This is a genomic window from Roseovarius halophilus (ex Wu et al. 2025), from assembly GCF_047086965.1.
The window spans coordinates 1-46,736 of the sequence record NZ_JBKOTX010000026.1; the positions used below are offsets into that span (position 1 = coordinate 1).

Here is a 46,736-nt window from a genome sequence, read left to right on the forward strand (position 1 = left end):
CTTCGCATCCCCGTACTCCGCCCGAAGCGCCATCAGACCCGGCATCTCCGTCTCGGCAATGTCAAGCTCCCGACGGCCGAAATCCGAAAGCGAGATGTCGCGGATCGCGCAATCCTCGGGTGTCAGTGTTTCTGGTTTATTCATTGTTGTCGTCCTCCGACTTTGTCTTGTTTCACTCGGCCGCGGCAGTCGCACCGAAAGTGCGTGCCAGTTCGTCGGCCAAGTCTGTTTTCTCCCACGAGAAGCCGCCATCGGTCCCGGGTTCGCGGCCGAAATGGCCATAGGCCGCGGTCCGCGCATAGATGGGCTTGAGCAGGTCGAGATGCTCGCGGATGCCGCGCGGGGTCAGGCGGACCATTTCGCGCAGCGTGGAGGCGAGTTTCTCCTCGTCCACGCGACCGGTGCCCAGCGTGTTGACGTAGACGGCAACCGGTTCCGGCACGCCGATGGCGTAGGCCAGCTGGATCTGGCACTTGTCGGCGAGGCCCGCGGCCACGACGTTCTTGGCGAGGTACCGCGAAACGTAGGCGGCCGAGCGGTCAACCTTCGTCGGGTCCTTGCCCGAGAACGCACCGCCGCCATGGGGCGCCGCGCCGCCATAGGTGTCGACGATGATCTTGCGGCCCGTCAGCCCGGCGTCGCCGTCCGGCCCGCCGATCACGAAGTTGCCCGTGGGGTTCACGATCAGCTTCTCGTCCGGCAGTTTCCAGTCCGACGGAAAAGCCTTCTCGATGTAGGGTTTCACCATCTCGCGGACCTCGTCCTGACTGACGCCCTCGATGTGCTGTGTCGAGACGACGACGGTGTCGAGCCCGACGGGCTGGCCGTTGCGATACAGCAGGGTCACCTGGCTCTTGGCGTCGGGGCCGAACTTGGGCTGGACGCCCGATTTGCGGTCCTCGGCCATGTAGCGCAGGATCCGGTGGGAAAACTGGATCGGCGCCGGCATCAGCTCGTCTGTCTCATTGCAGGCGTAGCCGAACATGATGCCCTGGTCGCCGGCACCTTCCTCGCCCTTTTCGCCTTCGTCGACGCCCATGGCGATGTCGGTGGATTGCTCGTGCAACAGGTTCTCGACCGCGCAGGTCTTCCACGAGAACCCTTTCTGCTCATAGCCGATGTCCTTGACCGCCTGGCGGGCCAGCTCTTCGACGTGCTGGCGTACATGCTCGGGGCCGCGGACTTCGCCGGCGATGGTGACGTGGTCGGTGGTGGCCAGGGTTTCGCAGGCCACGCGCGACATCGGATCCGCTTCGAGGTAGGCATCCAGCACCGCGTCCGAAATCCGGTCGCACACCTTGTCGGGGTGCCCCTCGGACACGGACTCACTGGTGAAAAGCCATGTTTTGTCGCTCATCTCGTTCCTCTCCTCTTTTAAGGTTTGTTTGCGCCTGACAAGTCAGGCGATCTTGCGGTCGGAGGTTTGCCCCCCGCGCTTTGACGGCGTGTAGCCCAGGCTCGGGGCAAGCCACGTTTCGACCTCTTCGATCGACATGTCCTTCCGGGCCGCGTAGTCGGCCACCTGATCCGCGCCGATCCGGCCGATGCCGAAATAGCGCGCCTCGGGGTGGGCGAAATAGAAGCCCGAGACCGCCGCGGCGGGCCACATCGCGCAACTTTCGGTCAGTTCGAGCCCGGTATGCGCGGTGGCGTCGAGCATGTCGAAAAGGCTCCGCTTTTCGGTGTGGTCCGGACAGGCCGGATACCCCGGGGCGGGGCGAATACCATGGTACCCTTCACGGATCAGGTCGTCGTTGGAAAGCGCCTCGTCGGGCGCGTATCCCCACAGCTGCCGGCGCACGCGCTCGTGCAGCGCCTCGGCGAACGCTTCGGCGATACGGTCGCCAAGGGCCTGCACGAGGATGGAGTCGTAGTCGTTCTCCTCGGCCTTGAAACGGTCGGATATGTCGTGAACCTGCGGCCCGGCGGTGACGGCGAAACCGCCGATCCAGTCGGGCTTTCCCGTCGGCGCGATGAAATCCGCAAGGCTCATGTTGGGCTTGTCACCCGATTTCATGGCCTGCTGGCGCAGTTGCGGCAGGCGCAGCGCCTCGGATTTGCGGGTCTCGTCCTGCCAGACGATGATATCGTCGCCATCACGGTTTGCCGGCCAGAAGCCGACGACACCGCGCGGCTGGAACCAGTTTTCCCGCTCGATCCGGTCAAGCATGTCCTGCGCACGGTCATAGAGTTCGCGCGCCGTTTCACCCTTGTCCGGATCGTCGAGGATATCCGGGAAGCGGCCGCGCATCTCCCACGTCGCGAAGAACGGTGTCCAGTCGATGTAATCGCGCAGTTCGGCCACGGGCATGTCGTCGATGCGCGTCAGGCCCGGAGTCTGCGGGGCCGGCGGAGTGTACCCGTCCCAGTCCGCGTCATATGCGCGGGCCCGCGACTCGGTGATGGGCATGGTCTTGCGCTCGGTGGTCTTGGCCGCACCGTCGCGCATCGTGACCTGATCGCCGCGCACCTCGTCGAGGTAGTCGCCCGACGTTTTCGACAGCAGGCGCGACACGACCCCGACGGCCTTGGAGGCGTCATCGACGTGGATCACGCCATTCTCGTATTCAGGCGCGATCTTCAGAGCTGTATGCTTCTTGGACGTGGTTGCGCCACCGATCAGCAGCGGTATGTCGAAATCCTGCCGGGTCATTTCGCCGGCCACCTCTACCATCCGGTCGAGCGAGGGCGTGATCAGCCCCGACAACCCGATGATATCCGCCTTTTCCTCCTTGGCCTTGGCAAGGATGTCCTCGGTGGGGACCATGACTCCCATGTCGACGACGTCATAGTTGTTGCACTGCAGCACGACGCCGACGATGTTCTTGCCGATGTCGTGGACATCGCCCTTGACGGTGGCCATCAGCACCTTTCCCTTGGCCGAGGTGTCGCCGGCAAGGCGCTTTTCCTCTTCCATGTAGGGCAGCAGGTGCGCCACGGCCGTCTTCATGACGCGGGCCGATTTCACCACCTGCGGCAGGAACATCTTGCCCGCGCCGAACAGGTCGCCGACCACGTTCATGCCGTCCATCAGCGGCCCCTCGATCACGTCGAGCGGTTTGTCCGCGCGCTGGCGGCATTCCTCGGTGTCGTCGACCACATAATCGGTGATGCCGTGGACCAACGCGTGTTCCAGCCGCTTCTCGACCGCTTGCTCACGCCATTTCGGATCTTCCTTCTTGGACGCCTCGCCGCTGCCCTTGTATTTGTCGGCGATGTCCAGCAACCGCTCGGTCGCGTCGTCGCGGCGGTTGAACAGAACGTCCTCGACAGTGTCACGCAGTTCCTCGGGGATGTCGTCATAGACGGTGATCTGGCCCGCGTTGACGATGGCCATGTCCATGCCCAGCGGGATCGCGTGATAGAGGAAGGCCGAGTGCATCGCCTCGCGGACCGCGTTATTGCCGCGGAACGAGAACGAAACGTTCGACAGCCCGCCCGAGATATGGGTGTCGGGCATGTCCGCCTTGATCAGCTTGATCGCCTCGAAAAAGGCGTTGGCGTAATCGTTGTGCTCCTCGATGCCGGTGGCGACGGCGAAGATGTTGGGGTCGAAGATGATGTCCCACGGCTGGAAGCCCGCCTTTTCGACCAGCAGGTCATAGGAGCGCCGGCAGATCTCGAACTTGTGCTGCGCGGTTTCGGCCTGCCCGTTCTCGTCAAAGGCCATCACCACCACGGCCGCCCCGTAGCGGCGGATCGTGCGGGCCTGTTCAAGAAACGCATCCTCGCCTTCCTTGAGCGAGATGGAATTGACTACCGCGCGGCCCTGAACGCATTTCAGCCCCGCCTCGATTACCTCGAACTTGGAACTGTCCAGCATGACCGGCACCCGGGAAATGTCGGGCTCCGACGCGATCAGGTTCAGGAAAGTGATCATGGCCTGTTCGGAGTCGAGCAGCCCCTCGTCCATGTTCACGTCGATGATCTGCGCGCCGTTCTCGACCTGGTCGCGCGCCACGTCGAGGGCTGTACCGTAGTCGCCCTCCATGATCAGCTTCTTGAAGCGGGCCGAGCCGGTGACGTTCGTGCGCTCGCCGATGTTGATGAAACTGGAAACGCTGGTCATGCTGCATCCTCCGTGCTGGTGGTGCCCGGCGCCTCGAACATTTCGAGCCCTGACAGGCGCATGCGCCGCACCGTCTGAGGGATTTTGCGCGGGGTCTTGCCCGCCACCGCGTCCGCGATGGCGCGGATGTGATCGGGCGTGGTGCCGCAGCAGCCGCCGACGATGTTGACCAGCCCGGACTCGGCCCAGTCGCCCAGATGCGCGGAGGTCTCTTCCGGTGTCTCGTCATAGCCGCCCATTTCGTTGGGCAGGCCGGCATTGGGATAGGCGCTGATGCGGGTGTCGGCCACCTCGGACAGGGTGCGCACGTGCCGGCGCATCTCGTCGGCCCCCAGTGCGCAGTTCAGTCCGACCGAGAAGGGCCGGGCGTGGCTCATCGACACCCAGAAGGCCTCGGGTGTCTGGCCCGTCAGCGTGCGGCCCGACCGGTCGGTGATGGTGCCCGAGATCATCAGGGGCGGCACCGTCAGCCCCTCGTCGGCCAGGCTGTCGATGGCATAGAGCGCGGCCTTGGCGTTGAGCGTGTCGAAGATCGTCTCGACAAGGATCAGGTCGACCCCGGCCTCGATCAGGGCGCGCGCGGCCTCGCCGTAGGCGCGGGCCAGGTCGTCGAAGGTGACGGCGCGATAGCCCGGGTCGTTCACGTCAGGCGAGATACTCGCCGTTTGGTTCGTCGGCCCGATCCCGCCGGCCACCCAGCGGGGCCGCTCGGGCGTGGCCATGGCGTCGGCCGCTTCCCGCGCGAGGCGAACGGATTCGGCGTTCATTTCCTGCACCAGGTTTTCCATCCCGTAATCAGCCTGGCTGATGGCATTGGCCCCGAACGTGTTGGTGCACAGGATGTCGGCCCCGGCTTCGAGGAAATCGGTGTGAATGCGGCGGATCAGGTCCGGCTGCGTCAGGCTGAGCAGTTCGTTGTTGCCGCCCACGTCCTGCGGGTGGTCGGCGAAACGTTCCCCCCGATAGGCGGCCTCGTCCGGCTTGTCCTGCTGGATCATGGTGCCCATCGCGCCGTCAAGCACGAGGATGCGCTGCGCGGTATGGGTTTCGACAGAGCTTGCGTTGGTCATTCTTCTTGTCCTCAGGCAGCGGTCTCGGCGCGGATATCGGGCGTCAGCCCGAGTGCCCGGCAGATGGCCAGGCTGACATCCGCGCGATTGAGCGTGTAGAAATGGAACTCGGTCACGCCCGCCGCGATCAGGCGGCGGCATTGTTCCGTCGCCACGCTGGTGGCAACCATGGCGCGCGTTTCCGGCGCGTCGTCTAGACCGTCGAACATCGCTTCCATCCAGCGGGGTATAGAGGCGCCACATCCTTCCGAAAAGCGTTTCAGGCTGGCGAAGTTGGCAACGGGCATGATTCCCGGCACGATCGGGGCGTCGATGCCCGCGTTCCGGGCGCGGTCGATGAAACGCAGCACGTTATCGGTATCGAAGGCGTACTGGGTGATCGCCCGCGCCGCGCCCGCGTCGATCTTGCGTTTCAGATGCTCGACATCGCCCTGTGGACTGGCGGCTTCGGGGTGGACTTCGGGGTAGGCGGCAACCGAGATGTCGAAATCCGCGATGCGGCGCAGTCCCTCGACGAGTTCAGCCGCGTCGCGGTACCCGTCGGCCGGAACAGTTTCGCCATCGGGCAGGTCCCCGCGCAGGGCAACGATGCGGCGGATGCCGCGCGCCCAAAGTCCTTGCACCTGCGCGTCGATCTCGGCCCGCGTGGCCCCGACGCATGTCAGGTGATGCGCGACCGGCGCGCCGGCGCGTTTGCCGACCATGTCCACCACCCGGGCCGTACGGTCGCGCGTTGTCCCGCCGGCGCCGTATGTCACCGAGAAGTAGTCGGGATTTACTGCCGCGAACTGATCCACCGTTTCGCCAAGGCGCGCGATACCGGCCTCGGTCTTGGGGGGGAAAAGTTCGAAAGATATAGCCAGTGGGTGATCGGGGGATGTCCCGGTCATCTGCGGCTCTCCGTTCTTGGTTGCGTATTAAAGGTGCGGACGGGGGCGAGACGCCCCCGCCGCGCGGTTCAGCCGGGCTTGCGGAAATGCTGGACACCGAAGGCGAGATGGCCGTCATCGGCGGCCTTCACCCAGTTTTCCAGACCGACTGCCATCTTGTCGAGGTATTCGGCCGACGCGCCGTTTTCGCGCAGCTTGTTGTAATTCGCCAGAAGCTCTTCGCGGACCCGCGAATAGTGGTTGCGGAGATCCTGCACCGAATCCTCCTGTTCGACCGTCTCGAAGCCGAGCGCTTCGGCGGCTTCACGGTAGAAGCGCGGGCTGCCGAGGCTGTTGAGCTGAAGGCGGTCATAGACCGGTTGCAGCACACCTTCGGGGACGTCATCGGCTTGCATCGGATCGGTGAAGATCAGGTGCCCGCCGGGCTTGAGAACGCGCCACGCCTCTGCCAGAACCTTGTCGCGCTGGTCGGAGTGCAGGAAGGCGTCCTGGCTCCAGACAACGTCGAAGGTCTCGTCCTTTTCCGGCACGTCCTCGAACACGCCATGGCGAATGCCGATCTTGTCGGAAAGCCGTGCGGCGCGTACCTTGCCGAGGTTGTACTCGTTCTGGGTCTCGGAAATGTTCAGGCAGACGGCTTCACACCCGGTCTTGCGCACCACCGTGCGCATCGCCCCGCCGTAGCCGGCGCCGAGGTCAAGCACGCGTGTGTCGGCGGTCATCGGGGGCAGCTTGCCGATCATCGCCTCGATCGACAGGTCGCTCGCCTCGCGGATGTCCTTGGTGGTGGCGTAACGACCGATATGCAGATCCTCGCCTCCCCAGATCGTGGAGTAGAAGGTGTCGGCGTCATCGCTGTCGTAGTAATCCTCGGTGATGTCGCGGATGTCTTCCTTGCCATCCTCGCTGCTACCACCCCAGCGGACGAGGTGAAGCGAGGATTTCTCGGCGATGTGAATGAAGAAATCCGGATCGTCCTCGGCGTAGGTCTCCTGGAAGTCGCCGTAGGTGCGCACGCGTTCGAACCCCGCCTCGGACAGCAGGCGCCGCATGTAGTTCTTGCGGATCGGGCACATGTTGAGCGTGTAGGACGAGCCGTCGGGGAAGGAATAGCGCATCCGGCAGAGCCCTTCGTCGACATGGTCCGGCTCCGCCGTCACCTGGTCGCCGCAGTAGTAGTACTTGTGCTTGCTGGAGAATCCGTGATCGAGCATCGCATCGTAGTTGCGCTGATCGAGGATCAGGATACCGTCATGCTTGAGCGCCGCGTAGAATTCGGCAAGGGCGCGGCGCCTTTCCGATTCCTTGTGAAGGTGCGTGAACGAATTGCCAAGACAGACGATCGCGTCGTACTTGCCGTGGATGTCACGGTTCAGCCAGCGCCAGTCAGCCTGCGCCGTCTTGAGAATGAGCCCGCGGGACTGACCGTTCTCGAACGCCTTCGCGACCATCGACGCCGCCCCGTCCGACGCCGTGACGTCGAACCCGGCCTCGGTCAGGCGGATGGAGTGAAAGCCGGTGCCGCAGGCCACGTCGAGAACGCGTTCCTTGCCGCGGGCGCGCAGGATGTCGATGAAGAACTGGCCCTCGCTCTCGGCGCGTCCGTGCCAGTCGATCAATTCGTCCCACTTATCCACGAAGGATACGACGTATTCCTTGCGATAGTGATCTGTTTCACGGTCGGCCAGCGGGTCGTCGCTGTAGGCCTGATCCGTCATGGTCAGTTCCGCGTTGCCGCCTTTGTGATCTTTCATGTCTCTCTCCACGTCGCAATATCCGCCCCGCCGGGCGTATGGCGTCCGCCGCCGGGCGTACGGGCGGGCCGCACACTCACTGCACGGACAGCCCAATTCCATCTTCGCTGTTTCGGGCCGCTGCGCATGGTGTGGCGCGCGGCCCTGATTTACGCTTCGTCCCCGGTGCGGAATTCGCATCCGCGGCCCGGCGGTATTTCGAGGAACGAAGCACATCTTCACCGGGCATATCGCAGTTGCAGCATCAACAAACAAGGCCGAGTGTTCAAGTCCTGTATGCGACTTTTTCATAAAAATTTTTAGTTTGCCACACAATGCATCACCGGGTTGGGAAACACGCACAAGCCCGAGAGTACGCTATACGTGGGCTCTGGTGGCGCCGAGGCGGCATGTGGAACATGCCCTGTTTCCAGTTGTGATCCCGCAACTCACCGCAAAGGACACGACGCGTCAGACAAGCAGACCCAGAGGCTGCCTGTATCCCGGTCCGGAAGCTGGGTGTTTTAAATAATATAAATAAAACAATAAGTTAATAATTTGAGATAAGTTACTTCGGCCGTCGCGCACGCCAAGAGGGGCTGATTTGGCGATATTTACATCATGATGCATTGAAAATTTGCACGTTGTGAAAACGACCGATTCGATTCGGGTATTCGGGGGAAGTCGCACAGTGATCACGAGGTTTTTCGCGCAATGCGACTATACAGGGGTGTCGAATAATTTCTTACGTGTAGCTTAAAACGGATGGAGCTTTTTCATGATGTGCCAAAGGTGCCGTTACCGTTTCCGTCAGATGGCTTGTCATTTGCGCACGGCACGTATCGACTGATGGGCGACCCCCCAATACTAAGATCAAGCAAAGTGCGCCGGATCACTCGATGTCGATGCTTTGCCGCAGCGTGCCCGTCGCGCCGTCGAAGATCAGGATGCGGTCGTCGTCCGTCACGACCGCGTACCAGTCGTCGCCGCGCGTGAAAGCCGCGGGCGCCGTGCCATCGGGAAGAGTGATCCTGTCCGGCAAGGCCGGCCCGGCATCACCCGGGAACTTGGTGACAAAAACGGCCACGATGACTATGAAGCCCAGAATCATCGTGCCTGTCAGGATTGTCACCAGCAGGCGCAGGTATTTCACCATGCCCGGATCGACCGGCGTTGGCGCGGGATCGTTATCCATGGGAACTGCCCCCTTGCATTTTGTCATCACGGCAGATCCGCCGCGCCGTCTTGATAAGGCGCTTGCCCGCGATGTGCCAGAGTCCGCGTCCCTGTCGCGCACGCGCCTGGCGAACTTGATCGTCGAGGGCGCGGTGCGCGTGAACGGCAGAACGGCCGATAATCCGCGCGTGAGGGTGTCTGAAGGGGACCTGATCGAGATCGCGCTGCCCGCGCCCGTCGAGAGCCACGTCGCGCCCGAGGCGGTCCCGCTCGAGGTCGTTTACGAGGACGCGGAGCTCATCGTCATCGACAAGCCCGCTGGCATGGTTGTGCACCCCGCGCCGGGCAGCCCGGGCGGCACACTTGTCAACGCGTTGCTGCACCATTGCGGTGACAGCCTCAGCGGCGTCGGCGGCGCGCGCCGTCCCGGGATCGTGCATCGCATCGACAAGGACACCACCGGGCTACTCGTCGTGGCCAAGACAGACCGTGCGCATCAGGGTCTCGCGGCGCAGTTCGAGAGGCATACCGTGGACCGGCTTTATCGCGCTGTGGTCCATGGTGTGCCCGAGGCGAATGATCCACGCTTGCGCGGGGTGCCGGGTGTGGCGTTCGAGCCCGGCAATGTCATCCGGATCACCACGCAACTGGCCCGCCATCGCACGGACCGTCAGAAACAGGCCGTGGTGTTTGCCGGCGGACGGCGTGCCGTCACACGGGCAAGGGTCGCGGAGCGGTTCGGCCATCCCGCGGTTGCCGGGTTGCTGGATTGCTGGCTGGAAACGGGCCGAACCCACCAGATACGGGTGCATATGGCGCATGCGGGCCACGCGCTGATCGGTGATCCGGTCTATGGCGGGCGCCGAAAACTGGCCGCCAAGTCCGTTTCGGTCGCGGCAGCCGATGCCGTGCGCGAATTTTCACGGCAGGCATTGCATGCGGCCGAACTGGGGTTCGAGCATCCGGTCAGCGGCGAAAGGTTACGGTTCGCAGCCTCCTTGCCGCGGGACATGGCCGATCTTCTCGTGGCTCTGCGCGGGTAGGCGACGTGCCTTGCCGCACGGTTTCGCACAACCCCGTGAGAAGATTGACATGGGGCTCGAAAAACGCCGGAAGCAGGTTCATGGTACTTTAAACTGTTTAGTCCAGTAAGTCTTGAATGCGCGGCGAACGGTACCCAGTTAAATGTTAAACCCCTAAACATTGGGAGGGACAGGAAATGAGCAATTACGCAAATCTGCCGGCGCCATCGCCCGAAGGCGGGTTGAACCGGTACATGCAGGAAATCCGCAAGTTCCCCCTGCTGGAACCCGAGGAAGAATACATGCTGGCCAAGCGTTGGGCCGAGGAGCAGGATACCGAGGCCGCGCACAAGATGGTGACCAGCCACCTGCGGCTGGCGGCCAAGATCGCGATGGGCTATCGCGGCTACGGCCTGCCGCAGGCCGAGGTGATCTCCGAGGCCAATGTCGGCCTGATGCAGGCTGTCAAGCGCTTCGATCCTGAAAAAGGGTTCCGCCTCGCGACCTATGCCATGTGGTGGATCCGCGCCAGCATCCAGGAATACATCCTACGCAGCTGGTCGATGGTCAAGCTCGGCACGACGAGCGCGCAGAAGAAGCTTTTCTTCAACCTGCGCAAGGCGAAGGCGCGGATCGGCGCGCTGGAAGAAGGCGACCTGCACCCGGAAAAGGTCAAGCAGATCGCGACCGACCTTGGCGTGACCGAGGACGAGGTCATCAGCATGAACCGGCGCATGTCCGGCAGCGATGCCTCGCTCAATGCCACTGTCGGGCAGGAAGGCGAAGGCACGATGCAGTGGCAGGACTGGCTGGAGGATGAAGACGCCGACCAAGCTGCCGATTACGAGCGCCACGACGAATTGACGGCGCGCCGCGAATTGTTGGGCGAGGCGATGGACGTGCTCAACGAGCGCGAGCGGGACATCCTGACACAGCGCCGCCTGAACGAGGAGGCTGTCACGCTGGAGGAACTGTCGGGGCAATACGACGTGAGCCGCGAACGGATCCGCCAGATCGAGGTGCGCGCCTTCGAGAAGCTGCAGAAACGCATGCGTACGCTGGCCCAGGAAAAAGGCATGCTTGCCCCCGCCTGACGGCTTGGCAGCGGGCCGTGGTACGCGTATTTCCGGCCCGTCCAGCATTCGAGAGGGGGCGCATGGAAGAAAGTGTCACGGCCGGTGGGCGCAACGGGGCGCGGTTCTGGGTGGTTTTGGTCGTGGTTTGTGTAGCGGCGGCCTGCGCGCCGCGTCACGCGGCGATGCGCGCCGCACCGGACGCGCGCGCCACGATCCTGCCCATCCACGTGGCCACATTGCGCCATCTCGACAGGACCGGTCCCAGCTTCGGGCAGGTCCGCGGGCGCGCGCTCAACTTCTTCCGCGCCGACATCTCGGTACCGCCGACGCACAAGCCCGGCCGCATCGAGTGGCCCGAAGGCCCGCCGGACGCCGCCACCGATTTCGTTGTCACCGACACCGCGATGCAGGCGTCCCGCGCGGCTTTCGCGCGGGAAGTGTACCGCGCCGGCCCGGGGCGCGAAACGCTGGTCTTCGTGCATGGCTACAACAACACCCTGTCCGAGGCGATGTACCGGCTGGCGCAGATCCGGGCCGATTTCGACCTCGACATGCCGTCGGTTCTTTTCTCGTGGCCGTCGGCCGGCGATCCGCGTGGCTATGTCTATGACCGCGACAGCACGCTTTATGCGCGCGATGACCTTGAAACCGTTCTGGCGGGCCTGACGGCCGCACCGGGGAAAAAGGTGTTCCTGCTGGCGCATTCGATGGGCGCGCACCTCGTGATGGAAGCGCTTCGGCAGGCGGCGTTGCGCGGGGACAGGCAATTGCTCAACCGTATCAGCGGAGTGGTGCTGATGTCGCCCGACATTGATCCCGACCTGTTCCGGCGACAGGCCGAGGCGATCGGCCCGCTTCCGCAGCCCTTCATGATCTTCATCTCGCGCCAGGACCGGGCGCTGTCGCTGGCGGGGCTGCTGACGGGGCGCAAGCCCCGGCTGGGGGTGATCGATTCCCCCGGCCAGGTCGCGGGGCTGGGGGTGACGCTGGTGGATTTCACCGCGCTGGCCGACGGCGAGGGGCTCAACCATTTCGTCCCGGTCACCTCGCCGGCCGCGATCACCGTGATCAACGGGATGATCGAGCAAGCCACGCGCGGCGCCCGCGCGTTCGAACGATTCATGGTGCTCAAGGCGCCGGCCGAGGAGTTTTGACGCCCCGGGCCCCGGCGCGCTATGGTAACGGAAAAGGAGGCCGGCATGGCAGGCGGATGGGCGCGAGACGGCGCGGTGAGCGAACAGATCGAGGCGTCGATCAAGGATGAACTGAAGCGCATGCAGGCGCAGACGCGCCCGGTGGGCGAGAGCCTGACGCATTGCGCCGATTGCGAGGAACCCATCCCGCAGGCCCGGCGCGAGGCCCTGCCCGGCGTGAAGCTGTGCATCGACTGCCAACAGGAACGCGACGGCGCGTCGCGGGCGCGCGGCGGGATCAACCGCCGCGGCTCGAAGGACAGCCAGTTGAAGTGAGCGGGCAGGGGCGCTGCCCCTCTTGGCCTGCGGCCAATTCACCCCGGGGTAATTTTCCCGAGAAGAAGCCGCCCTTCGTTTTCCGGCCCGGGCCTGTGGGACGGGCGTGCAGCAGCGCCGGTGAGCGCGTCACTCCTCCATCGCCTCCAGTTCGTCGATCATGCCCTCGATCATGCTCAGCCCCTTGTCCCAGAAAGCCGGGTCCGAGGCGTCGAGGCTGAAGGGCGCCAGCAGTTCCTTGTGATGCTTGGCGCCACCCGCGCGCAGCATGTCGAAATACTTGTCCCGGAAGCCGTCGGGGTTTTCCTCGTACACCGCGTAGAGCGCGTTCACCAGCCCGTCGCCGAAGGCATAGGCGTAGACGTAGAAGGGCGAGTGCACGAAGTGCGGGATGTAGGCCCAGAAGGTCTCATAGCCGTCCATGAACTCGAAGGCGGGCCCGAGGCTCTCGCCCTGAACGCTCATCCAGAGCGCGTTGATGTTATCGGGCGTCAGCTCTCCGCCCCGGCGCGCCGCGTGCAGCTTGCACTCGAAGTCGTAAAAGGCGATCTGCCGCACGACGGTGTTGATCATGTCCTCGACCTTGCCGGCCAGAAGCACCTTGCGTTCCTGGGCGTCGGCGGCGTTGTCGAGCATCCGGCGGAACGTGAGCATCTCGCCGAAGACACTGGCGGTTTCCGCCAGCGTGAGCGGCGTGGCGGACAGCAGCTCGCCCTGGCCGGCGGCGAGCCGCTGGTGCACGCCGTGGCCCAGTTCATGGGCCAGCGTCATCACGTCGCGCGGCTTGCCGAGATAATTGAGCAGGACGTAGGGATGCACGTCGGTGACGGTGGGGTGGGCGAAGGCACCCGGTGATTTGCCGGGTTTTACGCCCGCGTCGATCCAGCCGCGGTCGAAGAAGGGTTCCGCGAGCTCGCCCATGCGCGGATCGAAGGCGGTATAGGCGTTCATCACCGTTTCGCGCGCTTCGGCCCAGTCCACGGTGCGGCGGTCTTCCATGGGCAGGGGGGCATTGCGGTCCCAGACCTGCAGCTTGTCGAGACCCAGCCAGCGGCGCTTGAGCTCGTAGTACCGGTGGCTGAGCCTGGGGTAGGCAGCGACAACCGCGTCGCGCAGCGCCGCGACCACCTCGGGCTCGACGTCATTGGCCAGGTGGCGGCCGGTCTGCGGCGTGGGCATGCCGCGCCAGCGGTCGATCACCTCCTTTTCCTTGGCGCAGGTGTTGTGGACCCGCGCGAAGGTGCGGACGTTCTCGCCGAAGACGCGGGCAAGGGCGTGCGCGGCGGCCGCGCGCCGCGACCGGTCCTGCTCGGTGAGCAGGTTGAGCGTGGCCTCGATGCCCAGTTCCTCGCCATCCACGGCGAAGGTGAGCCCGGCGATCGTTTCGTCGAAGAGCCGCTCCCACGCATCGCCCACGACGCCCATGTCGTGCAGGAATTTTTCCAGCTCGTCCGACAGCTGGTAGGGTTTCATCGCGCGGATCCGCCGGATGACGGGCGCATAGCGTGCCAGATCGGCGTTTTCCGCGTACATCCCTTTCAGCGTGTCTTCCTCCAGCCGGTTCAGTTCCAGCGTGAAGAAGACGAGCGGCGTGGTGTACTCGGTGATCTTTTCCTGGCAATCGGAGAGGAACTTGGCCCGCCCGCCGTCGGTGGTGCATTGCTGATAGCGCAACCCGGCAAACGACATGATGCGCCCGGCGATATTGCTGATCCTTTCGTCACGGCGGATGCAGTCGAGCAGCGCCGTGGCGTCAAGATCGGCCAGCCGGCCCTCGTAGTCGCGGGCGAAATCGGCACATGCCTTTTCCAGCCAGTCGAGGTCGCGCTTGAGTTCCGGCGCGTCCTCGCCCGCGTAGAGATCGCTCAGATCCCATTCCGGCAGGTCGCCGAGGTTGTCACTGCCGGCGGTGGCGTTCGCGTCGAAGGCGGGGCGGATAGCATGGTGCATGAAAACCTCTCTTGCAACTCTGTTCCATGCACATAAGTCTACCGCCCTGCCGGGATCAAGACCGGCGCGACCGATTGCAAAGGGGGCGGTGGATGGCCGAAAGCAGCCCGCGGCAGGACCTGTGCGCCGGGCCGGTCCTGGTTTTCAACGGGTGGCGGCCGGGGCGGACCTCGCTTGCGGCTTTGGTCGTGCGGCCCGAGGGCGCCGAGCCCGGGCCGCTCTCGGCGGCGGGCGGCGAGGTGCCGCCCGAGCGGCTGGCCATGGCGGGCGGTCTCACGGCATGGCGTTACCTGTTCGATTTGCCGGATGACCGGATGGCCTCCTACGCGCTGGAGGGGCAGCGATACGAGGTCGCGGCCGATCTGACCGGGGACCTGAGGATCGGGTACGTATCCTGCAACGGCGAGGAACACGGGGACATCCGGCGCGACCCGGGGGAGCGCAATGCCATGTGGTGCCGGCTGGCCGAGGAGCATGGGGTGGCGCCGCTCAACCTGCTGCTGCACGGTGGCGACCAGATTTACGCGGACGAGGTGACGCAGGCCCATGCACTGACCCGTGGCTGGCCGGACGACGTGCCGCTGCACCCTGATGGCGCGACACTGCGCGGGGCGCGCGAGGCGCTGCGCGCCGCGTTCTTCCGCCGCTACACCGCGCTCTATGCCCTGCCCGGGTTTGCTGATCTTGCTGCGCGTGTGCCCTCGCTGGCCATGTGGGATGATCACGACATCTGTGATGGCTGGGGTTCCCTGCCCGGGGGTGTCTGCGACAGCGAGGCGGGACAGGTGCTGTTCGGCGCGGCGCGCGAGGCGTTCCTCGTTTTCCAGCAGGGCGCCGCGCCTGATCGGCTGCCTGATGGTGCGGGGGGTGGCAGCACGCTGGGCCGGCGAGCCGATCTGCCCGGGCTGTCGGTGCTGGCGCCCGACCTGCGGTCGGAACGGCGGCGCGACAGGATCATGGGGCCGCAGGGCTGGCGGCGGTTCGAGAACTGGCTGTCGGGCGGTGACCTGCCGCGGCGGGTTTTGCTGATGTCGAGCGTGCCGCTGCTGGGGCCGCGCCTGTCCTTGCTGGAACGGGTCATGCTGCTGACGAACCGCATGGAAAAATACGAGGACGACCTGCGCGACCAGTGGCAGAGCCGGGCGCATCGACGGGAATGGCAGCGGATGCTCAAGGAGGTACTGGCGATCCACGAGACCGGCAAGACGCGTATCACGGCGCTGTCGGGCGAGATTCACCTGGCTACGCATGCCACGATGGCGGCGCGGGGCGCACCCGTGCACCAGCTTGTCGCGTCGGGCATCGCGCATCGCGCGCCGCCCCGGGAATGGGCCTGGGTTCTGGACGCGCTGGCGCGTTTCGGTGAGGCGCCGCTGCCGGAGCATCCCGTGCGGCTGCACGCCTTGCCGGGCCGGCGTGGTATCTACACGGCCGAACGGAATTTCCTGCTGCTGGAGCGTCACGGGGACGAATGGCGCGCGGCGTGGGAACTTGAAAAATCCGGGCGCACGGGGTGGCTGCCGATCTGACCGCGCGTATCAGCCGTAATGTTCAAGCATGTCCTGAAGGTCGGCCAGCGTGTTGGCCTCGGCGGGCGCCTTGTCATGGCGCCAGCGTTTCATGCGCGGAAATCGCAGGGCGACACCGGATTTGTGCCGGGGGCTTTCGTGGATGCCCTCGAACGCGATCTCGAAAACATGCTCGGGCCGCACCTGCCGGACGGGGCCGAAGCGTTGCAGCGTGTTCTTGCGGACCCAGGCGGTGATGTTGCGGAACTCGGCGTCTGTCAGGCCCGAATAGGCCTTCGTGAACGGCACGAGTTCTTCCCCGTGCCAGACTGCGAAAGTGAAATCGGTGAAAAGGTTCGCGCGCCGCCCGTGCCCCTGCTGGGCATAGATCATCACCGCGTCCAGCGTCAGGGGGGCGAGCTTCCATTTCCACCAGTCACCCTTCTTGCGGCCGGCATGGTAGGGGCTGTCGGCACGTTTGAGCATCAGCCCCTCGGCCCGGTTGTCGCGCGCCGCGGCCCGGGTTCGCGCAAGACTGGGCCAGTCATCGAACGCGATCAGGGGGGAGCGGCGGACCGGCGCGTCGTCGGGCAGGTCCGCGAGCATCCGGTCGAGCGCGACGCGCCGTGTGGCAAACGGGCTTGCGCGCAGGTCGGCGCTGTTTTCTTCCAGCAGGTCATAGGCCAGCAGGATCACCGGCGCCTCGTGCAGCAGCTTCCGGGGCACCATCTTGCGCCCGATGCGCTTTTGTAACGCGTTGAAAGGCAGTGGTCGCGTTCCGTCCCAGGCGACGATTTCGCCATCGAGAACCGTGCCGGGCGGGATGAAGTCGCGCGCGCGGGCCAGTTCGGGAAAGCGGTCGGTCATCAGGTCTTCCCCGCGCGACCAGACGAAATGCGACCCGCCCCGCACGATGAGCTGGCCGCGGATGCCGTCCCATTTCCACTCCGCGCGCCAGTCTGACGGCGCGCCCAACGTCTCGGGCGGGGTATCGTCCAGACCGTGCGCAAGACAGAATGGATAGGGCCGCGACAGGTTCGTGCCGGCGTCGGGCGACTCGATCAGGGCGCGGTAACTGGTGCTGTCCGGTGTCCAGTCGCCCATCAGGCGATGTGCCAGCTCGGCCTCTTCCCGGCCCGTTGCCTGCGCCAGCGCGCGGGTCATCAGTTTGCGGCTGACGCCGACGCGGAAACCACCGGTAAGCAACTTGTTGAAAACCAGCCGTTCCTGCGCGTCCAGCCGGCTCCACGCGTCAAGGATGGCCGCGCGCCGCGCGTCGTCCTCGGCCCCTTCCAGCGCGCGAAGCCGCGCGATCCACGTGGCAAGATTGTCGTCGTGGCTCTCGGTCGGTGGCGGCAGGACAAGCGCGATCGTCTCGGCCAGGTCGCCGACGATGGAATAGCTTTCCTCGAACAGCCAGAGCGGGATCCCCGCACGCTCGGCCGCCCATTCCCGCAACCTGGTCGTGGTGATCGCCCTGCGCGGCCGGCGCCCCGAGAACAGCGCGATCGTCCACAGCTTGTCCGCCTCGGGGGCCTCGTGGAAATACCGGGCCAGCGCGGTTGTCTTGGTACCCGTCTTGGTGGTCTGGTCGATGGTGGTATAGAGCGCGGCGAAGCGTTTCATGACGCCTCCCCGCTGTCGAGCGTCTCGCCCGTGAACTCGGTCGTCACGATGCTTGCGTGATGCCCGCAAGAGTTCAGCCATTGCGCGAAGACATCAGTATAACCGTGCGTAACATATATATTTTCGGCGCCCGTGTCCTTGATTGCGCTGTTCAGTCCGGCCCAGTCCGCGTGGTCGGATATGACGAAGCCGCGATCAACGCCACGGCGCCGTCGAACCCCGCGTAGCCGCATCCAGCCCGAGGCAAACCCTGTCGAGGCCGGGCGGAACCGGCGCGCCCAACTGCTGCCAAGCGCGCCGGGTGGTGCGAGGATCAGCGCGCCCGGGTGGGCGCTTGCGTCGGTGTCGGGCGTGACATGGGTGGTTGCCGGCAGGCGCAACCCCTGTGCGCGCAGCACGCCGTTCGTATTCTCCACGGCGCCGTGCGTCAGGATCGGCCCGATTGACGGATCGAGCAGCGACAGCACGCGTTGCGCCTTGCCAAGCGCGTAGGCCCCCAGCAGGCTGAACCGGCCCTCGGCGGCGTTTGCGGCCCACCACGTGTTGAGGTCGCGCGCGACCTGCGCCTCGTCCGGCCATGTGAACACGGGCAGGCCGAAGGTGCATTCGGTGATGAAGCTGTGGCAGCGCACGGGCTCGAACGGTTCCGACAGGGCGTCCGCGTCGGTCTTGTAGTCCCCGGAAACGACCCAGACCTCGCCGCCCACCTCGATGCGGATCTGGGCCGAGCCGGGCACGTGGCCGGCCGGGTGGAACGACACGCTGGCGCCGCCGATCCGGCACGGCTCGCCATAGCGCAGCGTGTCAAGCGCGATGTCGCCCAGCCGATGGCGCAACACGGGGGCGGCGGCGTCGGTCGCCATGTAGCGCGCGTGGCCCGGTCGCGCGTGATCGGCGTGGCCATGCGTGATCAGGGCGCGGTCCACGGGCTGCCAAGGGTCGACGTGAAAGTCGCCTGCAGGGCAATAGATGCCGCGCGGTGTGAATTCCAAGACCATTGCCCGAGGATAGCCCGGCCCTGCCCGGTGGCCAGCCCCTTGCGGATGATGGCGGTGCCGTTATTGTGGCGGTGATTTCAGCTTGGGGGGCGACATGCGATTTGTCAGATACGGGGAACCGGGGCAGGAAGCGCCGGGAATGCTGGATGCCGACGGGCAGGTGCGTGACCTGCGGGGCATCGTGCCCGACATTGCCGGCCCGGTTCTGGAAGAGTTGCCGCGCGTCGATCCCGAGGGGCTGCCGCTGGTCGACCCGGCAACGCGGCTTGGCCCGCCCGTGGGGCAGGTGGGCAAGTTCATCGGTATCGGGCTCAACTATTCGGACCACGCCGCGGAAACCGGCATGGAGCCGCCGGAACATCCCATCGTCTTCATGAAGGCCACGTCCTCGATCGTCGGGCCGAACGATGACGTCTGCCTGCCGCGTGATTCGCGGCATTCCGACTGGGAGGTCGAGCTGGGCGTCGTGATCGGCAAGCCTGCGAAATACGTGACCGAGGCCGAGGCGCTGGACCACGTGGCCGGATATTGCATCGTCAACGACGTGTCCGAACGCAAGTTCCAGTCCAAGCTGTCGGGCCAGTGGACAAAGGGCAAGAGTTGCGACACGTTCGGCCCTGTTGGCCCTTGGCTTGTCACGCCCGAGATGGCCGCTGACCCGCGGGACATGCACCTGACGCTGGACGTCAACGGCGAGCGCATGCAGACCGGGCATACCGGCACAATGATCTTCACGGTGGCTCAGATCATCGCCCATCTGAGCAGCATCATGAGCCTGCAACCGGGCGACATCATCGCCACCGGCACGCCGCCGGGCGTCGGCATGGGGCGGGACCCTAAGCGCTTCCTCGACGCTGGCGATGTGATGACGCTGGAGGTGTCGGGCCTTGGCCGTCAGTGCCAGACCGTTCGTCGCGACGGCTAGGGGTGTCGGCTTTACCATCGAAGAAATCACAGATTGACCGCGCGATGGCATCGCGTGTCGCGGCGTCCTCCATCAGCACCTCGTGGCGGCCGGCGTTGATCGTTTCCAGCTTTCCGCCCGGCCAGCGCGCCATGCGCTCATGGATGCGGCCGACATCCACGATTTCCTCCGCGTCGCCCACGAGCGTCAGGCAGGGCAGGGGCGGCGACGGCTTCCGCCGGAGCGCCCGGCATTCGCTGAGCGCCTCGTGCAGCCAACGCAGGCTGGGGCCCCCTAGGCCCAGTTCCGGATGCGCTTCGAGGTGGCGGATCATGTGGTCGTACATGTCCCTGTCACGGGTCAGCTTGTTGGTCTCGAACGGCTCGGACAACACGTAACTTTCCGGCTCCGTGCCCGGCGCGTAGGCGTGGCCCATGCCGATCTTGCGGCTGCTCCATGACAGCGACCACGCCACGGGGCGCAGCGCGTCGGCCATCTGGATGCCCCACATCGGCCCGGAAAAGACACAGGCGGCGACGGGCAGGCCCTCCATCACCGCGCGCAGGCCGATGCAGCCGCCCATCGAATGTGCCAACAGGTAGAACGGGCGCGGCAGGTCGAGCACCTCCGCCGCGTCGAGCAAGGCGGCGACATCGCTTTGGTAGTCTTGGAAGGCATGTACGTGGCCCACCATCGGATCGTCCAGCATCCTGTCGGCAAGCCCTTGTCCGCGCCAGTCAATGGCGATCGTGGCAAAGCCGCAAGCCGCGAGGTCAGCGGCCGTGCGCCCGTATTTCTCCGCGTATTCCGAGCGTCCCGGAAACAGCAGGATCGTGCCCTTCTCGGCTTGCCGGGCCCAGGCAGCGATGCGTACACGCATGCCATCGCGTGCGGTCAGCCACCATGCATTTCCATCGTCCGGACCCTCTGCAATGTCGTCGAAGAAGGGCGCGCGTTCCATCAGCCCAGAACGCTGCCCAGTTTCATGGCGAGTCCCATGTCGCCGTCAACCGAAAGCTTGCCGCTCATGAAGGCGGCAGTCGGGTCGAGGTCGCCCTCGAGGATGGCCTGAAAGGTGTCGGCGTCCGCGCTCAGCGTCACGTCGGCATCGCCATCCTCGGCGCGGGCGCCGTTGCCGTCCACCATGATCGCGCCCTCGCCGTCGATCATGAACTTGGCCGACCCATCGAAACCATCGCCACCCATCTTGTCGTTCAGTGCCGCCACGGCGGATGTGACCACGTCACTCATCAGCGTCTCCTCCAGCATTTTGAAACGCCGGGGTTTGATTTCCGGCGCGTTGAGATACACTCCAACGTTATGAGAGTACTTGGTGGCAATCTCAACATTATCGTTGCGGCACTTGCAGTGGTCATCCTGATCGCGCAGCCGCTCAGGGCGGCCGACGAGGATCGCCTCGACAATTTGCTGGCGGACCTGAAGACGGCGGAACCGGCCGATGCGCGCCGCATCGCCAAGGAAATCCAGCTTGAATTGTCGAAATCCGGGTCGCCCGCGATGGACCTGCTGCTCAAGCGCGGGCGCGATGCACTAAAAGCGGGCGATTCGCGCAAGGCCATCGGTTTCTTCACCGCGCTGACCGATCACGCGCCCGAGTTTGCCGAGGGCTGGCACATGCGCGCCATCGCGTACGCCAAAGCCGATCTCTATGGCCCGGCGATCGCCGATCTCGAGCGGGCACTTGCCTTGCGCCCCCGACACTTCAACGCGATCTTCAGCCTCGGCAGCATGATGGAAGAGGTGAACCGCCCGGCGATGGCGCTTGATGCCTATCGACGCGCCTTGGCTATACATCCGTATCACGAAGGCTTATCTGGAGCGGTGGAACGCGTCGCGCCCGAGGTGGGTGGCGCGGATCTCTGACAAAGGGAATACCCGAGATGGCCGAGCAGGCGAGAACCCTCGCGGTTCTGGGGCCAACGAACACAGGCAAGACCCATTTCGCAATCGAGCGTATGCTGGGCCACAGGACGGGCGTCATCGGTTTGCCGCTGCGCCTGCTGGCGCGCGAGGTCTATGACCGGATCAAGGCGCTACGCGGCCCGTCGGTCGTGGCGCTTGTCACCGGCGAGGAACGCATCGTCCCCGACCGCGTGCAGTACTGGGTCTGTACCGTCGAGGCGATGCCGGAGGGGCTGGGCGCCGATTTCGTGGCGATCGACGAAATACAGCTTTGCGCCGACCCCGAGCGCGGCCACGTCTTCACCGATCGGCTGCTGCGGATGCGCGGCCAGCACGAGACGCAGTTCCTCGGCAGTCACACCATGCGCGGCGCCATCGCGGCGCTTGTCCCCGGCGTTGAGTTCCTGAGCCGGGAGCGGATGTCGCAGCTTTCGTATTCAGGTTCCAAAAAGATAAGCAAGATGCCTCCGCGTAGCGCAATCGTTGGTTTTTCGGTTGATAATGTGTATGCCACCGCGGAGCTGCTGAAACGTCAGAAAGGCGGCGCGGCAGTGGTGATGGGGGCGTTGTCCCCGCGCACGCGGAACGCGCAGGTCGAGCTCTACCAGAATGGCGATGTCGATTACCTCGTGGCCACGGATGCCATCGGCATGGGGCTCAACCTCGATATCGACCACGTGGCGTTCTCGTCGCTGTCCAAGTTCGACGGCCGCCGCATGCGGCCTCTTGCCCCGAACGAACTGGGCCAGATCGCCGGTCGGGCGGGGCGGGGCATGCGCCACGGCACCTTCGGGGTGACGGGCGAAGCGCCCGAACTGGCAGACGAGGTGGCGCAGGCCATCATGGACCACCGCTTCACACCGATACGCAAGCTCGAATGGCGCAACGCGGCCCTGCAATTCGGCAGCGTGGACCGGCTGATCGCATCGCTGGAGCAAAAGCCGCAGGACTTGTGGCTGGCCCGCGCGCGGGAAGCCGATGATCTCGGCGCGCTCAAGACCCTCGCCCACGAGGCCGAAGTTCGCGCGCGGGCCTCGGACGGGCCGTCGGTGCGCCTGCTCTGGGATGTGTGCCGCATCCCGGATTTCCGCGGCATCAGCCATGCCGAGCATGCCGGTCTCCTGCGCACGATATACGGTGATCTGCACGAACACGGCCGGATCGGCGAAGAATGGCTTGCCCGGCAGATCCGCAGGCTTGACCGCACCGATGGCGACATTGACACATTGTCGAAACGTCTGGCCTATATCCGAACGTGGACATACGTGGCGCAGCGAAAAGGCTGGGTTCGGGACGAAATCCATTGGCGCGAGGCCACGCGCGCGATAGAAGACCGCCTGTCGGATGCCCTGCACGGGGCGCTGACACAAAGATTTGTGGATCGGCGCACGTCGGTGCTGCTGCGCCGGCTCAAGCAGAAGGAGGCCATGGTGGCCGAAGTGAACGACAATGGTGATGTGACGGTCGAGGACGAATTCGTCGGCCGCCTCGAAGGCTTCCGCTTCATCCAGGACAAGGCGGCAGCGGGGAAGGAGGCCAAGACCCTTGCGCAGGCCAGCCTACAGGCGCTCGCGCCGCATTTCCACCTCAAGGCTGACAGGTTCTACAACGCGCCCGATACCGAGATCGATTTCACCGAACAGGGCGGTCTGATGTGGGGCGAGCAGGCGGTTGGCAAGCTGAAAGCGGGCGCCGATCCGCTAAAGCCCGAGGCGGTTGCCTTCGTCGATGACGCCGCGGGCGATGACGTGGCGCGCAAGGTCCAGCGTCGGTTGCAGCATTTCATTGATCGGAAGGTCGCGACGCTTTTCGAGCCGCTCCTGAACATCCAGCGCGACGAGGCGCTTACCGGCCTTGCGCGCGGGTTCGGCTTCCAGATGGTCGAGGCCATGGGCATCATCCCGCGCGGCGACGTGGCCGACGAGGTGCGCGCGCTCGATCAGGACGCGCGCGGCCAGCTGCGCAAGCACGGCGTGCGCTTCGGGCAGTTCACGATCTTCATGCCGCTTCTGCTGAAACCCGCGCCGACCCGGCTGCGGCTGGTGCTGTGGTCCTTGGCGCAGGGTCTCGACACGTTCCCCGAATCGCCCCCGCCGGGTCTTGTCACCGTGCCGGCGGCCGAAGGCGTGCCGCGCGGCTATCATTCCATGGCAGGCTATCGCGCGGCTGGCACCCGGGCCATCCGCATCGACATGCTGGAACGGCTGGCCGACATGCTGCGCAATCAGGACAGCCGGGCCGGGTTCGAGGCGACAGCCGACATGCTGTCGATCACCGGCATGACGCTGGAACAGTTCGCGGACCTGATGCAGGGGCTGGGATACCGCGCGGAACGCGGCGAACGCGAGAAGGTCAAGCCGGTCGACGCGGCCATGGCCGATGCGCCGGTACCGGCTGATGAAACCCCGGCGGGCGGCGAACCGGACACGGCCGCCGACGCGGTGGAAACGATCCCCGACGAGGGCGCCGCGCCCGTCGTCGCGCCACCGCCGCAGGAGCCTGAAGCCGCGGCCGATCTTCCCGCCACGCCGGAGCACGAAGCCGTCCCCGGCACGGCCCCGGATGCGGATGCGCCCGAAACCGAGGTTTTCTTCACCTTCACCTGGGCCGGGCGCGCGCGGGGCGGCGGCCGGCCGCAGGGGCAGCAGAAGCCCAAGGGCGCCAAGGGTAAACCCAAGGGCAAGGGAAAGCCGCGCCAAGAGCGGGAAAAGGGGCCGAAATCCTTCTCGGCCAAGCCCGAGAAGAAGGACAAGATCGACCCCGACAACCCCTTCGCCGCTGCGCTGATGGGCCTGAAGGACAAGCAGTAAGGCGCCGCCGTGGCGGACGATCCCCGTATCCGGCTGGACAAGTGGCTGTGGTACGCGCGTTTTTTCAAGACGCGCAGCCTTGCCGCCCGGCAGGTCAGTGGCGGGCATGTCCGGGTCAATGGCACGCGGGTGGCCAAGCCGGCCTTCGCGATCGGCCCGGACGACGTTCTGACCTTCACGCAAGCGCACGAGGTGCGCGTGATCAGGGTTCTTGCCCCCGGCGACCGTCGCGGCCCGGCGCCCGAGGCGCGCGCGCTTTATGACGATCTCAGCCCGCCGTCCAAGCGGGAAAGCATCCCGCCCAACCCGAAATACGAAGGAAAAGGGCGGCCGACGAAGCGCGACCGACGTAAACTCGACCGGAAAGATCCCGGAGCGCTTGATTGATCCCGGCTGCTGGATTAGGTCATGCCCGACCCAGCCAAAAACGAGACGCGCATGACTTATATCGTCAACGACAATTGTATTGAGTGCAAGTATACCGACTGTGTCGAGGTTTGCCCCGTTGACTGTTTCTACGAGGGCGAGAACATGCTGGTCATCCACCCGGACGAATGCATCGATTGCGGGGTTTGTGAACCCGAATGCCCCGCTGATGCGATCCGCCCGGACACCGAGCCGGAGATGGAGAAGTGGGTGGAATTCAACCGCAAGTACGCCGAGATGTGGCCGGTGATCATCACCAAGAAGGATCAACTGCCGAAGGCCGAAGACCGTGACGGCGAGGATGGCAAGCTCGAGAAATACTTCTCCGAGGCGCCGGGCGAAGGCGGCTGACCCCGCGGCGTATGAGGGGCGATTCGTTTCTTTTCAGGTCCGCGGTCGGGCGCGTTGACTTAAGTTAATGCGCTTAGCCCTTGTTAACCCTTTCAAAACCGGGTGATGGTCTTGCACGGACTTCCGCAAGCCCCATCTTTATGCTACAGTGTTGTGACAAATGTAGACCGCTGCCTGATATCCATTCACCCCCGCCATGGTCGGGGCATGGATTTCTTTGCGTCACTGGAGGTTGCGCCACCGGCCGTGCCGACCGTGGGTGTCATCTTTACGTTGTCACCGGCAGTATTGCGAGGAAGACCTGAATGAGCAAGACCAAAAAGTCCGAGTTTCACCCTGACGACTACGTGGTGTATCCGGCCCATGGCGTAGGCCAGATCGTTTCGATCGAGGAGCAGGAGATCGCCGGTATCAAGCTGGAACTTTTCGTGATCTCCTTCGAGAAGGACAAGATGACGTTGCGGGTGCCGATTAACAAGGCGACCGAAATCGGCATGCGCAGCCTGTCGAGCCCGGATGTCGTGTCCAAGGCGATGGTCACGCTCAAGGGCAAGGCCAAGGTCAAGCGCGCGATGTGGTCCCGCCGCGCACAGGAATACGAGCAAAAGATCAACTCGGGCGACCTGATCGCGATCGCCGAGGTCGTACGTGACCTGCACCGCGCGGATGATCAGCGCGAACAGAGCTATTCCGAACGGCAGTTGTACGAGGCCGCGCTCGAACGTCTCACGCGCGAGGTTGCCGCCGTCAGCGGGGGCGACGAATTGCAGGCGGCCAAGCAAGTGGACGAGGTTCTGGTCTCACGCGCCGCGTGACGGCACAATCCGCGCCGGGAATCCGAACCGCGCCATGTGATCATGGCGCGGTTTTGTTATCCGGTCGATCCGGTCGCCGCGGCCATTGAAACCAGGACCGCGATTTCCGCCATTTGCTGGGTGGCGCCCAGAATGTCGCCCGTCTGTCCCCCGATCCTCGCCCGGGCCCATGCGCCGAGGGTGAGCGTGCTCAACACGACCCAGAACAAGGGCGCAACTGCGGTCCAACCGACAAGCAGGATCGCTACAGCGACGCCGAGAGCAAGCGCCAGCCCCGAGGCGTGCCGCGTAACGCGCCCGACATGATGCGAAAGCCCCGACTCCCGCGCATGGGGCAGGGCGGCCATCGGTACCGTCATGGCGGCGCGTGACAGCACGCCGGCCACGATAAGGGCGGCAACGGCGGCGGCCGGCCCTGCCTCGAAAAGCTGCGCCAGCGCGGTCCATCGCGCCAGTCCCGTGCACAGCAAGGCGAGAACCCCGTAGGTGCCGATATGGCTGTCCTTCATGATTTCCAGTCGCCGCGTCCGGGTCCAGCCGCCACCGATCCCGTCGGCGGTATCGGCCAAGCCGTCCTCGTGCAGGGCACCGGTGGCGAGGATCTGGGTGACAAGCGCGACGAGGGCCGACAAGGGCGCCGACAGGCCAAGCGACAGCCCGGTGAGCCCTGCCAGCGCGCCCAGTCCGGCAGTCACGATGCCGACCAGCGGATAAGCCCACGCCGCGCGCGCGGCGCGGTGCCCGGCCTCGACATGTATTGGCAACCGGGTCAGCAATGCCATTGCCAAGGGGAAATCGGCGGCGTGAACAAGGGCGTCGTCGCTTTTGGCCATGCAAGCCCCTTTTTCGGCTGTGTCCCCGATTTCCCTGCGATACACAGATGCCCGGAAACATGCAATGAGACCCGCGATGGACGACGACATCACCACGCTCGATGCCTTTACCGAGATCCTGCGCCGTCTGCCGGGACCGGATGACGGCGCCCGGACGGGCGCCGCCGCGCGGAACGGGCAGCTGACCAAACCGCCGGGCGCGCTCGGGCGGCTGGAGGAACTGGCACAGTGGTATTGCGCGTGGCGCGGTGACCCTCGCGCCGTGTCGCGCGCACCGCAGGTCATCATCTTTGCCGGCAATCACGGGGTGACGGCGCAGGGCATCTCGGCCTTCCCCCCCGAGGTGACGTCGCAGATGGTCCGGAACTTCCGCACCGGGGGCGCCGCGGTCAATCAGTTGGCAGGTGCGTTCGGCGCACAGGTCGATGCTGTCGAGTTGTCGCTCGACCGGCCCACCGCCGATATCACCGCCGGCCCGGCAATGACCGAGGCGGAATGCCTCGAGGCGCTGAAGACCGGCTGGCAATCCGTCGACGCGGGGTCGGATTTACTGGTCGTGGGCGAGATGGGCATCGGCAACACGACGCCCGCGGCGGCCATCGCGCTGGCGCTCCACGGTGGGCAGGCACGTGATTGGACGGGCCGGGGCACCGGGCTCGATGACGACGGGATGACTCGCAAGCAAGAGGTGGTCGCGCGCGCGGTCGCGGCCAACACGGCGGCGCGCGGTGACGGGCTGACGGCGCTTCGCTGCCTCGGCGGGCGCGAACTGGCGGCCATGTGCGGCGCCATCGTCAGGGCGAGGACCCTGCGCATCCCGATGATCCTCGATGGGTTCATCTGTACCGCGGCGGCGGCCTGTCTGGAAGCGGTGCGCCCCGGTGCCCTTGATCATGCCGTGGCCGGGCACGAAAGCGCCGAAGGAGGGCATGCGCGGTTGCTGGCCGTTCTGGGCAAGCAGCCGCTTCTGGCGCTCGGCATGCGGTTGGGCGAAGGTTCGGGCGCTGCGCTGGCCATCGGCATACTGCAGGGGGCCTTGGCATGTCATTCAGGCATGGCCACCTTCGACGAGGCGGGGGTCACCGGCGGTTGATCCGGCCCGGCGCTGTGGACAAGTGTCCGGTCCTGCGGTGACCCCAGTCTTGGCCTGTGGGCAAGACGACGGTTTCGAGGGTTTCGCGAAGCGTCACGATTGCTGATTTGAAACCGGTCTCGCCTGCTGTCAGCCGCGGGCGGAGCTTTCGTCGTCGGTCTCGACCTCGCTTTCTTCGAGCTGCGACAGCAGCATCGTCTCCAGCTCCCGCTCCAGTTCACGGGCGCGGGCGATATAGGCCGGGTTCTCGATGGTCGGAATATCCGGGTTCCATAGCGCTGCCAGCTCACGCACCGAAAGCCTGTCGTGCTGGTAGAAGGTTTTTTCCAGCTCGCTTGCCTCGAATTCGGTCAGGCCCATGTTTTCCAGCACATAGCGTCCGGCCCTCAGGGAACTGTCGAAAACCTCGCGGACGATGTCATCGGCCCCCGCCTGGTAGAGACGGAAAACATGTGTCCGGTTCCGGGCCCGCGCGACGATGTGCAGATCGGGTCGCTCCCGGCGGGCGAAGGCCACCAGACGCGTCGTCTGGTCGGGGTTGTCGAGCGCCGCCACGAGAACCTTGGCTTCCTCCAGACCGGCGGCGTGCAACAATTCGGGCCGTGTCGGATCGCCGAAGAACCCCTTGACCCCGAAGCGCCGCATCCGCTGAATGGCGGCAAGATCATGGTCAAGCACCACCGTGCTGAAGCCGCTTGAGCGTACGAGCCGGTTGACGATCTGACCGAAGCGCCCGATCCCGGCGATGATCACCGCGCCCTGCCTGTCGATATCGTCCGGTTCGGGCGCGGTTTCCCCGCTTTCCTTGAAACGCCGCGACACCCAGTCGTGCAGGATGAACAGCAGCGGCGTGATGAGCATCGTGAGCCCCACGACCAGCAACAGAGTCTCACCCATCTGCGGGGGCAGCACGTTCTGCTGGTTCGAGAACGCGATCAGGACGAAGCCGAATTCGCCCGCTTGCGAAAGCGACAGCGTGAAGAGCCAGAGACTGCGCCGCCGCAGGCCGAAGGCACGCCCGAGCAAATAAAGGATCACGCCCTTGAGAATGATGATCGACAGCGCCAGCCCCAGCACCACGAATGTCTGCCCCAGCAGGATCGAGAAATTTATCCCGGCCCCGACGGTGATGAAGAAAAGCCCCAGCAGCAGCCCCTTGAACGGCGCAATGTCGCTTTCAAGCTCGTGCCGGAACTCGCTGGAGGCCAGCACCACACCGGCAAGGAACGCGCCAAGGGCAGGGGAGAGCCCCACGAGGTTCATCAGGAAAGCGATCCCCAGTACGATCAGAAGGGCCAGTGCCGTGTACATCTCGCGCAGGCGCGCGGCATGGATGAATCGGAAAACGGGCCGGGTCAGGTAGATCCCCGTCAGGATGATGGCCGCCACGATACCAATCGTCACGAGGGTCACGCCCCAGCCGGGCAAGCCCTGAATGAAGGAGAACGCGATCTCGTGCGCGCCGGCTTTTTCACTTGTCGCGGCGCTTGCGTGCCGTTCGAGGGTTTCGCCCAGCACCATATCGGGCGGTTTCGGCAGCGCCAGCAGGGGCAGCAGCGCCAGCATCGGGATCACGGCGATGTCCTGTGTCAGCAGCACCGAAAAGGCGGACCGGCCGCCGCCCGTCTGCATCAGGCCTTTCTCGCTGAGCGTTTGCAGGACAATGGCGGTCGAGGACAGGGCAAAGATCATGCCGATCGCCAGTGCCACGCTCCATTGCATGTCCAGCGCCATGGCACCGATCATCACGGCAAGCGTGGTGATCGCGATCTGCAAGCCACCCAGCCCGAGAAGCCGGTGCCGCATGTCCCAAAGCGCCCTCGGCTCCAGTTCCAGCCCGATCAGGAACAGCATCATCACGACGCCGAATTCCGCGAAATGCTGCAACTCCGCCGTTTCGTGGCCGCCCACAAGACCCAGAACGGGGCCGATGACGATACCGGCCATCAGGTATCCCAGAACCGACCCGAGCCCCAGCCGTGACGCGATCGGGACCGCGATCACCGCGGCGGCCAGAAAAACCGTTGCTTGAAACAGAAAGCCTGTCATCGGCCCGTACCGCCGGCCCAATCAGGAAATGCCATGCGTTGCGCCACGCTCCTGTCTCAGCCCCGCGGCATCCGCAGCACCACGCTGCGGCCGCGCTTGGTGTAAAGCAGACGGTCATCGTCGATGGCAGAAACGCGACCGCCATCCAGACGGTCGCCCACCTGCACTTTGCGATAGCGACCGTTCGAAAGGCGCACGAGGGCGCGGCGGCTGTTCGGGGTGCCATACACGCCGATCAGGTTGAGCCGTCTGAGCCGCATGGCGTTACGCTCGGTCGCGCGTCGCGCGACCGACGCGGTGGTCGGGATGTTCGGGCTTGCCCGCTGTGCGGCGCTGACCGGTTCGGACTGTCGGTTCGCCCGCGTCTCGCCCACGATCTGCTGGAAATCGCCGGGCCGCGTATTCGGTTTGAGTGACGCGGCGATCGCCTGCGGTGTCGGATCCTCGAAGGCTGCGGTGGTGTCGCCGTCGTTTTCCGGCTCGCTCGCCGCCGTGGCTTGCGCGGCCTGCGCGCGCTGTCCGATAGCCTCGGGGCGTATCCGTGGCCCGAGCTCGGCCAGTTCACGCCGCGTCCGCCCGCCGAGGAAGCCACGCTCGTTCAATTCCGACAGGTCATCGGGGCGCAGGCGCGGGCGGACCGTTGCAAGGGCCGGGTCGATTTCGATGGCGTCGGCAAGCGCGGCTGTCTCGGGGCGCGCGGGCGTGGGGGGCGGCGTTAACGGCGGTCCGCCGGCAAAGACGCGGATGCCGTCGGGCGTCATCGCCCCATCCTCGGTGGCGCGCACGAGGCCCCGCTCGTCGAAGTCGAAGCGCGTGCCGGGGGCCGGTGGCGACACGGGCGTCGGCGGGCGCTTGCCCGCTCGCGTCGCGTTCGGGTCGGGCAGGGCGACGGCATCGCGAATGTCCAGCGGCGCGTCGATCGATGTCTGGTAGATATCCTCGGTGTCGCCGGCCCGCGGCGCGCTTGGCACCTCGGGGGCGCGCTGCCAGATACCTGTGGCGGCGTACCGCGCGCGCGCCGCGTCCGGTGACAGGTCGTCCAGCGCGGGCCGCATCGCGGGGGCTGATGTCTCTTCGGGCGCGGGCGCTTCGATGTCTGCCCCTTCAGGCTCGGGTTTCGCCTCCGCAAAATTGTCGGCGTCGGCAAGATTTTCTTCCGTTGCGAGTTCAGGCGCGACGGTGGCGCTGTCGGGTTGCGGCACGTCCGGCGATGCGTCGGCCTGCGATTCAGACGGTGTGGCCGTTTCAGCGCTGTCAGGCGCCTGTGCGGCTTTCGCCTCTTCCTGCGCGGGCTCCAGAAGCCGTGCAAGGCCGCCATCAATGGAGACTGCGGCCCAGATACCGACCGCCGCGAGCAGAAACAGGAAAAACAGGGTCAGGAAAATGCCCAGACGGCGCGGGGCCCGCGCCGCGGATGACGGTTCGCGGGCGCCAAAGATCGTCATGCGCTGCTTTTCATCCATCGACGGGTCGATCGCGCCGGCCTGCCCGCCGGCGGTGCCGCGCTGATCCGCGGCCTCGGTCAGCGACGCGGCGATCGACGCGGCGCTCGGCGTGGCGGGGACCTCGTCATCGGTCGTCTCCGGCCCTGGCATCGGCGTCGGGCCTGCCGGGGCGCGCTCCGCCCCGCCGATGCGGGGCGAAGTGTCGGCACCGTCATCATCGCGGCGGGCGCGGATGCTGGTGAATTTCACCTCCTCTGCGCCGGGCTTCGGGGCGTCCTGACCGGCGGGGTCGTCGCCCGGTTTCGGATCTGCGCTGGACGCCACCGCGGCGGTGTCTTCGGCCGTGCCGCCCGCAGGCTCATCGTCGCCAGCGGGGGGCGCGTCCGTGCTTGTGGCTGCGCTCCGCCCGGTGGCTCCTCCCGTCGTATCTGCATCGGTGTCCGCGGCAGCCGGCGCGGTGACCGGGCCTGTTTCGGCAACCGTTGTGTCGGGGTCCGGCATGTGCGCAGCCCCCATGATGCGGATCGGGGCCTCGTCTGGCTCGAAAGCCTCCGCATTGTCGAGCACGCCGGCGGCATGGGCCGTGAGGCCGAAAAACGGCTCCCCCGCGAAACTGTCTTCCGCCGGCAGGGCGACGAAGCTGAACGGGTTGAAACGATGTTCCTGCGCGAAAGTCTCTGCTTCTTCCAGCGTTTCGCGCGCCACGGCCGCGACAGTTACAACGCCCTCCGTGGCCGCCCAGTCGTAGACCAGATCGTCAAGCGCGTAGGGTGTCGCGCCATCGAGCGCACCGCGCACGCGCGCCTCGGTGTCGTCCGCGTCCGACGGCGCTTCGAGCGCGATGTACCGGATTTGCTCGTTCGGGATGACAAGCTTGGTCTTTAGCCCTCGCGGCGCCAGCGCCTTGGCCTTGCTGCGCAATTCCGACAGTTCGGCGGCCAGGTCGTCTGCATCGAGCGAAACCTCGCCCACCAGCAGCCAACCGCCCTCCGACCTGTGAAGCAGGCCGATGCCCTCGAAGGACAGGTTCAAGGCAAAATTCGGTTTCATTTCAACAGTTCTTGTCGTGCACCAACCCGAAAGGAACTTCATTCGTCATCGTAGTGGAACCTACCGCAGAGTCGGGCACAAGGAAAGGGAAAGGCCGGCGCGGGCCGTAATGCCCGCACCGACCGGAGCAGAACGGCCCGATCAGGCGGACGCCTTTTTCAGGGCCTGATCGAGATCGGCAATCAGGTCGTCGGCGTCCTCGATCCCGATCGAGATGCGCACGACGTTGGGCGCGGCGCCCGCCGCCTCCTGTTGTTCGGGCGTCAGTTGGCGGTGCGTGGTCGAGGCCGAGTGAATCACGAGGCTGCGCGTATCGCCCAGATTGGCGACGTGGCTGAAAAGTTCGAGGCTGTCCACCAGCTTGACGCAGGCGTCGTACCCGTCCTTCAGCGCCACGGTGAAAAGGCCGCCCGCGCCCTCGGGGCAGATCCGGGACACCCGAGCGTGATACGGCGAGGAGGCAAGCCCCGCGTAGGTCACGTGATCGACCGCCGGATGCGACTCGAGCCAGCCGGCGACCCTCTCGGCGTTTTCGCAGTGCTTCTGCATCCGCAGGCTGAGTGTCTCGATCCCCATCAGCGTGTAATGCGCCGCCTGCGGGTTCAATGTCATGCCCAGATCGCGCAGGCCGACGGCGATCCCGTGGAAGGTGAAGGCAAGCGGTCCGAACGTCTCGTGGAATTTCAGGCCGTGATAGGCCGGCTCGGGTTCGGACAGGGACGGGAACTTGCCGCTGGCCGACCAGTCGAACTTGCCCGAATCGATCACCACGCCGCCGGTGACGGTGCCGTTGCCCGTCAGGAACTTGGTCATCGAGTGCACGACCAGCGTCGCGCCATGCTCGATCGGCCGGCACAGGTACGGGGTGGCCGAGGTGTTGTCCACGATCAGCGGCAGGCCCGCCGTGTCGGCCAGCTGCGACACCGCGTCCAGATCGGCGATGTGGCCGCCCGGGTTCGCGATCGATTCGCAGAAAATGGCGCGGGTATCGTCGTCGATCGCCGCGCGGATCGCGTCGGCGTCGTCGATATCGACGAATTTCGCCTGCCAGCCGAAGCGCTTGATCGTCTGGCTGAACTGCGTGACCGAGCCGCCGTAAAGCCGGGTGGACACGACGACGTTGCAGCCCGGCGCCATCAGCGGGAAAAGCGCCATGATCTGCGCGGCATGGCCGGATGAACAGCAAACTGCCCCGGCGCCGCCCTCCAGCGTCGCCATCCGCTCCTGCAGCACGGCGACAGTCGGGTTGGTCAGCCGTGAGTAGATGTAGCCGACCTCCTGCAGGTTGAACAGCGCCGCCGCGTGTTCCGCATCGCGGAACACGTATGCCGTTGTCTGGTAGATCGGCGTCTGCCGCGCCCCGGTGGCCGGATCGGGCCGCGCGCCCGCGTGAACCTGCAACGTCTCGAAACCATAGGCCATGAACGGTCCTCCCTGAAAGCTTTCCCGTTCGGTCTAGGCCATCTGGCCGGGCCGGACAACTGCGATGGCGCGCGCGCGGCGGTGCGCGTCACAGTTTCGAGGAAATGACGCCCGTGTTGATCCCGCCCATGCGCAGTTCCCCGAACAGTCGTTGGTACTCGATCTTGGGGCAGCGGTTCATCACCACGTCCACGCCGCGGGCCCGGGCGGTCGCGGCGGCCTCGTCATGCTGCACGCCGATCTGCATCCAGATCGTTTGCAGGTCGCGGAACAGGGAGAGCGCCTCGTCCACGATGGCCGGCACATGCTCGGGACGGCGGAAAATGTCCACCATGTCCACCCCGCCGTCGATCTCGCCAAGGCTGCCCATCACCTCGCGGCCGAAGACGCGTGCGCCCGTGTGTGCCGGGTTGACAGGGATCACCTCGAATCCCTTGAGGCCGAGGTATCGGGCAACGTAATAGCTCGGCCGGACCTCGTTGAGTGACATTCCCACAACGGCGATCCGTCGAGTTCGCTGCAGGATGTGGCGCAGGTGGGAATCACTGTAATCTTCTGTCATGTACGCATCCTAGATGCGTCTGGCGCCATAAAAAAGCGCCCGGGCCAAACCCGGGCGCCAGTCGCGGAACGAGGGACAGTGAAGAGAAGCGCCGAGGTTCCGAATTCGACGCTTCATGTGAAGATGTAGGTGGGCTTTCCCGCATTTAAAGGGACGGTAATACAGCTGTGAATACCGGCGACGCTCAATCGAAAACATCCTCGACCACGTCCCACAATTCCTTCATCATCCAGCGCAGGGCCGACTTGCGCTTTTTCGGTTTCTTGCGCGGTTTGCGCGCGCGTTTCTTGTCCCTTTCAGAGCGGTGGGGCGGCACCTCGCGCGACGTCGTGCGCTTTCGGTCGCGCTTGGTCCTTTTGTCGCTCTTGCTGCCCGACCTGTCCCGGTTTCTGCCGGGCTTGTGGCGCGGTTCCGTGACGGGCAGCGCCTTCATCTCGTGTAGCGGTGCGCCGCAGGCGCTGCAGGCCAACTCGTGCCGGTCGCGGTCGAGCCGCAGCACCGCGCGCGTGCCGCAATAGCAGCAAGTGGCGATCTTGGTTCCCTCGGGCATCACGCTCCTGTCCTGCGGTTGTCGGCGATAAAGGCATTGCGGCATACCCTTTCAAGGCAGTGGCATCGACGTGCCTTCTCAGTTGCGACTTGCATATAGCGCCACCGCTGCCGCGTTCGAGACGTTCAGCGATCCGAAGGCGCCGGCGTGGTCGATCCGCACCAGCCGATCGCAGCTTTCACGCGTCTTGGCCCGCAGGCCGGGCCCCTCCGCCCCCAGCACCAGCGCCACGGGCCGGTCCCGCTGCCCGTCCAGCGCCTGTTCAAGGGTCATTTCGGCCTCCCCGTCCAGTCCCAGAACGAGGTAGCCCATGTCCTGCAGTTCCGCGATGGTACGCGTAAGGTTCCGCACCCGCAGATAGGGCTGGCGTTCCAGCGCGCCGCTGGCCGTCTTGGCCAAGGCGCCCGTTTCCGGGGCCGAATGGTGGCGCGGCGCGATCACGGCGCAGGCGCCGAACACTTCGGACGATCGCAGGATGGCGCCCACGTTGTGCGGGTCCGTCACGCGATCCAGCAGCACCGCGCGCGGTGGCCGGTCGTCGGCCGCGATACAGACCTCCTCCGGCGCGCCCCAGTCCAGCGGCCTGACCTCCAACGCGGCGCCCTGATGCACCGATTGCGGGTCGATCGGGGCGATGAACTTGCGCGCATCGGCGATTTCCGGCGCGATACCGGCGGCGGCGATGGCCGGGGCCAGCCGGTCGGCGGCGTTTTTGGTCACGATCAGGCGCAGCTTTTCGCGGGCCGGATTTTCCAGCGCATCCCGCACCGCGTGCAGGCCGAACAGCCAGACGGTCTCAGCGGCGGCGGCCCGTTTCGCCTGTTCCTTCTCGATGACCCAGCGGGGTTTTTTCATGGCCTCCGGCGCCCTTTCTGCGTGGCCGCGCGACCATGCGGCAGGGGGCGGCGGCGCGCAAGCCATTTTCGTCTTGACGCCTCGCGGCACCACTTGTAATCAGCCGCCTACGTCCGGCAACGGCTGCCGGCTTCGTGGGCGACAGGCCGCAAGGTGTGGCAGGGGACTGTAACTCCCTCGCGGAGACGCACGCTAGGTTCGATTCCTAGGTCGCCCACCACAACATAATCAGACACTTAGCGGGAAATTGGAAGCGGCGAAGATAGCCGCCGTGGCGAACGTGTAAGCATTTTGTAAGCAAGTTACGCGCAGTTCATCACGGGTCAGAATCGGCGCGCCGTGAGAGGAAAAAGAAAAGTCATCATCCGGTATCAGGCTGCGACGGATCGCCCGGCATAAAGGTTAATCCCACCATCGCCAGCGCGGCAGGCGTGACCTTCTCGCCGCGCTCGGCGTTGCGGCGAACCGTGCGAGCGTCCACGCCCGTCTTGTCAGCTTGGTCTTTGTCGAAAGAGGACAAGTTGTCCTCTTTGTCTGCCGTCGCCTTGCCATGCCCCGTCTCCGGGTGCAGGCGCAGATACGCCTCCTTGCGCTTGGCGCTCAGGCGGCCCGGATCAGCGCACGGAATCGGTCAGCGTCGAAGCGCTCGGCCACCGCCTCGGGGTCGAGCTCGGCGAGCGTGCAGACCAGCCGAAAATCCGCCGATCCTATCCAGCCCGCTTGATAGCGCCCTGCATCATGGTGTCGAAGGCGTCGAGCATCGCATCATGTGCGGCGCGGGCGTCGGGTGGCAGGTGATCGGTCATGCAAAATACTCCCGTGCCGGATCATCGCCGGGCAGTTCGGGCAATCCCTGCACCTTGGCGCGGGCCGATGGTGTCAGTCCGAATTCGGAAAGCAGCGATTGCACGCGGCGGGCGGCGTCGGCACGTTGCGCCACTGCCGGGTGAGCGCGAAACATGGTGGCCCCGGCTTCTGTCGTGGCCTCATAGGTTGCGCCATCCCGGGCCACTGTATCGCGGGCCTCAATCCACTCGCAAAGCGTCTCGCATAGCAGCCCCAGGGCGATCAGGTCGCCATCCGCGAGCACGCCCATATCGGCCAGCAGGCGGGCCAGTTCGGGCCAGTGCTGCGCCGCTCGATCCGACAGGAAGGCGGGCGGCGTGGTGCCGCTCAGGCGGGCTTGTGTGGCCTCCGTGGCCTTGCCGCGCGTCGTGCCGGTCACGGCCTTTAGATGCGTCGGTTTCGGCTTTCGTGGCATTGGGCTTTTTCCTTATGGTTTCTGCATCGGCAAACAAGAGGTACTGCCGCCGGTTTCCGTCTTGCCCCGGTGAAGAACCGAAGGCCCCCGGTAGGGTGCCACCGCGCCCGAACCCCGAAGGGCAGGACGCCGGACGCGGTGACGATCGGCCTTGCCCGTGACGAGCCAATCCGGGCGCAGCCTGTCGCGGGGCAGGTGGAGAACAGCCCCGCGCATCTCGTTAGCTTGCAGCGCACTTGGCGAAGCGCACCGCGCGGTCGTCGTAACCGACGCCACCGACACGCCGGCGGATATACCAGCGCACGCGGCCCGGCTGGGTCACGTTGTCGTCGATGGTCACGCGCAGCCCGCCGCGATCCGCAAGCACATAGCCCCGGCCGAAGTCACCGAAGGCGATGGGGTGTGCATCGGCGCCGATCGAGGGCATGGCCTCGCTCAGCGTCACCGGGAAGCCCAGCAGCCGCGCAGGTTCGTTCGCGCCCAGCCCGTCCGACCACAGCATCCGGCCATCCGCGTCTTTCAGCTTGCGCACCACGCCAGCGGTTGCGGAGTTCATCACCCAGCGGCCCGCCTGCCGATACTGCGCCTTCAGGTCGTAGACCAGATTGACCAGCAAATCCTGAATGTCGGATGCGTTGGCACCCAGCGTGTCGGTCGTGCCGCTCGCCAGATACTTGAACGCGCCCGCCGTGCGGCTTCCGTCTGCGCCGCTCTCCGGTGCAGTGTTCAGGATGCCGGTCGGCTTGGCGGTGCCGTTGCCCGAGACAATGGCGATTGCCTCGGCTTCGCCCAGGGCCGCGCCCGCTTCCATCGTAAACCAGTCCGCCACGTTGAAGGCGGCGTCGGTCACGAGTTCTTCGGTCGCTTCGACCAGCGCATAAAGCGTGCCAAAGGTCGGCTTGGGGCCGCTCAGGGTCGGCTCGGCCGTGCCGTTGCGAGTGTCGGTTTCCCCTGCCCAGCCCGAGGTTGCGTCGGCATTGCTCAGCGGCAGGATCACGTCGCCCGAGGCAACCTCAATACTCCGCACCACAGGGCGCAGCGTGTTCGCGTCCCGTGCGCGCATTAGCAGCGGGCGGGCGATCAGCTCCGGCACCACGAAACCGCCTGCAGCGTCGGACGTGCCCGAGGCTTGCTTGGCCTCGATCCCGGCAAGATCGTGCCGCTTGGCGTCGTTGCGCGGGTCGCGCAGCCATGCCGCGAAGGCGTTGGTGTGTTCGTCGGTTTTGCTGGCCTTGACCATCGGCGCACCGGGCCGGTTCAGGGTCGTCTCGATCTGGTCGAGGCGTTCGGACAGTTCGCCGGTTTTTTCGTCAAAGGCGGCGTTGCCTTGCTGCACAAGGTCTTTCAGTTCGGTAAGGTCCATTTTGGGCCTCCATGCGTTATGGCGCGGTCAAAACCGCTATGTGTAAGGGGGGTTTTCGCCGTCATCTCGCCAGCGTCCGGCATGGCGGTGTCGGTTGGACCAGCGCCCGGCATGGTCACGGTAAAAATATACCCCAAGAAAGCCCCCGAATCAATCAATTCTCTCGGGCCTCGATCTTCTCCGCGATCTGGTCAATCCATTGCGCCATTGCCGCCGAAACGGCGCGCAGATCGTGCCCGGCCTGCTTTGGCCCGAGTGATCCGGCCAGCAGCCCCGCGCCGGTCAGGATCAAGGTTTGGGCGATCTCGTGCGATGCAAGCCCGGCATTGGAAAGCCGCGCGATGGTCTCCTCGATCATCGGCTCGGCAAGGGCCTGCGCTTCGGTCTGTGAGGTTTGTTCGGTCATGTCTTTTCCTTTCGTGAAACATTTTTTCGGGCAGGTTAGCGAAGGCGAGTTGGGCGGTCGGTTTCCGCATCGTGCGCCCTGAAGGCATTGGCACCCCGTGCCATCGCCTCGGCGTGATCCCAGACGGCTTCAATCGCCTCGGGCGTCCGCGCTACCCCGTCCGGGTCTGCCAGCGCGGATATGCGGGCTGCGTGAAAGCCCAGGTCGCGCGCAGGATCGTCGGGCGTGATTTCAGGATCAGAAACACGCGCCGTTCCTAATCCTCCTAATCCTCCTAATCCTGCCCCGCCGGATGCGCTCCGATTAGGACGATTAGGAAGATTAGGACGGGTCTGCCGGTTCTGCGCGCGTTCAAGCGCGGCCTTGGCGTCGAAGGCAAAGCCGGTCATGACTGCCCCCCGCGCACGATCCGCCACGCTTCCTTGCGCGGCTTGCCTGCTACCTCTGCGCCGTTGTCCTCGATCAGCCATCCGTGCGCCTGTAGGCGTTGCAGCGCCTTGCGTGCGCGGTCTGTCACCTTGAACGGGCCACGCTGCGCGGCGATACCTGCCGAGATACACGGCTCGCCCCATGATCCCAGCAGCCAAAGGCGCATCCGTTCCGCGTCGGCCACCTCGGGCGGCACGATTGCAGCATCGGCAAGGCGCGCGGCCTCGTTCGCGTAGAAAGTCGCAATCTCGGTCGCCCCGGCCATCGTCTCGCCCGTCACCTCGGGCGCGTCCGGGTCGGCGTAGATCGTCAGCACCGCCGCGAGGCGTGCCGCATGTTCTGCGGTCTTGCTGGCAAAGGCGCGCGCATCCTCGAAAGGTCCGCCTGGCCCCTGCGCCGTTTCCACGTCCCGCGCGAAAGCGGTCAGCACGTCCCGCGCCTCTCGGGCCAATGGCAGGACCGGCGGCGCGAGCTCGTTGCGCTTGTCATCCGCCAAGGGCAGATCGCGCGACAGAAGCGACCGGATGCGGGCGGCAAAGCTGGCAATCTCGGCCTCGGCGGCGGCGTCCTTTTCCATGCGCAATCGGGTGCCGATCCGCGAGGCCGGGCGGCACGTCAGGAAGCGGGCGAGAAGCCCTTGCCCGTTCGCCATCGGATCCGATAGCAGCGCCTCGGCGGCGACGGGCTGCACAAGGATATGTGCCGAGAAGCGCCGCCCGGTGTAGCTTTCCACGCCATCGCCCGCGCGCCACCTGTCGAGCGGCTGTCCATCCCACATTGCCGACAAACTGGCGCAGGTTGCGGTGCGATTCTCCGCCTTCATGCTGTGCCCGCCGATCAGCGCGCCGCCTTCCTCGGTCATGATCCCGAGGCTGGCGCGCAGTTCGGGCAAGTGCTTCGTGATCCCCTCGATGGTCGGCGCGCTTGCCACGATATGCGGTTTCAGCGGCGCGGGCGGTTCCGGCCCCAGGTCTTGCAGATCGGCCCGCTTCGCGGCGGCGTCCGCTTTCTTGTCGCCCACGATCTTCGCGCGTTGCGATTTCCATACCTCGTGCGCATCGCGCCAAAGGTCGCGCGCGATATCGTAGTCGGTCCGCAGATCGGCCTCGAAGTCGCGCACGCCTCGCATGGCGAGGCGGTCGGCAGTTGACTTGCGTTCGCCGCTCTCGGCCACCGTCAGCAGAAACAGGCTTGCGGGCGCGGTGCCGTTCAATGTCTCCGCGTCCCGGTGCCCCTGCGCGGCCAGCGCCGCCGATGCCAGGACGGATGCCGCGCACATGGCAACGGGTGCCTCGGTCGCGCGGGCAATGGCCTCGGCAGGATCGCGCAGCGGCCCCAGCGCAGCGACCGGAAAGGGCGCGGCCTCGGGCATGTCGCGGATCAGGGGCGTCGGGCCTTCGGGCGTGAATGGCGTTGCTTCAACATACGTCATGCCATCACCGCCTTTCCGGCCAGCACGTCGCACCAGTCTTTGCCACGCGGTGCCGGTAACATGGACACGGCCCAGCCGAGTGCATGGGCGCGCTCGGCCAGATCGCGACCAGCAGCGGCCCCGGCGGGGTCGCCATCGGTCGCGACGGTCAACCGGCCCGGCGATGGTGGCAGGCGCAGCCCGCGCATCCCGCTTGTCGAAAGCGCGGCCCAGATCGTCGCAGGGTGGCCCAGCAGCCCCGAGGCGAGCGATAGGGCAGTCTCGATGCCCTCGGCCACCGCAAGCCGCCCCTGCGCCTGTGTGAGTCTCACCGCACCGCCTGCGGTGCTGCCCAGCATCAACTTGTTGCCACCGTCGAGACTGGCCTTGCCGGTGCCGTCCGGGCGCAAGTAGGTGCGATGCACCGCGCAGCCGTCCGCGCCCTCGATCAGCGCAATCAGCGCCGGGTGCCGCTTGGCAGTTGGCCCGTGCCAGCACTCGGGATGAAAGCGCAGCGTGCCGGGCAGATCGCAGGTGATCCCGCGGGCGCGCAGATACCGTTCCGCGATGGTGCCAGCGATCGGCAATGCCTCTTGCCAGCACCGTTCGGCCTGCCGGGCGCGTTTCTCGGCCTGCGCGCGTTCCTCGCGGTCGCGCTGCGCGATGATCGCCGGATCGGGCGGGGTGTAGCTGCCCGGCGCGACACCAGCCGCCGCGAGAATATCCGCGAAGTCGCAGCCGGTTTTCTTGCAGTGCAGCAGCAGCCGCCCGTCGCGGCCATCGGCCAGCGTCAAGGCGTTCTGCTCCTTGCGGCGCTCGGGCTGGCAACACGGGCAAGGCGCGCAGCCATAGCGGCCCAGCCATTTGCCGCCCAGATCGCGGGTGAGGGTTGTGCTATCCATGTCGCGGCCCCCTCAAAACGGAATGTCATCGGACGGCACGTCATCGGGCAGATCGCGGCCCTGCATTTGCCACGGGCGCGCGCAGGCAATTTCCTCGGCTAGCTTCCAAGGGTCAGGCGCGTGCTTGAGAAACGGCAACAGGGCGGCGGCGGCGTCGAAGTCCTCAGCGATGGTGGCGTTGCCGCTCAACGTGTTCTCAAGCTCCACGTCTGCGCATGGGTGGCTTTCAGGGTCTTTCAGTTCCGCAAGATGCTTGCGCACCTTGTCGGCAACCCATTTTCCCATTGCATCAGCACCGGCGCGGCGGATGCCGTTCGGGTGCCAAGGGTAGAAAGCTCCGTCGCAATAGTGCGGGTCGCGGGCGAACACTTGAAAGCGCCCGGCGTCAGTCTTTGCCACGATGAACAGATAGCCCTCGCCCGCGTCTTGAATCGCAGGAGCGGCGGTGTTCTCGGTCTGTGTATTGTCAGTCATATGCTCGTTCCTCAGTTGCCCGAGGCGAGCGGCGGTGCTATGATACCTCAAAGCCGTCCAGCTTTGACTATCCGAAAGCCCGCGCCGTCGCCCCGGTGCGGGTTTTCACTTTTCGCGGGTGGTGAGCTCGGCCATATCGGCGCGGTCGAGCCGGTTATTCAAAGCCCAGGCCTGCTCGATGATGGCGTCGATCAGGGTGGGCAGGGCGTTGCGGGCGCGCTTGGCGAGCGGGCATTCTTCCGGCCAGTCTGCGGCGTCGGCAAGAACGGCCAGCCCCTCGATCATGCAGGCGAGGTTGCAGGACTCGTGCGCTAGGCTCCGAAGGCTTTCGTCACTCATCACGCGGCCCCCCTTTTATTGGGCACACCACGTTGTGCCAGCCCTTCGGCGTAGACACGGGCGATGCGCCAGTTATCGCAGGGAGCGGTCCAGCCTGTGCCCTCTTTGGGTTGAACATGGATGTAGATGATGCTCCGGCCAAAGCCGTCGCGGGCGCGGGCGTATCCCAGCGTGCCCCCACAGGGCAGTTTGTGCGGGAAGTTCGAGGCGATGAATGTCTGCATCACGCGGCCCCCTGCACATTGCCTTCGATGTAGGCCAGCAGGTCAGCGATACGATACCGGACACTGCGCCCGAGTTTGACGTAGGGCACCGTCGGCCCGGCCCAGCGGTCGCGTTCCAGCCATTTCGGTGACTTGTTGATAATGCGCGCGGCCTCCTCCTGCGTGAGCAGGACCGGCACCGTCGCCGTGGTCGTGGTGATTTCGGTTTGAGTATTCATGATAAGCCCTCATTGGTTAGCGATGAGGGTTGTTTAAAACAGCGGCCTGACACGGCTTGTCCGTGCCTTGTCAGGTTTTTGCTATCCTTTGGCGGACAGTGCTTTCGCTCGGTTTATGAATGCCGCAAGTCTCTTTGTCTGGCCATTTCTTGACCACATGCTTTGCAACTTCCAATTTCGTGGCATTAGGCTTTCTACGCCAATATTTTTCAGCGATATCTTGCGCAATGTCCGTGAGTTTCACCGCTTCTTCGTGACGTTTAGCGTTTGCGGCGGATCGCCCCTCAGACACTTCCGCGAATTGCTTACGTGAGTGTTGCCGCTCAAGTGCTAGCTGCTCACGGCATTCGCCGGTCTGTGGATCAACACCAGCGCGCCAAAATTGTCGTTCATAGATTTGGCCCATCTCAAAAAGGTCATCGAACAGAAAGTGCCACTCTTGCAGGTTGCCACCCTCCAATTTTTCAAGTTTAATCTGAAAATACTGATATATTTTGAGGTATTCAGCCGCAATCGCTTCTAAATGATGTTCTTTAATTCCTTTCCATGCGTCAATTTCCTCGCAAGTGTATTCTCTGCCCTCGATCCCAAGAGGCACAAGCCCTGCATTTTCCAAAATTTCCTGATAGTGAGCAGCGACCCTATCCCAAAGAACTGGACCCATCTTTAGCCTACGATGTTCGGATTCACGTAGGGCTTGCAAATCATCAGGGTCATCAGGGTCATATTGGATCGTGGTGATAGTTTTCATGCCGGTGCCTAGATATCCAGTTTTAGGCATTTGAAACCTCCGCCAACTGGACAACCTCGCCCGTGCGGGCAGGCGATAGCAGGTAATCGGATATCCGCTGCATTGCATCGCGCAGATCGTCAGTCGTCACCTGCACATAGCCTGCGGTCACGTCTCCGCCGCTGATATGGTTCGTGAGACGCTTCAACTTGTACGCGCTGATATCCAGCTTGCTGGCGATGGTCGCGAAGCTGCGGCGCATGTCATGGGCTGTCAGATGCAATCCTGTTGCGGTCTCCATCCGGCGCAAAGCGTTGCGCAGATCGGCAGGCACCTCGCCTGCGGGGTCGCTGAAAACATACTCGGCCCCGGCGATCTTCTTGCGCTCGGTCAGCATGTCCACAAGCTGCGACGAAAGCGGCAATTCGTGGTCGGTGCCGTTCTTCGTGTCCCTGAAAGTCACGATCCGCTTTTTAAGGTCTACATCTGACCAGCGCAGCGGCGGGTATCCATCCTTGCTATTCCCCAGCACCTCGCCAATGCGCGCGCCGGTCAACAGGATGAACACCAACGCATCCCGGCTTTCCGCCTCGCCACGCATCCCGACAAGGGCGGTCTGCACCGCGTCGAGCCATTCCGCGACCCGATCCTCGGGCAGGTGGCGCTTGGACGGCTTCACCTCGCCCCACTGTGCCAGCTTGTTCAGGCGGTCCACCGGGTTGCGCACGATGATCGGCTCGTCGTCATCATCGCAATCCGCGATCACCAGATTGAACGCGGCGCGGAGATACCGAAAGGCGAGATTCGCCTGCGCGGGCGAGACTGCGGCCAGCTTGGCGTGACGTTCCTTGACCATGCGGCCCGAGATTTCCGTCACGGGCAGGTCGAGCCAATCCTCGAAGCGGCGCATGGCCTTGTCGATATCGCGGATGGTCTGCGGCTTTTTCGGTGCGCCCTTGCCATTGCCTCGCCGCTTCGGCGCGGCCTTGTATGCCTCGAAAGCCTCGCGCAGTGTCGTGTCGCGGGCCTCCTTCTTCTGGCGCTCCTGCACCGGGTCGATACCTTCGGAGAATTGAGCGGCCATGCCCAGCGCCTTGCGGCGGGCGTTCTCGGCGCTGACCTCACCATGCCGCCCGAGGGTGACGCGGCGCTCCTTGTTCCCGACACGGCGCTGCATGATGTAGGACTTCGCACCGCCTGTTGAGACGCGGACGCCAAAGCCGCGCAGTTCCGTGTCCCATACCAGGCGTTGCTTGCCCGGTGTCGGCTCCAATTTGTCCACCTTCGTGGTGGTCAACTTCACCCTGTTGTCGCTCATCTGAAAGAGTCCCCTGTCAAAGCGTGTAAGCATTTTGTAAGCAGGCTAATTAGAAAAAGCAAGGGTTGGCAGGGGATTGTTAGGTATTCAAGCCCTTGTTTTTATGGGATGTGAGTGCTTACTGGCAGTCCTTAGAAGCCATATAAAGGGGACTGTAACTCCCTCGCGGAGACGCACGCTAGGTTCGATTCCTAGGTCGCCCACCATCCCGCACTCAAGGGATGAAAAATCCGCTAACACCTTGAAAGGAAAGGTGGTTTCAGCGGCTCGATAACCTTCATTCCGGCTATACCTCAAAGGCTCCGCAAAGGCCAATTTGAGCACTGTTCTCTTGAGTGAGAAGTTCCCGTTTTTGTATATATTCCAAGGACTTGCCAGAAATGTCAGGGCCGGTTCGATAAAATCAGACAGGCGTCCCTGATCCGGCACTGCCGAGTCGGCTTGTTCAGCCAGTTTGATCGTCTTGCGCTCTAGCTCACCGATGCGCTTTTCATACGCTGTGATGACCGACGGGCTGGACGCATTCATGATCCGGTCCAGCAGGGCCTCGATCTGCTTTTCGGTGTCCTTAAGCTGCGACTCAAGCGTGCTGCGAGCGGACATGGCGTCCACGCGGCGCATCTCCCAGATATCGGTGAAGATGGCCTTGGCGAGCTTCAAGAGCTGGCCAGCCGGTTGCAGCTCGCGCAACAGGCGCTCTGCCCCATCTTCGATATCGGCACGCCGGATCGACTTGCGCTTTGACGCGCAATCAGGGGTATCACAGAGGTAATAGGGGTAGAGTTTATTACGCCCCTTCGACCAGCAAGACGTCATAGGCTCACTGCAATCGTCACACAGGACGAAACCGCGCAGCGGGAAGTCCTCGTTGATATCCTTGCGCGCAGGGGCGTTGAGCGTGCCCTTCAGGCGCGCTTGTACGCGCTCATGTGTAGCAAAGCTGATAAGTGGCTGGTGATGGCCTTTGCGAAGCCCGACGCCCCAGTTAGGCGCTTCGACGCATCCAGCGTACACGGCACGCTCCAGCATGTCCTTCACGCGGCTTGGGTGGACGTAGCCGCTTGGCCCGCTCTTCGGGAAGTCGGGCTTTCCTTCCAGAAAGCGCTTCACTTCAACCTGGGAGCGGAACCGTCCATCGGCGAAGCCTTCGAGGGCTTCCGTGATGATCGAGGCTACCGGCTCATCGGGCACGAGAAGCTTTCCATGCCCGGAGACCCGCTCATAGCGGTATCCAACAGGCGGATGAAAAACGTAATATCCGTTCTCTACACGGGCGGTCATCTTCTGGACGACCTGACGGCGGTTTTGTTCACGCTCAAGCTGGCCTTGGGCCGCGAAAACCGTCGCAACAAACTTTCCTTCGGGTGTATCTTCAAATTTGAAATTCAGACACTCAATAGATGCGCCGCGCGCTGCCAATTCATCGCGAAGCTTCCAATAGAATTGTGTGTCGCGGGCAAAGCGCTTGAGATCATCAAAAATCACAACATAGGGCTTGTCCTCTTGCGCTTCGAGATAGGCAAGCATGGCACGCATGCCGGGACGCTTCATGTAGTCGCCGCCACCGCTGTAGTCGTCGGGGAAGACCATCTCGACATCGAGCCCGCGCTCTTCGGCATACTGACGGCAGCGATGCTCCTGGCTCTCAAGTCCGTGGCCGTGCGTCTTCTGCTTCTTATCAGAGACACGGCAATAGATGAGCGCGGCACTCACCACATCGCTTTGTTTTACTTCATCTTTCATGACTCCTCCTTGTCCAGGCGGCTGGCTACTCAGCCGCACAAAGGTTGAACTTTTCTTTCAGGGTAACTTTCCCCGAACCTACCACATCCCGGTCTTTACCGGGAGAGATTTCCTCTCCTTCAGAAAGTTGCCCACAGGCTGAACTGAACCGTCCCGGGTTTCCGAGAGGGTAAAACTCTCAGAGGATGACCCTTATGGAATCGAAGAAGCGAACCCCGAAGTACACGGCCGAGTTTCGCGAGC

General features: G+C 64.8%; 45 protein-coding genes and 1 tRNA gene. 13 read left to right on the plus strand and 33 right to left on the minus strand.

What is annotated here, in order from left to right; all coding sequences use genetic code 11:
* From ACH107_RS07495 to ACH107_RS07525, 7 genes are all read right to left on the minus strand, one after another.
* On the minus strand, positions 1–144 hold a 144-nt coding region (locus tag ACH107_RS07495; protein ID WP_412505337.1), incomplete at its 3' end, for an adenosylhomocysteinase.
* 28 nt (positions 145–172) lie between these two features.
* The gene (gene metK / locus ACH107_RS07500; protein WP_412505293.1) at positions 173–1,357 is read right to left on the minus strand and encodes a methionine adenosyltransferase; all 1,185 of its coding nucleotides are present in this window, start codon (positions 1,355–1,357) and stop codon (positions 173–175) included.
* A gap of 42 nt (positions 1,358–1,399) precedes the next feature.
* Positions 1,400–4,069: a methionine synthase gene (metH, locus tag ACH107_RS07505; RefSeq protein WP_412505294.1), complete on the minus strand. Its 2,670-nt coding sequence runs from the start codon at positions 4,067–4,069 to the stop codon at positions 1,400–1,402.
* Positions 4,066–5,139, minus strand: a complete 1,074-nt coding sequence (locus tag ACH107_RS07510) for a homocysteine S-methyltransferase family protein (protein WP_412505295.1) — start codon at positions 5,137–5,139, stop codon at positions 4,066–4,068. The genes metH and ACH107_RS07510 overlap by 4 nt, the downstream gene beginning before the upstream one ends.
* Positions 5,140–5,150: 11 nt before the next feature.
* Positions 5,151–6,029, minus strand: coding sequence for a methylenetetrahydrofolate reductase [NAD(P)H] (metF, locus tag ACH107_RS07515; RefSeq protein WP_412505296.1), 879 nt, complete (start codon positions 6,027–6,029; stop codon positions 5,151–5,153).
* A gap of 68 nt (positions 6,030–6,097) precedes the next feature.
* On the minus strand, positions 6,098–7,783 hold the full coding sequence (locus ACH107_RS07520) for a methyltransferase domain-containing protein (RefSeq protein ID WP_412505297.1): 1,686 nt from the start codon (positions 7,781–7,783) through the stop codon (positions 6,098–6,100).
* Between the two features lie 871 nt (positions 7,784–8,654).
* The gene (locus ACH107_RS07525) at positions 8,655–8,957 is read right to left on the minus strand and encodes a DUF6476 family protein (RefSeq protein ID WP_412505298.1); all 303 of its coding nucleotides are present in this window, start codon (positions 8,955–8,957) and stop codon (positions 8,655–8,657) included.
* On the opposite strand from ACH107_RS07525, the gene ACH107_RS07530 reads away from it, so the two are divergent.
* The 4 genes from ACH107_RS07530 to ACH107_RS07545 all read left to right on the plus strand — a co-directional run bounded on the left by ACH107_RS07530 (position 8,956) and on the right by ACH107_RS07545 (position 12,505).
* Complete coding sequence (locus ACH107_RS07530; RefSeq protein ID WP_412505299.1) at positions 8,956–9,981, plus strand: RluA family pseudouridine synthase; 1,026 nt, start codon at positions 8,956–8,958, stop codon at positions 9,979–9,981. The two genes, ACH107_RS07525 and ACH107_RS07530, sit on opposite strands and share 2 nt — an antisense overlap.
* A 176-nt stretch (positions 9,982–10,157) precedes the next feature.
* Positions 10,158–11,054 carry an RNA polymerase sigma factor RpoH gene (rpoH, locus tag ACH107_RS07535; protein ID WP_412505300.1) on the plus strand — a complete coding sequence of 299 codons (897 nt, stop codon included), beginning with the start codon at positions 10,158–10,160 and terminating at the stop codon, positions 11,052–11,054.
* A 62-nt stretch (positions 11,055–11,116) separates the two neighbouring features.
* Positions 11,117–12,190, plus strand: a complete 1,074-nt coding sequence (locus ACH107_RS07540) for an alpha/beta hydrolase (protein WP_412505301.1) — start codon at positions 11,117–11,119, stop codon at positions 12,188–12,190.
* Between the two features lie 45 nt (positions 12,191–12,235).
* Positions 12,236–12,505: a DksA/TraR family C4-type zinc finger protein gene (locus tag ACH107_RS07545; RefSeq protein WP_412505302.1), complete on the plus strand. Its 270-nt coding sequence runs from the start codon at positions 12,236–12,238 to the stop codon at positions 12,503–12,505.
* 129 nt (positions 12,506–12,634) lie between these two features.
* On the opposite strand, the gene ACH107_RS07550 is transcribed toward ACH107_RS07545, so the two are convergent.
* Entirely contained in the window at positions 12,635–14,455 is a 1,821-nt protein-coding gene (locus tag ACH107_RS07550; protein ID WP_412505303.1) for a M3 family oligoendopeptidase, read from the minus strand.
* A gap of 92 nt (positions 14,456–14,547) precedes the next feature.
* Here ACH107_RS07550 and ACH107_RS07555 point away from each other — a divergent pair, with 92 nt between their 5' ends.
* Entirely contained in the window at positions 14,548–15,984 is a 1,437-nt protein-coding gene (locus ACH107_RS07555) for an alkaline phosphatase D family protein (protein ID WP_412505304.1), read from the plus strand.
* 9 nt (positions 15,985–15,993) lie between these two features.
* On the opposite strand, the gene ACH107_RS07560 is transcribed toward ACH107_RS07555, so the two are convergent.
* Together ACH107_RS07560 and ACH107_RS07565 are read right to left on the minus strand one after the other, a co-directional pair.
* Positions 15,994–17,589 carry an ATP-dependent DNA ligase gene (locus ACH107_RS07560; RefSeq protein WP_412505305.1) on the minus strand — a complete coding sequence of 532 codons (1,596 nt, stop codon included), beginning with the start codon at positions 17,587–17,589 and terminating at the stop codon, positions 15,994–15,996.
* Entirely contained in the window at positions 17,586–18,587 is a 1,002-nt protein-coding gene (locus ACH107_RS07565; RefSeq protein WP_412505306.1) for a ligase-associated DNA damage response exonuclease, read from the minus strand. Before ACH107_RS07565 ends, ACH107_RS07560 begins: the two co-directional genes overlap by 4 nt.
* 94 nt (positions 18,588–18,681) lie before the next feature.
* On the opposite strand from ACH107_RS07565, the gene ACH107_RS07570 reads away from it, so the two are divergent.
* Positions 18,682–19,512, plus strand: a complete 831-nt coding sequence (locus ACH107_RS07570; protein WP_412505307.1) for a fumarylacetoacetate hydrolase family protein — start codon at positions 18,682–18,684, stop codon at positions 19,510–19,512.
* Here ACH107_RS07570 and ACH107_RS07575 read toward each other — a convergent pair.
* Positions 19,424–20,452 carry an alpha/beta fold hydrolase gene (locus tag ACH107_RS07575; RefSeq protein ID WP_412505308.1) on the minus strand — a complete coding sequence of 343 codons (1,029 nt, stop codon included), beginning with the start codon at positions 20,450–20,452 and terminating at the stop codon, positions 19,424–19,426. The two genes, ACH107_RS07570 and ACH107_RS07575, sit on opposite strands and share 89 nt — an antisense overlap.
* On the minus strand, positions 20,452–20,742 hold the full coding sequence (locus ACH107_RS07580; protein ID WP_412505309.1) for an SCP2 sterol-binding domain-containing protein: 291 nt from the start codon (positions 20,740–20,742) through the stop codon (positions 20,452–20,454). Before ACH107_RS07580 ends, ACH107_RS07575 begins: the two co-directional genes overlap by 1 nt.
* Before the next feature lie 69 nt (positions 20,743–20,811).
* Here ACH107_RS07580 and ACH107_RS07585 point away from each other — a divergent pair, with 69 nt between their 5' ends.
* The 5 genes from ACH107_RS07585 to ACH107_RS07605 all read left to right on the plus strand — a co-directional run bounded on the left by ACH107_RS07585 (position 20,812) and on the right by ACH107_RS07605 (position 25,816).
* Positions 20,812–21,375, plus strand: a complete 564-nt coding sequence (locus tag ACH107_RS07585) for a hypothetical protein (RefSeq protein WP_412505310.1) — start codon at positions 20,812–20,814, stop codon at positions 21,373–21,375.
* A 17-nt stretch (positions 21,376–21,392) separates the two neighbouring features.
* Positions 21,393–24,224 carry a helicase-related protein gene (locus tag ACH107_RS07590; protein ID WP_412505311.1) on the plus strand — a complete coding sequence of 944 codons (2,832 nt, stop codon included), beginning with the start codon at positions 21,393–21,395 and terminating at the stop codon, positions 24,222–24,224.
* A 9-nt stretch (positions 24,225–24,233) separates the two neighbouring features.
* Complete coding sequence (locus ACH107_RS07595) at positions 24,234–24,611, plus strand: RNA-binding S4 domain-containing protein (protein WP_412505312.1); 378 nt, start codon at positions 24,234–24,236, stop codon at positions 24,609–24,611.
* A 51-nt stretch (positions 24,612–24,662) separates the two neighbouring features.
* On the plus strand, positions 24,663–25,001 hold the full coding sequence (fdxA, locus tag ACH107_RS07600; protein ID WP_412505313.1) for a ferredoxin FdxA: 339 nt from the start codon (positions 24,663–24,665) through the stop codon (positions 24,999–25,001).
* A gap of 305 nt (positions 25,002–25,306) precedes the next feature.
* Positions 25,307–25,816 (plus strand): CarD family transcriptional regulator, encoded by a 510-nt coding sequence (locus ACH107_RS07605; RefSeq protein ID WP_412505314.1) that lies wholly within the window; start codon positions 25,307–25,309, stop codon positions 25,814–25,816.
* A gap of 56 nt (positions 25,817–25,872) precedes the next feature.
* On the opposite strand, the gene cobS is transcribed toward ACH107_RS07605, so the two are convergent.
* A complete protein-coding gene (cobS, locus tag ACH107_RS07610; RefSeq protein WP_412505315.1) occupies positions 25,873–26,649 on the minus strand; it encodes an adenosylcobinamide-GDP ribazoletransferase in 777 nt (258 codons plus the stop codon).
* A gap of 76 nt (positions 26,650–26,725) precedes the next feature.
* Here cobS and cobT point away from each other — a divergent pair, with 76 nt between their 5' ends.
* Positions 26,726–27,742: a nicotinate-nucleotide--dimethylbenzimidazole phosphoribosyltransferase gene (gene cobT / locus ACH107_RS07615; RefSeq protein ID WP_412505316.1), complete on the plus strand. Its 1,017-nt coding sequence runs from the start codon at positions 26,726–26,728 to the stop codon at positions 27,740–27,742.
* 129 nt (positions 27,743–27,871) lie between these two features.
* Here the strand turns inward: cobT and ACH107_RS07620 are convergent, their stop codons facing one another.
* From ACH107_RS07620 to rlmB, 6 genes are all read right to left on the minus strand, one after another.
* Complete coding sequence (locus ACH107_RS07620; RefSeq protein ID WP_412505317.1) at positions 27,872–29,791, minus strand: monovalent cation:proton antiporter-2 (CPA2) family protein; 1,920 nt, start codon at positions 29,789–29,791, stop codon at positions 27,872–27,874.
* 56 nt (positions 29,792–29,847) lie between these two features.
* Entirely contained in the window at positions 29,848–32,286 is a 2,439-nt protein-coding gene (locus ACH107_RS07625; protein ID WP_412505318.1) for a hypothetical protein, read from the minus strand.
* Between the two features lie 141 nt (positions 32,287–32,427).
* Positions 32,428–33,708 carry an O-acetylhomoserine aminocarboxypropyltransferase/cysteine synthase family protein gene (locus tag ACH107_RS07630; RefSeq protein WP_412505319.1) on the minus strand — a complete coding sequence of 427 codons (1,281 nt, stop codon included), beginning with the start codon at positions 33,706–33,708 and terminating at the stop codon, positions 32,428–32,430.
* Positions 33,709–33,796: 88 nt separating this feature from the next.
* Positions 33,797–34,270, minus strand: a complete 474-nt coding sequence (locus tag ACH107_RS07635) for a CoA-binding protein (protein WP_412505320.1) — start codon at positions 34,268–34,270, stop codon at positions 33,797–33,799.
* 184 nt (positions 34,271–34,454) lie between these two features.
* Positions 34,455–34,820 (minus strand): hypothetical protein, encoded by a 366-nt coding sequence (locus ACH107_RS07640; protein WP_412505321.1) that lies wholly within the window; start codon positions 34,818–34,820, stop codon positions 34,455–34,457.
* A gap of 78 nt (positions 34,821–34,898) precedes the next feature.
* Positions 34,899–35,675: a 23S rRNA (guanosine(2251)-2'-O)-methyltransferase RlmB gene (rlmB, locus tag ACH107_RS07645; protein WP_412505322.1), complete on the minus strand. Its 777-nt coding sequence runs from the start codon at positions 35,673–35,675 to the stop codon at positions 34,899–34,901.
* A gap of 136 nt (positions 35,676–35,811) precedes the next feature.
* Between rlmB and ACH107_RS07650 the strand changes: the two genes are divergently transcribed.
* Positions 35,812–35,895: transfer RNA gene (locus tag ACH107_RS07650), tRNA-Tyr, on the plus strand.
* Between the two features lie 141 nt (positions 35,896–36,036).
* Here the strand turns inward: ACH107_RS07650 and ACH107_RS07655 are convergent.
* The 14 genes from ACH107_RS07655 to ACH107_RS07720 form a co-directional block, all read right to left on the minus strand.
* Positions 36,037–36,195, minus strand: coding sequence for a hypothetical protein (locus ACH107_RS07655; RefSeq protein ID WP_412505323.1), 159 nt, complete (start codon positions 36,193–36,195; stop codon positions 36,037–36,039).
* 282 nt (positions 36,196–36,477) lie between these two features.
* A complete protein-coding gene (locus ACH107_RS07660) occupies positions 36,478–36,936 on the minus strand; it encodes a phage terminase small subunit P27 family (protein WP_412505324.1) in 459 nt (152 codons plus the stop codon).
* Positions 36,937–37,156: 220 nt separating this feature from the next.
* Entirely contained in the window at positions 37,157–38,299 is a 1,143-nt protein-coding gene (locus tag ACH107_RS07665) for a phage major capsid protein (protein WP_412505325.1), read from the minus strand.
* Positions 38,300–38,453: 154 nt separating this feature from the next.
* Entirely contained in the window at positions 38,454–38,705 is a 252-nt protein-coding gene (locus ACH107_RS07670) for a hypothetical protein (RefSeq protein WP_412505326.1), read from the minus strand.
* Positions 38,706–38,740: 35 nt separating this feature from the next.
* Positions 38,741–39,094: a hypothetical protein gene (locus ACH107_RS07675; protein WP_412505327.1), complete on the minus strand. Its 354-nt coding sequence runs from the start codon at positions 39,092–39,094 to the stop codon at positions 38,741–38,743.
* Positions 39,091–40,566: a YfjI family protein gene (locus ACH107_RS07680; RefSeq protein ID WP_412505328.1), complete on the minus strand. Its 1,476-nt coding sequence runs from the start codon at positions 40,564–40,566 to the stop codon at positions 39,091–39,093. The genes ACH107_RS07675 and ACH107_RS07680 overlap by 4 nt, the downstream gene beginning before the upstream one ends.
* A complete protein-coding gene (locus ACH107_RS07685) occupies positions 40,563–41,447 on the minus strand; it encodes a toprim domain-containing protein (RefSeq protein ID WP_412505329.1) in 885 nt (294 codons plus the stop codon). Before ACH107_RS07685 ends, ACH107_RS07680 begins: the two co-directional genes overlap by 4 nt.
* A 12-nt stretch (positions 41,448–41,459) precedes the next feature.
* Positions 41,460–41,921: a hypothetical protein gene (locus tag ACH107_RS07690; RefSeq protein WP_412505330.1), complete on the minus strand. Its 462-nt coding sequence runs from the start codon at positions 41,919–41,921 to the stop codon at positions 41,460–41,462.
* A 105-nt stretch (positions 41,922–42,026) separates the two neighbouring features.
* Positions 42,027–42,260: a hypothetical protein gene (locus ACH107_RS07695; protein ID WP_412505331.1), complete on the minus strand. Its 234-nt coding sequence runs from the start codon at positions 42,258–42,260 to the stop codon at positions 42,027–42,029.
* Complete coding sequence (locus ACH107_RS07700; protein WP_412505332.1) at positions 42,260–42,484, minus strand: hypothetical protein; 225 nt, start codon at positions 42,482–42,484, stop codon at positions 42,260–42,262. Before ACH107_RS07700 ends, ACH107_RS07695 begins: the two co-directional genes overlap by 1 nt.
* Positions 42,484–42,702 (minus strand): helix-turn-helix domain-containing protein, encoded by a 219-nt coding sequence (locus tag ACH107_RS07705; RefSeq protein WP_412505333.1) that lies wholly within the window; start codon positions 42,700–42,702, stop codon positions 42,484–42,486. Before ACH107_RS07705 ends, ACH107_RS07700 begins: the two co-directional genes overlap by 1 nt.
* A 70-nt stretch (positions 42,703–42,772) precedes the next feature.
* Positions 42,773–43,453, minus strand: a complete 681-nt coding sequence (locus ACH107_RS07710; RefSeq protein WP_412505334.1) for a hypothetical protein — start codon at positions 43,451–43,453, stop codon at positions 42,773–42,775.
* A gap of 22 nt (positions 43,454–43,475) precedes the next feature.
* On the minus strand, positions 43,476–44,750 hold the full coding sequence (locus tag ACH107_RS07715; protein WP_412505335.1) for a tyrosine-type recombinase/integrase: 1,275 nt from the start codon (positions 44,748–44,750) through the stop codon (positions 43,476–43,478).
* Between the two features lie 87 nt (positions 44,751–44,837).
* Positions 44,838–46,493: a recombinase family protein gene (locus ACH107_RS07720; RefSeq protein ID WP_412505336.1), complete on the minus strand. Its 1,656-nt coding sequence runs from the start codon at positions 46,491–46,493 to the stop codon at positions 44,838–44,840.
* Positions 46,494–46,736: the final 243 nt, after the last annotated feature.

Bases quoted from the DNA above. Each gene is read 5' to 3' on its own strand.
- ACH107_RS07680 (WP_412505328.1), bottom strand. From the start codon at position 40,566: ATGACGTATGTTGAAGCAACGCCATTCACGCCCGAAGGCCCGACGCCC.
- ACH107_RS07665 (WP_412505325.1), bottom strand. From the start codon at position 38,299: ATGGACCTTACCGAACTGAAAGACCTTGTGCAGCAAGGCAACGCCGCC.
- ACH107_RS07670 (WP_412505326.1), bottom strand. From the start codon at position 38,705: ATGACCGAACAAACCTCACAGACCGAAGCGCAGGCCCTTGCCGAGCCG.
- ACH107_RS07545 (WP_412505302.1), top strand. From the start codon at position 12,236: ATGGCAGGCGGATGGGCGCGAGACGGCGCGGTGAGCGAACAGATCGAG.
- metF (WP_412505296.1), bottom strand. From the start codon at position 6,029: ATGACCGGGACATCCCCCGATCACCCACTGGCTATATCTTTCGAACTT.
- ACH107_RS07695 (WP_412505331.1), bottom strand. From the start codon at position 42,260: ATGAGTGACGAAAGCCTTCGGAGCCTAGCGCACGAGTCCTGCAACCTC.
- ACH107_RS07685 (WP_412505329.1), bottom strand. From the start codon at position 41,447: ATGGATAGCACAACCCTCACCCGCGATCTGGGCGGCAAATGGCTGGGC.
- ACH107_RS07590 (WP_412505311.1), top strand. From the start codon at position 21,393: ATGGCCGAGCAGGCGAGAACCCTCGCGGTTCTGGGGCCAACGAACACA.
- ACH107_RS07570 (WP_412505307.1), top strand. From the start codon at position 18,682: ATGCGATTTGTCAGATACGGGGAACCGGGGCAGGAAGCGCCGGGAATG.
- ACH107_RS07660 (WP_412505324.1), bottom strand. From the start codon at position 36,936: ATGCCACGAAAGCCGAAACCGACGCATCTAAAGGCCGTGACCGGCACG.
- ACH107_RS07690 (WP_412505330.1), bottom strand. From the start codon at position 41,921: ATGACTGACAATACACAGACCGAGAACACCGCCGCTCCTGCGATTCAA.
- ACH107_RS07560 (WP_412505305.1), bottom strand. From the start codon at position 17,589: ATGAAACGCTTCGCCGCGCTCTATACCACCATCGACCAGACCACCAAG.
- ACH107_RS07520 (WP_412505297.1), bottom strand. From the start codon at position 7,783: ATGAAAGATCACAAAGGCGGCAACGCGGAACTGACCATGACGGATCAG.
- ACH107_RS07625 (WP_412505318.1), bottom strand. From the start codon at position 32,286: ATGAAACCGAATTTTGCCTTGAACCTGTCCTTCGAGGGCATCGGCCTG.
- ACH107_RS07720 (WP_412505336.1), bottom strand. From the start codon at position 46,493: ATGAAAGATGAAGTAAAACAAAGCGATGTGGTGAGTGCCGCGCTCATC.
- rpoH (WP_412505300.1), top strand. From the start codon at position 10,158: ATGAGCAATTACGCAAATCTGCCGGCGCCATCGCCCGAAGGCGGGTTG.
- ACH107_RS07675 (WP_412505327.1), bottom strand. From the start codon at position 39,094: ATGACCGGCTTTGCCTTCGACGCCAAGGCCGCGCTTGAACGCGCGCAG.
- ACH107_RS07575 (WP_412505308.1), bottom strand. From the start codon at position 20,452: ATGGAACGCGCGCCCTTCTTCGACGACATTGCAGAGGGTCCGGACGAT.
- metK (WP_412505293.1), bottom strand. From the start codon at position 1,357: ATGAGCGACAAAACATGGCTTTTCACCAGTGAGTCCGTGTCCGAGGGG.
- ACH107_RS07530 (WP_412505299.1), top strand. From the start codon at position 8,956: ATGGGAACTGCCCCCTTGCATTTTGTCATCACGGCAGATCCGCCGCGC.
- fdxA (WP_412505313.1), top strand. From the start codon at position 24,663: ATGACTTATATCGTCAACGACAATTGTATTGAGTGCAAGTATACCGAC.
- ACH107_RS07585 (WP_412505310.1), top strand. From the start codon at position 20,812: ATGAGAGTACTTGGTGGCAATCTCAACATTATCGTTGCGGCACTTGCA.
- cobS (WP_412505315.1), bottom strand. From the start codon at position 26,649: ATGGCCAAAAGCGACGACGCCCTTGTTCACGCCGCCGATTTCCCCTTG.
- ACH107_RS07580 (WP_412505309.1), bottom strand. From the start codon at position 20,742: ATGAGTGACGTGGTCACATCCGCCGTGGCGGCACTGAACGACAAGATG.
- ACH107_RS07525 (WP_412505298.1), bottom strand. From the start codon at position 8,957: ATGGATAACGATCCCGCGCCAACGCCGGTCGATCCGGGCATGGTGAAA.
- ACH107_RS07705 (WP_412505333.1), bottom strand. From the start codon at position 42,702: ATGAATACTCAAACCGAAATCACCACGACCACGGCGACGGTGCCGGTC.
- ACH107_RS07630 (WP_412505319.1), bottom strand. From the start codon at position 33,708: ATGGCCTATGGTTTCGAGACGTTGCAGGTTCACGCGGGCGCGCGGCCC.
- ACH107_RS07620 (WP_412505317.1), bottom strand. From the start codon at position 29,791: ATGACAGGCTTTCTGTTTCAAGCAACGGTTTTTCTGGCCGCCGCGGTG.
- ACH107_RS07555 (WP_412505304.1), top strand. From the start codon at position 14,548: ATGGCCGAAAGCAGCCCGCGGCAGGACCTGTGCGCCGGGCCGGTCCTG.
- ACH107_RS07565 (WP_412505306.1), bottom strand. From the start codon at position 18,587: ATGGTCTTGGAATTCACACCGCGCGGCATCTATTGCCCTGCAGGCGAC.
- ACH107_RS07710 (WP_412505334.1), bottom strand. From the start codon at position 43,453: ATGAAAACTATCACCACGATCCAATATGACCCTGATGACCCTGATGAT.
- ACH107_RS07635 (WP_412505320.1), bottom strand. From the start codon at position 34,270: ATGACAGAAGATTACAGTGATTCCCACCTGCGCCACATCCTGCAGCGA.
- ACH107_RS07540 (WP_412505301.1), top strand. From the start codon at position 11,117: ATGGAAGAAAGTGTCACGGCCGGTGGGCGCAACGGGGCGCGGTTCTGG.
- metH (WP_412505294.1), bottom strand. From the start codon at position 4,069: ATGACCAGCGTTTCCAGTTTCATCAACATCGGCGAGCGCACGAACGTC.
- ACH107_RS07605 (WP_412505314.1), top strand. From the start codon at position 25,307: ATGAGCAAGACCAAAAAGTCCGAGTTTCACCCTGACGACTACGTGGTG.
- ACH107_RS07550 (WP_412505303.1), bottom strand. From the start codon at position 14,455: ATGCACCATGCTATCCGCCCCGCCTTCGACGCGAACGCCACCGCCGGC.
- cobT (WP_412505316.1), top strand. From the start codon at position 26,726: ATGGACGACGACATCACCACGCTCGATGCCTTTACCGAGATCCTGCGC.
- rlmB (WP_412505322.1), bottom strand. From the start codon at position 35,675: ATGAAAAAACCCCGCTGGGTCATCGAGAAGGAACAGGCGAAACGGGCC.
- ACH107_RS07700 (WP_412505332.1), bottom strand. From the start codon at position 42,484: ATGCAGACATTCATCGCCTCGAACTTCCCGCACAAACTGCCCTGTGGG.
- ACH107_RS07640 (WP_412505321.1), bottom strand. From the start codon at position 34,820: ATGCCCGAGGGAACCAAGATCGCCACTTGCTGCTATTGCGGCACGCGC.
- ACH107_RS07715 (WP_412505335.1), bottom strand. From the start codon at position 44,750: ATGAGCGACAACAGGGTGAAGTTGACCACCACGAAGGTGGACAAATTG.
- ACH107_RS07510 (WP_412505295.1), bottom strand. From the start codon at position 5,139: ATGACCAACGCAAGCTCTGTCGAAACCCATACCGCGCAGCGCATCCTC.